The organism is Acidovorax sp. GW101-11A03 (assembly GCF_059424825.1).
In genome coordinates, this window is the sequence record NZ_JBWKZU010000017.1 from 1 (window position 1) to 56,250 (window position 56,250).

General features: G+C 60.5%; 51 protein-coding genes and 3 pseudogenes (1 of these 54 only partly in view). 25 read left to right on the top strand and 29 right to left on the bottom strand.

All coding sequences use genetic code 11. The features are described from left to right. A pseudogene (locus AC07Z7_RS09375) lies at positions 1-129 on the top strand (DUF4148 domain-containing protein); the annotation flags it as partial. Between the two features lie 309 nt (positions 130-438). Here the strand turns inward: AC07Z7_RS09375 and AC07Z7_RS09380 are convergent. From AC07Z7_RS09380 to AC07Z7_RS09420, 9 genes are all read right to left on the bottom strand, one after another. Then, the gene (locus tag AC07Z7_RS09380) at positions 439-855 is read right to left on the bottom strand and encodes a F0F1 ATP synthase subunit epsilon (RefSeq protein ID WP_063460851.1); all 417 of its coding nucleotides are present in this window, start codon (positions 853-855) and stop codon (positions 439-441) included. A 75-nt stretch (positions 856-930) separates the two neighbouring features. Further along, on the bottom strand, positions 931-2,337 hold the full coding sequence (gene atpD / locus AC07Z7_RS09385) for a F0F1 ATP synthase subunit beta (RefSeq protein WP_094285957.1): 1,407 nt from the start codon (positions 2,335-2,337) through the stop codon (positions 931-933). A gap of 33 nt (positions 2,338-2,370) precedes the next feature. After that, a complete protein-coding gene (atpG, locus tag AC07Z7_RS09390; RefSeq protein WP_094285959.1) occupies positions 2,371-3,237 on the bottom strand; it encodes a F0F1 ATP synthase subunit gamma in 867 nt (288 codons plus the stop codon). Between the two features lie 18 nt (positions 3,238-3,255). Next, entirely contained in the window at positions 3,256-4,809 is a 1,554-nt protein-coding gene (atpA, locus tag AC07Z7_RS09395; RefSeq protein WP_094285961.1) for a F0F1 ATP synthase subunit alpha, read from the bottom strand. A gap of 41 nt (positions 4,810-4,850) precedes the next feature. After that, entirely contained in the window at positions 4,851-5,393 is a 543-nt protein-coding gene (locus AC07Z7_RS09400) for a F0F1 ATP synthase subunit delta (protein ID WP_494766118.1), read from the bottom strand. Positions 5,394-5,403: 10 nt separating this feature from the next. Next, the gene (locus tag AC07Z7_RS09405) at positions 5,404-5,874 is read right to left on the bottom strand and encodes a F0F1 ATP synthase subunit B (protein ID WP_094285965.1); all 471 of its coding nucleotides are present in this window, start codon (positions 5,872-5,874) and stop codon (positions 5,404-5,406) included. A gap of 34 nt (positions 5,875-5,908) precedes the next feature. Next, a complete protein-coding gene (gene atpE / locus AC07Z7_RS09410; protein WP_007847749.1) occupies positions 5,909-6,178 on the bottom strand; it encodes a F0F1 ATP synthase subunit C in 270 nt (89 codons plus the stop codon). A gap of 59 nt (positions 6,179-6,237) precedes the next feature. Continuing rightward, positions 6,238-7,116 (bottom strand): F0F1 ATP synthase subunit A, encoded by an 879-nt coding sequence (gene atpB / locus AC07Z7_RS09415; RefSeq protein WP_094285967.1) that lies wholly within the window; start codon positions 7,114-7,116, stop codon positions 6,238-6,240. Positions 7,117-7,137: 21 nt separating this feature from the next. After that, on the bottom strand, positions 7,138-7,611 hold the full coding sequence (locus AC07Z7_RS09420) for an ATP synthase subunit I (protein WP_094285969.1): 474 nt from the start codon (positions 7,609-7,611) through the stop codon (positions 7,138-7,140). Between the two features lie 288 nt (positions 7,612-7,899). On the opposite strand from AC07Z7_RS09420, the gene AC07Z7_RS09425 reads away from it, so the two are divergent. The 5 genes from AC07Z7_RS09425 to AC07Z7_RS09445 all read left to right on the top strand — a co-directional run bounded on the left by AC07Z7_RS09425 (position 7,900) and on the right by AC07Z7_RS09445 (position 11,620). Next, complete coding sequence (locus tag AC07Z7_RS09425; RefSeq protein WP_252662033.1) at positions 7,900-8,217, top strand: YbeD family protein; 318 nt, start codon at positions 7,900-7,902, stop codon at positions 8,215-8,217. Between the two features lie 88 nt (positions 8,218-8,305). Continuing rightward, positions 8,306-8,947 (top strand): lipoyl(octanoyl) transferase LipB, encoded by a 642-nt coding sequence (gene lipB / locus AC07Z7_RS09430; protein ID WP_494766133.1) that lies wholly within the window; start codon positions 8,306-8,308, stop codon positions 8,945-8,947. A 15-nt stretch (positions 8,948-8,962) separates the two neighbouring features. Further along, positions 8,963-9,943, top strand: coding sequence for a lipoyl synthase (gene lipA / locus AC07Z7_RS09435; RefSeq protein WP_494766119.1), 981 nt, complete (start codon positions 8,963-8,965; stop codon positions 9,941-9,943). A gap of 39 nt (positions 9,944-9,982) precedes the next feature. Beyond that, entirely contained in the window at positions 9,983-10,702 is a 720-nt protein-coding gene (locus AC07Z7_RS09440) for an AraC family transcriptional regulator (RefSeq protein WP_494766120.1), read from the top strand. Positions 10,703-10,786: 84 nt separating this feature from the next. Continuing rightward, a complete protein-coding gene (locus AC07Z7_RS09445) occupies positions 10,787-11,620 on the top strand; it encodes a DMT family transporter (protein WP_494766121.1) in 834 nt (277 codons plus the stop codon). 51 nt (positions 11,621-11,671) lie between these two features. On the opposite strand, the pseudogene AC07Z7_RS09450 reads toward AC07Z7_RS09445, so the two are convergent. Then, positions 11,672-12,172 (bottom strand): annotated as a pseudogene (locus tag AC07Z7_RS09450) (MFS transporter); the annotation flags it as partial. Between the two features lie 617 nt (positions 12,173-12,789). Between AC07Z7_RS09450 and AC07Z7_RS09455 the strand changes: the two are divergent. The 7 genes and pseudogenes from AC07Z7_RS09455 to tnpC all read left to right on the top strand — a co-directional run bounded on the left by AC07Z7_RS09455 (position 12,790) and on the right by tnpC (position 22,033). After that, a complete protein-coding gene (locus AC07Z7_RS09455; protein WP_156445284.1) occupies positions 12,790-13,569 on the top strand; it encodes a site-specific integrase in 780 nt (259 codons plus the stop codon). Continuing rightward, the gene (locus tag AC07Z7_RS09460) at positions 13,566-15,653 is read left to right on the top strand and encodes a site-specific integrase (RefSeq protein ID WP_156445283.1); all 2,088 of its coding nucleotides are present in this window, start codon (positions 13,566-13,568) and stop codon (positions 15,651-15,653) included. Before AC07Z7_RS09455 ends, AC07Z7_RS09460 begins: the two co-directional genes overlap by 4 nt. Continuing rightward, a complete protein-coding gene (locus AC07Z7_RS09465) occupies positions 15,646-17,946 on the top strand; it encodes a site-specific integrase (protein ID WP_440105704.1) in 2,301 nt (766 codons plus the stop codon). The genes AC07Z7_RS09460 and AC07Z7_RS09465 overlap by 8 nt, the downstream gene beginning before the upstream one ends. Beyond that, positions 17,943-18,500 (top strand): hypothetical protein, encoded by a 558-nt coding sequence (locus AC07Z7_RS09470; protein WP_066788631.1) that lies wholly within the window; start codon positions 17,943-17,945, stop codon positions 18,498-18,500. Before AC07Z7_RS09465 ends, AC07Z7_RS09470 begins: the two co-directional genes overlap by 4 nt. A gap of 57 nt (positions 18,501-18,557) precedes the next feature. Then, a pseudogene (locus AC07Z7_RS09475) lies at positions 18,558-18,899 on the top strand (transposase); the annotation flags it as partial. A gap of 70 nt (positions 18,900-18,969) precedes the next feature. Beyond that, complete coding sequence (locus AC07Z7_RS09480; protein ID WP_060987626.1) at positions 18,970-20,508, top strand: IS3 family transposase; 1,539 nt, start codon at positions 18,970-18,972, stop codon at positions 20,506-20,508. A 31-nt stretch (positions 20,509-20,539) separates the two neighbouring features. Continuing rightward, positions 20,540-22,033 (top strand): IS66 family transposase, encoded by a 1,494-nt coding sequence (tnpC, locus tag AC07Z7_RS09485; protein ID WP_304305439.1) that lies wholly within the window; start codon positions 20,540-20,542, stop codon positions 22,031-22,033. Positions 22,034-22,149: 116 nt separating this feature from the next. Here tnpC and AC07Z7_RS09490 read toward each other — a convergent pair whose 3' ends face one another. From AC07Z7_RS09490 to phnC, 4 genes are read right to left on the bottom strand one after another with little or no spacing between them, the layout of a single operon-like run. Next, on the bottom strand, positions 22,150-23,133 hold the full coding sequence (locus AC07Z7_RS09490; protein ID WP_060984578.1) for an NAD(P)-dependent oxidoreductase: 984 nt from the start codon (positions 23,131-23,133) through the stop codon (positions 22,150-22,152). 8 nt (positions 23,134-23,141) lie between these two features. Further along, complete coding sequence (gene phnE, locus AC07Z7_RS09495; protein WP_003056093.1) at positions 23,142-23,942, bottom strand: phosphonate ABC transporter, permease protein PhnE; 801 nt, start codon at positions 23,940-23,942, stop codon at positions 23,142-23,144. Beyond that, positions 23,939-24,817, bottom strand: a complete 879-nt coding sequence (gene phnD / locus AC07Z7_RS09500) for a phosphate/phosphite/phosphonate ABC transporter substrate-binding protein (RefSeq protein ID WP_421563357.1) — start codon at positions 24,815-24,817, stop codon at positions 23,939-23,941. The genes phnE and phnD overlap by 4 nt, the downstream gene beginning before the upstream one ends. Next, positions 24,811-25,650, bottom strand: coding sequence for a phosphonate ABC transporter ATP-binding protein (phnC, locus tag AC07Z7_RS09505; protein ID WP_060984576.1), 840 nt, complete (start codon positions 25,648-25,650; stop codon positions 24,811-24,813). Before phnC ends, phnD begins: the two co-directional genes overlap by 7 nt. Before the next feature lie 171 nt (positions 25,651-25,821). Between phnC and AC07Z7_RS09510 the strand changes: the two genes are divergently transcribed. Further along, the gene (locus AC07Z7_RS09510; RefSeq protein WP_027011074.1) at positions 25,822-26,709 is read left to right on the top strand and encodes a LysR substrate-binding domain-containing protein; all 888 of its coding nucleotides are present in this window, start codon (positions 25,822-25,824) and stop codon (positions 26,707-26,709) included. Positions 26,710-26,847: 138 nt separating this feature from the next. Here the strand turns inward: AC07Z7_RS09510 and AC07Z7_RS09515 are convergent, their stop codons facing one another. The 4 genes from AC07Z7_RS09515 to AC07Z7_RS09530 form a co-directional block, all read right to left on the bottom strand. Beyond that, positions 26,848-27,123: a transposase gene (locus tag AC07Z7_RS09515; protein ID WP_204298269.1), complete on the bottom strand. Its 276-nt coding sequence runs from the start codon at positions 27,121-27,123 to the stop codon at positions 26,848-26,850. Positions 27,124-27,203: 80 nt separating this feature from the next. Continuing rightward, on the bottom strand, positions 27,204-27,515 hold the full coding sequence (tnpB, locus tag AC07Z7_RS09520) for an IS66 family insertion sequence element accessory protein TnpB (RefSeq protein ID WP_108497518.1): 312 nt from the start codon (positions 27,513-27,515) through the stop codon (positions 27,204-27,206). Between the two features lie 20 nt (positions 27,516-27,535). Beyond that, positions 27,536-27,943 (bottom strand): IS66-like element accessory protein TnpA, encoded by a 408-nt coding sequence (tnpA, locus tag AC07Z7_RS09525; protein WP_233250285.1) that lies wholly within the window; start codon positions 27,941-27,943, stop codon positions 27,536-27,538. 382 nt (positions 27,944-28,325) lie between these two features. After that, positions 28,326-28,769 carry a helix-turn-helix domain-containing protein gene (locus AC07Z7_RS09530; RefSeq protein WP_304305421.1) on the bottom strand — a complete coding sequence of 148 codons (444 nt, stop codon included), beginning with the start codon at positions 28,767-28,769 and terminating at the stop codon, positions 28,326-28,328. A 180-nt stretch (positions 28,770-28,949) separates the two neighbouring features. On the opposite strand from AC07Z7_RS09530, the gene AC07Z7_RS09535 reads away from it, so the two are divergent. Continuing rightward, positions 28,950-29,384 (top strand): hypothetical protein, encoded by a 435-nt coding sequence (locus tag AC07Z7_RS09535; protein WP_304305420.1) that lies wholly within the window; start codon positions 28,950-28,952, stop codon positions 29,382-29,384. On the opposite strand, the gene AC07Z7_RS09540 is transcribed toward AC07Z7_RS09535, so the two are convergent. After that, the gene (locus AC07Z7_RS09540; protein WP_304305419.1) at positions 29,381-29,683 is read right to left on the bottom strand and encodes a helix-turn-helix domain-containing protein; all 303 of its coding nucleotides are present in this window, start codon (positions 29,681-29,683) and stop codon (positions 29,381-29,383) included. The two genes, AC07Z7_RS09535 and AC07Z7_RS09540, sit on opposite strands and share 4 nt — an antisense overlap. 112 nt (positions 29,684-29,795) lie before the next feature. On the opposite strand from AC07Z7_RS09540, the gene AC07Z7_RS09545 reads away from it, so the two are divergent. The 5 genes from AC07Z7_RS09545 (at position 29,796) to AC07Z7_RS09565 (ending at position 37,423) form a co-directional block, all read left to right on the top strand. After that, positions 29,796-30,248, top strand: coding sequence for an HAD domain-containing protein (locus AC07Z7_RS09545; protein ID WP_304305418.1), 453 nt, complete (start codon positions 29,796-29,798; stop codon positions 30,246-30,248). A gap of 338 nt (positions 30,249-30,586) precedes the next feature. Further along, the gene (locus AC07Z7_RS09550) at positions 30,587-32,137 is read left to right on the top strand and encodes a class I SAM-dependent DNA methyltransferase (protein ID WP_304305417.1); all 1,551 of its coding nucleotides are present in this window, start codon (positions 30,587-30,589) and stop codon (positions 32,135-32,137) included. Beyond that, positions 32,127-33,521: a restriction endonuclease subunit S gene (locus AC07Z7_RS09555; RefSeq protein WP_304305416.1), complete on the top strand. Its 1,395-nt coding sequence runs from the start codon at positions 32,127-32,129 to the stop codon at positions 33,519-33,521. Before AC07Z7_RS09550 ends, AC07Z7_RS09555 begins: the two co-directional genes overlap by 11 nt. 38 nt (positions 33,522-33,559) lie before the next feature. After that, positions 33,560-34,276 (top strand): hypothetical protein, encoded by a 717-nt coding sequence (locus AC07Z7_RS09560; RefSeq protein WP_304305415.1) that lies wholly within the window; start codon positions 33,560-33,562, stop codon positions 34,274-34,276. Positions 34,277-34,315: 39 nt separating this feature from the next. Further along, positions 34,316-37,423, top strand: coding sequence for a type I restriction endonuclease subunit R (locus AC07Z7_RS09565; RefSeq protein ID WP_421563353.1), 3,108 nt, complete (start codon positions 34,316-34,318; stop codon positions 37,421-37,423). Positions 37,424-37,470: 47 nt separating this feature from the next. On the opposite strand, the gene AC07Z7_RS09570 is transcribed toward AC07Z7_RS09565, so the two are convergent. The 6 genes from AC07Z7_RS09570 to AC07Z7_RS09595 form a co-directional block, all read right to left on the bottom strand. Further along, positions 37,471-37,743 (bottom strand): hypothetical protein, encoded by a 273-nt coding sequence (locus AC07Z7_RS09570; RefSeq protein ID WP_066784848.1) that lies wholly within the window; start codon positions 37,741-37,743, stop codon positions 37,471-37,473. Beyond that, positions 37,679-38,242: a DUF4113 domain-containing protein gene (locus AC07Z7_RS09575; RefSeq protein WP_082759047.1), complete on the bottom strand. Its 564-nt coding sequence runs from the start codon at positions 38,240-38,242 to the stop codon at positions 37,679-37,681. The genes AC07Z7_RS09570 and AC07Z7_RS09575 overlap by 65 nt, the downstream gene beginning before the upstream one ends. After that, positions 38,217-38,570 carry a 50S ribosome-binding protein YggL gene (locus AC07Z7_RS09580; RefSeq protein ID WP_066784845.1) on the bottom strand — a complete coding sequence of 118 codons (354 nt, stop codon included), beginning with the start codon at positions 38,568-38,570 and terminating at the stop codon, positions 38,217-38,219. The genes AC07Z7_RS09575 and AC07Z7_RS09580 overlap by 26 nt, the downstream gene beginning before the upstream one ends. 110 nt (positions 38,571-38,680) lie before the next feature. Next, positions 38,681-39,070, bottom strand: a complete 390-nt coding sequence (locus AC07Z7_RS09585) for a hypothetical protein (protein WP_066784842.1) — start codon at positions 39,068-39,070, stop codon at positions 38,681-38,683. 881 nt (positions 39,071-39,951) lie between these two features. After that, on the bottom strand, positions 39,952-41,559 hold the full coding sequence (locus AC07Z7_RS09590; protein ID WP_260668947.1) for a hypothetical protein: 1,608 nt from the start codon (positions 41,557-41,559) through the stop codon (positions 39,952-39,954). Between the two features lie 284 nt (positions 41,560-41,843). Further along, on the bottom strand, positions 41,844-43,349 hold the full coding sequence (locus tag AC07Z7_RS09595) for a hypothetical protein (RefSeq protein WP_260668948.1): 1,506 nt from the start codon (positions 43,347-43,349) through the stop codon (positions 41,844-41,846). A 274-nt stretch (positions 43,350-43,623) separates the two neighbouring features. Here AC07Z7_RS09595 and AC07Z7_RS09600 point away from each other — a divergent pair, with 274 nt between their 5' ends. Further along, a complete protein-coding gene (locus tag AC07Z7_RS09600; protein ID WP_066784837.1) occupies positions 43,624-46,458 on the top strand; it encodes an SEC-C metal-binding domain-containing protein in 2,835 nt (944 codons plus the stop codon). Positions 46,459-46,845: 387 nt separating this feature from the next. Here AC07Z7_RS09600 and AC07Z7_RS09605 read toward each other — a convergent pair whose 3' ends face one another. From AC07Z7_RS09605 to AC07Z7_RS09615, 3 genes are read right to left on the bottom strand one after another with little or no spacing between them, the layout of a single operon-like run. Then, on the bottom strand, positions 46,846-48,528 hold the full coding sequence (locus AC07Z7_RS09605) for an AMP-binding protein (RefSeq protein ID WP_067511704.1): 1,683 nt from the start codon (positions 48,526-48,528) through the stop codon (positions 46,846-46,848). Positions 48,529-48,563: 35 nt separating this feature from the next. Next, the gene (locus AC07Z7_RS09610) at positions 48,564-49,004 is read right to left on the bottom strand and encodes a nuclear transport factor 2 family protein (RefSeq protein ID WP_007854945.1); all 441 of its coding nucleotides are present in this window, start codon (positions 49,002-49,004) and stop codon (positions 48,564-48,566) included. A gap of 32 nt (positions 49,005-49,036) precedes the next feature. Further along, positions 49,037-51,115: an NADPH-dependent 2,4-dienoyl-CoA reductase gene (locus AC07Z7_RS09615; RefSeq protein WP_494766122.1), complete on the bottom strand. Its 2,079-nt coding sequence runs from the start codon at positions 51,113-51,115 to the stop codon at positions 49,037-49,039. Between the two features lie 147 nt (positions 51,116-51,262). On the opposite strand from AC07Z7_RS09615, the gene AC07Z7_RS09620 reads away from it, so the two are divergent. Continuing rightward, positions 51,263-51,793, top strand: coding sequence for a PadR family transcriptional regulator (locus AC07Z7_RS09620; RefSeq protein WP_066788839.1), 531 nt, complete (start codon positions 51,263-51,265; stop codon positions 51,791-51,793). A gap of 275 nt (positions 51,794-52,068) precedes the next feature. Here AC07Z7_RS09620 and AC07Z7_RS09625 read toward each other — a convergent pair whose 3' ends face one another. Next, a complete protein-coding gene (locus AC07Z7_RS09625) occupies positions 52,069-53,067 on the bottom strand; it encodes a LysR family transcriptional regulator (protein WP_494766123.1) in 999 nt (332 codons plus the stop codon). 124 nt (positions 53,068-53,191) lie between these two features. On the opposite strand from AC07Z7_RS09625, the gene AC07Z7_RS09630 reads away from it, so the two are divergent. The 3 genes in view from AC07Z7_RS09630 to AC07Z7_RS09640 are tightly spaced (at most 8 nt apart) and all read left to right on the top strand, a layout consistent with a single transcriptional unit that may run on beyond the window. Beyond that, entirely contained in the window at positions 53,192-54,043 is an 852-nt protein-coding gene (locus AC07Z7_RS09630) for an aldo/keto reductase (protein WP_494766124.1), read from the top strand. An 8-nt stretch (positions 54,044-54,051) separates the two neighbouring features. Beyond that, the gene (locus AC07Z7_RS09635) at positions 54,052-55,479 is read left to right on the top strand and encodes an MFS transporter (protein ID WP_494766125.1); all 1,428 of its coding nucleotides are present in this window, start codon (positions 54,052-54,054) and stop codon (positions 55,477-55,479) included. After that, positions 55,476-56,250 carry the 5' portion of a (R)-mandelonitrile lyase gene (locus tag AC07Z7_RS09640; RefSeq protein ID WP_494766126.1) on the top strand. It continues 404 nt past the right edge of the window, so only the first 775 of its 1,179 coding nucleotides appear in the window; the start codon lies at positions 55,476-55,478; the stop codon falls past the right edge of the window. Before AC07Z7_RS09635 ends, AC07Z7_RS09640 begins: the two co-directional genes overlap by 4 nt.

Below are 56,250 nucleotides of genomic sequence, written 5' to 3' on the forward strand. Positions count from 1 at the left end.
AGTCAGGAGCCTGCTGGTTCGCGCGTGGTGACCTACAAGTCCACGGCTGACCGCGCTGCTGTGCGTGCCCAGGCTGCCGAAGCCCTGCGCACGGGTCAGATCCCTTCGGGCGAATTCAGCGCCATGTAATTCCAGCCGGCCTGTGCAGGCCGGTCGCGAAGTGCAAATGCCATAAAAAGGCCGGAGTCCCTTGCGGGGCTCCGGCCTTTTTTGCTTTGGCATGTTTTGCGCGGGCTTGCAGACCGTTGAAGACTGCAGACAACCCCCTCAACAGAAACAACACGAGCAAGCAGTGGCCCCTTCGACCTCATGCATCGCGCGGGAGAGACCGAGCGCCCTCCCCTCCCATGAGGCCCGCGTCGCGCCCTCCACCCGCCGCACAGGCATAAAAAAAAACCCGGCACAGCCGGGTTTCTTGTTCCAAGCGCTGGGGCTGGATTACTTCTTCTGGCGGAACTTGCGCAGCGCCGCAATCTGGGCAGCCATCACAGCGAGTTCGGACTGTGCCTTGGCCAGGTCCAGTTCGCTCTTGGCGTTTTTGAGCGCTTCTTCGGCCGATGCCTTGGCCGCATTGGCCTTTTCATCGTCCAGGTCCTTACCGCGGATGGCGGTGTCGGACAGCACGGTCACGCAGTTGGGCTGCACTTCCAGAATGCCACCGGCCACGAAAACAAACTCTTCGTCACCGTTGGCCATCTCGATGCGCACCGAGCCGGGCTTGATGCGCGTGATCAGCGGGGTGTGGCGGGGATAGATGCCCAGCTCGCCAGCCTCGCCAGGCAGCGCGACGAAACGTGCTTCACCGGAGAAGATGGACTCTTCGGCACTGACCACATCAACGTGGATGGTGTTCATCATTGCTCCTAGGAAAAGATGGGTTGCTTGATTGCAGAGGGCTGAGCCGCTGTGGGCCGCTCAGCCGCCGGGCAATCAGGCCACCTTCTTGGCCTTTTCGAAGGCTTCGTCGATGGTACCGACCATGTAGAACGCCTGCTCGGGCAGGTGATCGCATTCACCGTTCACGATCATCTTGAAACCACGAATGGTTTCGGCCAGAGGCACGTACTTGCCTGGCGAGCCCGTGAACACTTCGGCCACGTGGAAAGGCTGCGACAGGAAACGCTGGATCTTTCGCGCGCGGGCCACGGCCAGCTTGTCTTCAGGAGCCAGTTCGTCCATACCCAGAATGGCGATGATGTCGCGCAGTTCCTTGTAGCGCTGCAGCGTACCTTGCACCGCACGGGCCGTGGCGTAGTGGTCTTCGCCCACGACGTTCGGGTCCAGCTGGCGGCTGGTGGAGTCCAGTGGGTCCACGGCAGGGTAGATACCCAGCGAGGCGATGTCACGCGACAGCACCACGGTGGAGTCCAAGTGGGCGAACGTGGTGGCAGGCGAAGGATCGGTCAAGTCATCGGCAGGCACGTACACGGCCTGGATGGAGGTGATCGAGCCGACCTTGGTCGACGTAATACGCTCTTGCAGACGGCCCATTTCTTCGGCCAGCGTAGGCTGGTAGCCCACGGCGGAAGGCATACGGCCCAGCAGAGCGGACACTTCGGTACCGGCCAGCGTGTAGCGGTAGATGTTGTCCACGAAGAACAGCACGTCACGGCCTTCGTCACGGAAGGACTCGGCGATGGTCAGACCGGTCAGCGCCACACGCAGACGGTTGCCTGGGGGCTCGTTCATCTGGCCGTACACCATGGCAACCTTGGACTCTTCGAGCTTCTCCAGGTTCACCACGCCGGAATCGGCCATTTCATGGTAGAAGTCGTTCCCTTCACGGGTACGCTCGCCCACACCAGCGAACACCGACAGACCGCTGTGGGCCTTGGCGATGTTGTTGATGAGTTCCATCATGTTCACGGTCTTGCCCACACCGGCGCCGCCGAACAGCCCCACCTTGCCGCCCTTGGCGAACGGGCAGACCAGGTCGATCACCTTGATGCCGGTTTCCAGCAGCTCTTGCGAAGGCGACAGTTCGTCGTACGCAGGGGCCTTGCGGTGGATGGAGGCCGTCAGTTCCTGGCCCACGGGACCGCGCTCGTCGATGGGGTTGCCCAGCACGTCCATGATGCGGCCCAGAGTGGCCTTGCCCACGGGCACGGTGATGGCGTTGCCGGTGTTGGTGACCATCAGGCCACGACGCAAGCCGTCGGACGAGCCGAGGGCAATGGTACGCACCACGCCGTCACCCAGTTGCTGCTGCACTTCCAGCGTCAGGGCAGAACCCTCCAGCTTGAGGGCGTCATACACCTTGGGCATCTGGTCGCGCGGGAACTCAACGTCCACCACAGCGCCGATACATTGAACAATCTTGCCTTGCACTTGAGCCATTTTTCGCTCCAATTTAGATGTTGGTTGAGCTGCTTACACAGCAGCGGCGCCAGCCACGATTTCCGAAAGTTCTTTCGTGATCGCTGCCTGGCGCGTCTTGTTGTAGACCAGCTTCAACTCGCCAATGACGCTGCCTGCGTTGTCGGTGGCGGCCTTCATGGCCACCATGCGCGCCGACTGCTCGGACGCCATGTTTTCCGCAACGGCCTGGTAGATCAGGGATTCGACGTAGCGGACCAGCAGATCGTCGATCACGGTCTGGGCATCGGGTTCGTAGATGTAGTCCCAGCCATGCTCAGTCTTCTCGGCCTGCATCTGCTCGGACGACAGCGGGAGCAGCTGCTCCACGACCGATTCCTGGCGCATGGTGTTGATGAACTTGGTGTAGCTCAGGTACACCGCGTTGATCTTGCCTTCCGCGTACGCATCGAGCAGCACCTTCACGGGGCCGATCAGCTTGTCCAGATGAGGCGTGTCGCCCAAGCCCGTCACATGCGAAACCACCTTGGCACCGACGCGGTTCAGGAAACCCAGGCCCTTGTTGCCAATGGCCACGGCCTCCGTCGAAACACCAGCGCCTTGCAACTCACGCAGCTTGGTCGTCACGGCGCGCAACACGTTGGTGTTCATGCCGCCGCACAGGCCCTTGTCGGTCGTCACCACGATCACGCCCGCTACCTTGGCATCGTTCACCTTCATGAACGGGTGCACGTATTCGGGATTGGCCTTGCCGAGGTTGGCTGCAATGTTGCGGATCTTCTCGCTGTAGGGACGGGCAGCGCGCATCCGGTCCTGCGCCTTGCGCATTTTGGATGCAGCCACCATCTCCATGGCCTTGGTGATCTTCTTGGTGTTCTCCACCGATTTGATCTTGCCGCGTATTTCCTTGCCTGCTGCCATGATGGCTCCTCGTCCGGTTTAAGCGAACGACTTCTTGAACGCGCCGATGGCAGCGGTCAATTCGGCTTCTGCGTCCTTGTCCATGGCCTTGGCCTGTTCCAGCTTGGCCAGCAGTGCGGCGTGGCTGGTCTTCAGGAACTGGTGCAGGCCGTGTTCGAAGTCGAGAACCTTCTTGACGTCGATGTCGTCCATGAAGCCCTTGTTCACAGCAAACAGCGTCGCGCCCATCAGCGAGATGGACAGGGGGCTGTACTGTGCCTGCTTGAGCAGTTCGGTCACGCGGGCACCGCGGTCCAGCTGCTTGCGGGTGGCTTCGTCCAGGTCGGAAGCGAACTGCGCGAACGCAGCCAGCTCACGGTACTGGGCCAGGTCGGTACGGATACCACCGGACAGGTTCTTCACCAGCTTGGTCTGGGCAGCACCACCGACGCGGGACACCGAGATACCGGCGTTGATGGCGGGGCGGATACCAGCGTTGAACAGCGAGGTTTCCAGGAAGATCTGGCCGTCGGTGATCGAGATCACGTTGGTGGGCACGAAGGCGGACACGTCGCCGGCTTGCGTTTCGATGATCGGCAGTGCGGTCAGCGAACCGGTCTTGCCCTTGACTTCACCCTTGGTGAAGGCTTCGACGTAGTCGGCGTTCACGCGGGCTGCGCGTTCGAGCAGGCGGCTGTGGAGATAGAACACGTCGCCAGGGTAGGCTTCGCGGCCTGGTGGACGGCGCAGCAGCAGCGACACTTGGCGGTAAGCCACGGCTTGCTTGGACAGGTCGTCATAAACAATCAGGGCGTCCTGGCCGCGGTCGCGGAAGTACTCGCCCATCGTGCAGCCGGAGTAGGCCGACACGTACTGCATGGCAGCCGATTCGGAAGCCGATGCGGCCACCACGATCGTGTATTCCATGGCACCGGCTTGTTCCAGCGCGCGCACCACGTTCTTGATCGACGAAGCCTTCTGGCCAATGGCGACGTAGATACACGTCACGCCCTGGCCCTTCTGGGCGATGATGGCGTCGATGGCGACGGCCGTCTTGCCGGTCTGGCGGTCACCGATGATCAGCTCGCGCTGGCCACGGCCCACGGGCACCATGGAGTCGATGGACTTCAGGCCGGTCTGCAGGGGTTGGTCCACCGATTTACGGGCGATCACGCCCGGTGCGACCTTTTCGATCACGTCAGTGAGCTTGGCATTGATGGGGCCCTTGCCGTCGATCGGCTGACCCAGGGCGTTCACCACGCGGCCGACCAGTTCGGGGCCCACGGGCACTTCCAGAATGCGTCCCGTGCACTTGACGGTGTCGCCTTCGGAGATGTGCTCGTACTCGCCCAGAATCACGGCGCCGACGGAGTCGCGCTCGAGGTTCAGAGCCAGGCCGAAGGAAGGCTGACCGTCCTTGGTGGCGGGAAACTCAAGCATTTCACCAGCCATCACGTCCGACAGGCCGTGAACGCGCACGATACCGTCGGACACGGACACCACGGTACCCTGGTTGCGGATATCGCTGCTGGCGGCCAGACCTTCGATGCGGCTCTTGATGAGTTCAGAAATTTCTGCGGGATTGAGTTGCATGACTCTTTCCTTCTTTCTTTGGTTCGCTGTCCTCGCCGCGCTTACGCGGTGAGGGCCGCTTTCATTTGTTCAAGACGGGCCTTGACCGAAGTGTCCAGCACCTCGTCACCCACCACTACGCGAATGCCACCGATCAGGGACTCGTCCAGCTGAGCGGTGAGGTTGAGCTTGCGGCCAAAGCGCTTTTCCAGCGCAGTGCCGACATCGGCCAGTGCGGCAGCGTCCATCGGAAAGGCGCTGTGCACCACAGCATCCGACGAGCCGCTGCGGCCATTCACGAGGGCACGAAACTGTGCAGCGACTTCCGGCAGCGCGGCGAGGCGCCCGTTGTCGATGACCGTGCGCAAGAAGTTCTTGGCCGTGTCAGGCAGAGCCGAACGCGCAACACCCGTGAAGACGGCAAACACCTGGTCTGCCGTCACCTTGGGGTTGTCCGCCAGCTGGCGCAACTGGGGGTGGGCGGCAATGGCCGCCAGTTCATCGACCCAGTCAGCAGTGCTGGCCAGGTCCATGCCCGCACCCGCAGTAGCGGCCTTGAACAGGGCTTCGGCGTAAGGGCGGGCAATGGTGGCGAGTTCAGCCATGTGTGTCCCCTTACAGCTCGGTCTTCAGGCGGTTGAGCAGGTCGGCGTGAACGCCGGCATTGACTTCCTTGCGGAGAATCTGCTCTGCACCCTTGACGGCCAGCGCTGCGACCTGCTCACGCAGGGCTTCGCGGGCTTGCACCGTTTGCTGCTCGGCTTCGGCACGGGCGGAAGCAACGATCTTGTTGCCTTCTTCCGTGGCGCGTGCCTTGGCTTCTTCGATGATGGCCTGGGCACGTCGGTCGGCGTCCGCAAGACGCGAGGCCGTTTCGTTGCGCACCTGCGCCAGTTCCTTCTCGACCTTCTGATTGGCAGCGGTCAATTCGGACTTGGCACGGTCGGCAGCAGCGAGGCCTTCGGCGATTTTCTGGGCTCGTTCATCCAACGCCTTCGCGATCGGGGGCCACACGAATTTCATCGTGAACCACACCAGGATCAGGAAGACGATGGCCTGAATGAACAGGGTCGCGTTGATACTCACGGCAACACCTTTCTAGAGTGGCGTTGAGTGGGAATTACTTGGGCAGGTTGGCCAAGAACGTGGAAGCGAAGGGGTTGGCGAAGGCGAACAGCAGAGCGATAGCAACACCGATCAGGAACGCAGCGTCGATCAGGCCGGCCAAGATGAACATCTTGGTTTGCAGCTCGTTGATCAGTTCAGGCTGACGTGCCGACGATTCGAGGAACTTGCCACCCATCAGTGCGATACCGATGGAAGCGCCGATAGCGCCCAGACCAACGATCAGACCACAAGCCAGAGCGACGAGACCGAGAATGTTTTCCATGATGACTCCTGAGTTAAAAAAGAAAAGTTGAAAAGGAAAGAGAAACGAAAGGGAACCGTTTAGTGCGCGTTGTGCGCCTGACCGAGGTAGATCAGCGCAAGCATCATGAAGATGAACGCTTGCAGCGAGATCACCAAAATGTGGAACAGCGTCCAGATGGTGCCAGCGATGACGTGGCCCACAGGCAGCAGCACACCCGACAGCGACAGTGCAGCTGCGCCACCCATCAGGGCGATCAGCATGAACACCAGTTCACCGGCGTACATGTTGCCGAACAACCGCATGCCATGCGATACGGTGTTGGCCACATATTCAATGATCTGCATCAGCACATTCACCACCGCCAGAATCAGGGCGAAGATGGGGTTCTTGCTGGTGCCGAAAGGAGCAGAAACGAGTTCGTGGGCCCAGCCGCCGGCGCCCTTGATTTTGACGCTGTACCAGAAGCGCAGGATCAGGATGGCAAATGCCAGGCCCAGGGTGGTCGAAAGGTCGGCCGTAGGCACAACACGCAGGTAGGCATGGTGCGGGTCGTGACCGGCAGCACCGTAGATCTTGGCCCAGATGGCGGGCAGCAGATCCACAGGCAGCATGTCCATGAAGTTCATCAGAAAGATCCAGACGAACACCGTCAGACCCAGGGGGGCGATGAACTTGCGGCTTTCAGCGTTGTGGATGTTGGCCTTGGCCTGGTTGTCCACCATCTCGACCAGCATTTCCACGGCTGCCTGGAAGCGGCCGGGCACGCCGGAGGTTGCCTTGCGGGCAGCGGACCACAAAATCAAAAGAGTGAGGACACCCAGAACCAGACCCACAATGATCGAGTCGTAGTTGATGACGGTGAAATCAACAATCTTGGTCTGGTTGACGTTCTGAAGATGCTGCAGGTGGTGAACGATGTATTCACTTGCAGTCGGAGCGTGCGCTTCTGCGGCCATCGGACAACTCTCTTGTAACTATCAATCGGTTTTTCGGACACCAGACCGCACCAACAGTGCCGCCCAGTACGTTTTCATTGTGATCACCATGCCAACCAGCAAGGCCATCCAGCTCAAGTCCGGCACGAGCCGGGGTGCCGCTGCAAGCAGCGCCACCGTCAACACGATCTTGGCGATTTCCCAACCAAAGAACCCCAGCATGGCTGCACGCGGATCGGACGACGCCTTGCGGCGAAACACGCCCCGTGCAAACAAGCCCGCCGGAACCACCACCGCCACGGCGCCGTAGGCTGCAGACCAACCCACCGACGCCCGGCCTGTCAGAACCCAGGCCACCAGGGCCACCAGCATTCCAACCAGCGCCTGACCTGCCACCACCTTCCACACCGAGATGGGAGGATTGCGACTGCGCCACTGCTCCGCCTCTTGGGCTGTCAGGGGCTTGAAGTCAGATTCTTCAGCCTCAGCTTCAGTCTCAGGAGCGATTGTTTTCATTGTTGAATGACGCCCGCGTTACAGACTGCAACTTTCACAAAGCCTCTAATTATAAGTAAAAACCCATGGCAGTCGGCAAAAACCCGCAAACCGGGTGCGTGACCCGCGCGCCAGCGTGCGCCGTTGTGGTGACAGGCCAACGGGTTCAACGAGGCAAAACGGCCCATCCTGCACCGGATTGGCGCACGCAAAAGCTGCGGCTCGCGCCATGCCACCGGGCCTCTGGCGCACAATGGCGCAGCGCCATCAGCTATTGAAACCGAAGCAAAGACCCAAGGGCTTTTCACCATGACACCCACCACTCCGCCGCCCGCCAATGGCCTTGCCGAGCAGGCCACCGACCCACGCAAAGACTCGCTCATCGAATACCCCTCCCGGTTCCCTATCAAGGTCATGGGCGCCAAGGTGGACGGCTTTGTGCACGCGGTCACCGAGCTGGCGCGCCAGTTCGACCCCACCTTCGATGCCAGCACCATTGAACTGCGTGACAGCCGCGCGGGCAATTACCTCGGAGTAACCATCACCATCACCGCAACCAGCCGGGAACAACTCGACAACCTGTACCGAGCACTGTCCTCGCACCCGCTGGTCAAGGTCGTCCTGTAGGCCCGTGTCTACAACCACGCCCCCGAAGCCGGAGCCTGTGCGCCCCCAGATCCTTGGCCGGGTGGACTACGCCACCACCGTGCAGGCCATGCAGGACTACACGGCCACACGCACGTCCGACACCTCCGACGCCCTGTGGTTGTGCGAGCATGCGCCGCTCTATACACAGGGGCTGGCTGGCAAGAGCGACCATATCCTGACCCCCGGCAGCATTCCCGTGGTGGCAACCAACCGGGGCGGACAGGTCACTTTCCACGGCCCGGGCCAGGTGGTTGCCTACCCGCTGATCGACCTGCAGCGTGCTGGCTACTTCGTCAAAGAGTATGTCTACCGCGTGGAAGAGGCCGTGATCCGAACGCTGGCTCATTTTGGCGTCACGGGCCACCGCGTGGGCGGCGCACCTGGCATCTATGTGCGCCTTCACGCCCCCCACAGCCACGCCATGCTGCCCCAGCGCCCCCAAAAACAAACCGGCGCCGGCGCCCCTCCAGCCCCCGACTTCGACGGCCTGGGCAAGATCGCCGCCTTGGGCATCAAGGTCAGCCGACATTGCACCTACCACGGCGTGGCGCTCAATGTGGCCATGGACCTGGAACCCTACTCGCGCATCAACCCTTGCGGTTACGCAGGTTTGCAAACAGTGGACCTTTCTACAATCGGGGTCCACACCACCTGGGAAGAAGCCGCGCAGGTGCTGGGCCAGCAGCTCAGCATCCGGTTGGCGCCCTGAACTCTGCCTACAGCCATGAGCACCCCTGAAGTCGTCCGCGAAGCGCAATCCACCGAAGCCTACAACCCGCTGGCCAAACAAAAGGCTGCGGCCAAGCTGTCGCGCATTCCGATCAAGGTGGAGCAAGGCGAAGTGCTGAAGAAGCCCGACTGGATCCGCGTGAAGGCAGGCAGCCCCACCACGCGCTTCTACGAAATCAAGGAGATCCTGCGCGAACACAAGCTGCACACGGTGTGCGAAGAAGCCTCCTGCCCCAACATCGGCGAGTGCTTCGGCAAGGGCACTGCCACCTTCATGATCATGGGCGACAAATGCACGCGCCGCTGCCCGTTCTGCGACGTGGGCCACGGCCGCCCCGACCCGCTGGACAAGGACGAGCCCCTGAACCTGGCCAAGACGATTGCCGCACTCAAGCTCAAGTATGTGGTGATCACCAGCGTGGACCGCGACGACCTGCGCGACGGCGGCAGCGGCCACTTTGTGGAATGCATCCAGAACATCCGCGCGCTGTCGCCCACCACCCAGATCGAGATCCTGGTGCCCGACTTCCGCGGCCGCGACGACCGTGCGCTCGAAATCCTCAAGGCCGCGCCGCCCGATGTGATGAACCACAACCTGGAAACCGCGCCCCGCCTGTACAAGGAAGCGCGCCCAGGCTCTGACTACCAGTTCAGCCTGAATTTGCTGAAAAAGTTCAAGGCCCTGCACCCCAACGTTCCCACCAAGAGCGGCATCATGGTGGGCCTGGGCGAAACGGACGAAGAGATCCTGCAGGTGATGCGCGACATGCGCGAACACAACATCGACATGCTGACCATCGGCCAGTACCTGTCGCCCAGCAACAGCCACCTGCCCGTGCGCCGTTACGTGCATCCCGACACCTTCAAGATGTTCGAGGAAGAAGCCTACAAGATGGGTTTCAGCCACGCCGCCGTGGGCGCCATGGTGCGCAGCAGCTACCACGCAGACCAGCAGGCGCACGCGGCCGGGGTCTGAGCCCCGGCGCACACCCACCGTCTGCGGCGGAGCAATCCCATGCATGCCCCAGACCAGCTCTCCCTGCGCCGCTACGGCGCCTCGCCCGGCAGCCACCGCCACGACCACTTCCAGGTCCTGCTGGGGCTGTCCGGCGCCCTGGAGCTGGAGGTGGAAGGGCGCGGCGTGCGGGTGGCCGCCGGCGGGGGCTGTGTCATTGCCCCGGGGGACCGGCACGATTTCGAGTCCGCCGGGGGCAGCCTGTGCCTGGTGCTCGACAGCGCCCACCCGGCCTGGGCGGCACTCTCGTGCCCGCCAGCGGCGACGGCCCCGCCCGCCCAGGCGCTGCCCTTGGCGCACTACCTGGCCAGCGCGCTGCAGCAGGGCCGCCCGCTGGCGCTGGCCCACGGCCCTGCCTTGCTGCGCGAGGCCTGGCTGGCCGATGGGTGCGGATCTGCCGCACGCGCACACACTGCCCCGGCCCCCACCCGTCGCCCCATCGACTGGCTTGCGCTGCAGCAATGGGCGGCGCGGCAGTGGCACACCGAGCTGACCGTGGCCGATCTGGCGGCGCAGGTGCACCTGAGCCCCAGCCAGTTTGCCGCCCGTTGCCGGGACGACCAGGGCATGGGCGCCATGGCCTGGCTGCGCAGCCAGCGCCTGGCGCACGCGCGGCTGCTGCGTGGCACGGGCATGGCGGTGGCTGAAGTGGCGCGGCGCACAGGCTACCGTTCGCCCTCGGCCCTGACGGCCGCACTGCGCCGCACTCACCAGGCTTGAACAACAGGCTCTGACGCCGGACAACCCCTGGCGCGCGACGATCTACCGCCATTGCGCGACGGCCGGCGCGCTTAAGCTCGGCCCATGCAAGCCAACCTCTACGCCCTGGGCGCCATCGCGCTGTGGGCCTCCCTCGCCTCACTGGGCGTGTCGCTCACCCATGTTCCGCCGTTCCTGCTCACGGGCATTGCGCTCATCATCGGCAGCGTGCCCGCCTGGCCATTTGTGCTGCGCGATCCGTCGCAGTGGCGCATTCCACTGCGCACGCTGGCGCTGGGGGTGTACGGCCTGTTCGCCTACCACTTCCTGCTGTTCATCGCGCTGCGCCACGCGCCGCCGGTCGAAGCCAACCTGGTCAACTACCTCTGGCCACTGTTCATCGTGGTGCTTTCGCCCGTGGTGCTGCCCGGCGTGGCGCTGCGCCTGCCCCATGTGCTGGCGGCACTGCTGGGTTTTGGGGGCGCGGCCATTGCGATTGCCGGCGGGCGCGAGCTGAGCGGCACCCTGGCATGGGGCTACCTGCCCGCGCTGGCAGCCGCCTTCATCTGGGCCACCTATTCGCTGCTGACCAAGCGCGTGGCGGCTTTCCCGACCACGGCCATCGGGCTGTTCGGGCTGGTCTCGGGCGTGCTCTCGCTGCTGTGCCATGTGGCGCTGGAACCCGCCGCCAGCCTGCAGCCGCGCGACTGGGCGCTGCTGGCCGTGCTGGGCCTGGGGCCGCTGGGGGCGTCGTTTTTCATGTGGGACAAGGCGCTCAAGCTGGGCGACGCGCGGCACATCGGCATCCTGAGCTACATCACGCCCCTGGCCTCCACCGCGTTGCTGATCGTGGTGAGCGGGCGCCAGTTCAGCGCCAGCATTGCGCTGGCGACGGTGATGATCATTGGCGCGGCCATCCTGGGCATGCGGGCCCGCTGAAAAACAAGCCAAATTGGCCGTTACCGCTTGTCCACCATGTCTTGATAGCTATCAGTTTTGAGTATTTCTGCGCACCCGCAGAAACAGCCAGCCGGTGATGGACAGGTTCAGCAGGTTCCAGCCAATGCCGTTCACAAACGCGGCGTGGTAGCTGCCGGTGATGTCGAAGATCCAGCCCGACAGCCAGCCGCCCAGGGCCATGCCCACCAGCGTGGCCATGATCACGGCACCCACGCGCACGCTGGCCTGGGCGGGCGCGAAGTGCTCGCGCACGATGATGGCGTAGGTCGGCACGATGCCGCCCTGGAACAGGCCGAACAGCGCCGAGATGATGTACAGCGGCACCAGTCCGTCGTAAGGCAGAAACAGCAGCAGCGCCACCCCCTGCAACGCCGAGCCCAGCAGCAGGGTGCGGATGCCGCCGATGCGGTCGCAGATGAGCCCGAAGACCAGGCGGCTCACGATGCCGCAGGCCAGCATGAGCGACAGCATCTGCGCGCCCTGGGCGGCGCCAAACCCGAGGTCGGTGCAGTAGGCAACGATGTGCACCTTTATAGTAGTACTCAATTTTTAGTACTTCTATCTAAACCACATCAGAAATAGCCATGGGGAAATACAACTTCAAAGTGGTCGAACCGAGATCCGCTGAACTGGAGAAAGCTGGGTTTGGTCGAGTCGCACGTCTCCCCTTCATCCTTGACTCTCGCCCTGGAATCCACAGGGACGGCTCTGAGTACCTTGTTGAACGGGGTCTGGGAACGTGGAACCCGTCGCGCCCAGGAGAAGTGGGAAATCGCCCATCTGAAAAAAGCATTCGGAACTACGCCAGTTGGCTTTGCAACTTCCTTGAGTGGTGCGAAACGCGGGGCGTTAACCCCATGAATGCCAACTATGTGGATCACATCAATGGTGACTACCAAACTGAGTTGGTTGCAGGCCTTTGGGGATCGACGGGACGACCATTGAGTCCCAAGACGGTAAATCGGTATGTCGACGTGGCTACGGACTTCGTTGAATGGATGGCTGCAAAAGGGAAGCGCCCGCCCGTTGTGGTTCCACTTGTCACCCGGTCATTGCGCTCACAGAGGGCAAGTGCAACAGGAGACCCTCGTTTGCGGACTCACCAAGTTCGGAAGGGTAGAGTTAGAGAGGCACCGAGTGAGCTTCGAATGCCAACCGATTTCGAGGTGGATAGTTGGCTGGAGTCGATTTACGTTGAAAAGGGACGTACTTTCGGGCTCATGTGCGAAACGGTACTGATGACTGCGGTTCGGCGACAGGAAGTTGCGTCCTGGCGTGTTGATACGCTTCCCGTCGATCCAGCAGACTGGCTAATCGTGAATCCGACGGCTGACATCAAACATCAAATGGTGGCGGTGAGCCTCCGTTATGGCACGAAAGGTCGCGACTACGGACATGACCATGGCGACAAGATTGGCCCGAAGCGAACGATCAAGATCCCACTTCATTTAGCTGAGAAGCTACATACTTATCGCACTCGCGTGCGCCCTCGACTGCTTCAAAAATGGGTCGCACAAGCTCGTGGTCTTAAAGCTCAGCGCGAAAGGCTGGACAACTCTGTCCATCTTTTCCTGAACCCGGAAGGTGTGCGGCAATCTGTCTCGGGCTTCTACAACGCGTGGAAATCTGGAAAACTTCCCTACAAAGAGTGGTCGCCACACCTAGGCAGGCATTGGTGGTCCTGTTCAACCCTAATGCAAGAAATTGGCGCCGGGCGAAAGCATCAAGAGTTGACGTGCGAGGGGCAAGGCACGCTGACAGCTATTTTGCTAACGGAGTTAATTCAACTGAAGATAGTTCCGCAGCTTGGTCACATCAGCAGTGACACGACCAGGCTGTATGTTCAGTGGGTCAGCGATCAACTCGGCGAAGCCCTGCCAGAACGCTATCAAGCCGCGATGCTTGACGAATCGGAGGATGAGTCGTGACCCTTCGCAAGGTTTCTAAGGATCATCAAACGCCACGACTTGCGGAACTTGCACTCGTTGATTCGCGGGGATACCTCCAACATACGGGAAGCCCACTAAAGTTCTGGACTCAACATGCTACCAAGCCCTTCCTTGTTGATCTTACCGACCTAGAGGTAGGCCAGGAAAGACCTAAGAAGCCTGGTCTAGAAGATCGGTGGCTAGGTAGCTACAGTGGGCGCCCGTCACTGATTCATGAATTGCTGCCTGCGATCCAAGAAAAACTAATGTGGGCAAGCGAGAAGACTTGCAGAGGATGCGTTGCAGATCTGAAGCTCTGGTGGCGCCTGTTTGACGAGATGGAGACAACGACCAATACCCCTGAGTTAGTCTTTGCACCCACGAAGAGCGTCACGGATCTCACGCATCTGCACCAACAATTGGCTGTGCAGCGATTCTCCCCTGGAACATTTTCTGCGTTCAGATCGATTGCGGATATGACGCGCCGTGCCAAAGGTATGAGTCCGCTTGCTTGGAACGGACCTGAATCGCTTAAACCATCGCGAGAGATACCAACGCCGGCGCAGTCGCGCGCCGTTTTCACTTGCATCAAGCGGGAGTGGTTTAAGGCAATCGATCGATGGAATCTAGTAGATGACATGCTCGCGGGAAATCGCGCGCCCGCAAGTGAAGGGCAAGCGAATTTACTGCTCAATGCAGAGTTTGCAGGCCCTTTATTTGCATCGGGAACTATCACCACGGAGGCAATCAAGAAACATTGGGAGCACAAAACGGGGAGATCCGGTCGAACATTGTGGCGGGATGGATTGGCAATCGAAACGATGTTTGCAGCTTTCTTTCCGACAGCCTTTGAAATCAAGATGGGTTTTCACCTCGCACTAATAGGTGGGGGCTGGAATGTCCAAACGCTTCTCGATCTACCGGTGGACGCCGACACATCCATTCCTGAGTGCATGCCCTTTCTTCGTAATCATCCGAGGGATGCAAGCCGTTACATCATTACAGGCTACAAAGCGAGAAGCGTATCCGACCAAATAATGCATGGTGACTGGAAAACAGACCGCTCTCCAGGGAAGGTTATTCGTACACTTGTCGAAAGGACTTGGCCTTTGCGGCAAGAGCTTGTTCGGAGTCTCCGTGTCGCGGAAATAACCCTCAGCGAGCTGATAGCTACGCATGCTGACGTCGCGTCCGTCACAGAAGCTCGTATCGTGGTTCTAGAGCTTCAGCGCAAATCAAGGAGTATTTGGCTTTATAGGGCAAAAGGTTCTATCGAAGCGCTCAATGCCGAGACCTACGATAAGTATGAACGGAACACTCCCATTCTGCGCATTATTGTTGAGCGCGTAAACGAGCACCGCACTCCCAATGAGGCGCCAATCCCCAGGGTGAACGCCAGTGACTTTCGAGATATCTTCGCTGAGTACGTGTATCGCATTTCAGGGGGGTCGGTCCTAGCGGTTCAAAAGGCGCTTGGCCATCGCTCGCCCTTCACGACCGCAAGATATCTTGACAACAAAATTGTCAATGCGGAAAGCGCTCGCACCTTTGTAGCCTACACCGACGAGATGTGGAACATGTGTTTCTCCTCCGGACAACTTGACCACACAGTTCTGCGACAAATCATCGAACGAGAGCAAATCACCCCCGAGCAACATTTGCGTCTTGCAGAGTACCGGAAACTGAAGAAGAGCAGGATAGGGGTCAGTTGCAAGGATCCAACCAGTCCGCCCGCACGCCTAGACCCCCAATTCAAGCCTAACGGACGAACACTGTGCACAGTGCAGCGATGCACTTTGTGCTTAGAAAATGCGGTGATAGCGCCAGAATCGCTGGACGGGCTCGCAATGCGACTGGCCGAACTGAGGGCCCTCCGCACGCAAACGCCGATTGAGCATTTCTACCGAGGTGAGGAGATCTCCTGGCAGACCGAGATGGAGAACACGGAAACAGCTTTACTGGGTTTCCATCCGAGTGCTGTTGAATCTGCGCTCAGCAAGTGGGTGCAGCGGATTGAAGAAGGTGAGCACCGCGTTCCTGAGTTCAACGGTGATTCGATAAAAAATAGTTCTTCGTATGGCTAAACGTGTTGTCCAGGAGGAAGCATTTAAGGCTTTCGAAGCGAAGTCAAGCCACGTGCTTGCGCAGCACGCTGCCGAAAGTATTCAGCACATGAGTCAAGCCGAACTACAACGCTTGAAGTCGCTGCTCGGACACGGCGAAGAGTGGACAACTTGGTCGACTCCGCGGGAATGGTTCCCCAGTGGCTCTAGGTCCTCATGGGAAGTTCGTATAAAAGAACGCTTGGTAGCGAACTTGCCTAGTGAGTTGAGGTCCTTGATGCACTCAACGCTGAACGATTGTGAATCTAAGTCACTTCTGGAAGACCTGTTAGACCGAGCGGTTCTAGCTTGCAATCGATACTTTGTGCTCTGCCGCATCGGTCCTGTCCATTTAGGCAATGGACGCAATAGTTTAGACCCATCTGTGATAGCGCAAAACGCACACCAGAGCATTCCATTTCTTGCTGCGGTTGGTATCAGCAAGGCGATGGCAGGTGTCGGCGAAGGCCGCAAACCGATGCCCGAAGAAGAGAAATTGCGTTTTCTACCCTTGATCTTTGCGTCTGTCTCCAAGGACGATGTGAACGCAATGCCGCTCTCAGCTTCAACAAAGCAGGTTGTGTTCGCAGAGATGAAACGGATGCATGCAGCTTCCACTCGTGGCCTATGGATGGATGCTCCACATAGCGGAGTAGACATAAAGAAATCGACACGAGTATCAGGCAAAGCAGAAGCTACTCAGCCAGAAATCCTACGAGCGCCGCATCTACCGTTACCAGACAACTACTTGTGCGAGATCGGGCAGAGATCGCATTGGATTATTGAGCATCTAGGCCCAAACATCCTACGCGTCCTATCGGATTTTCAGGACCTTTGGCAGGAGGCACATGATCTCAAGTTAGACGTTCGTACTTTGAGCGAACGATGTGCCGCAGCCCTTAAGGCGCAAGTCTGGATAGACGCTCACGGGCAGCCAATTGACCAACTGCCCTTTGAGCTCAACCTGAGCCAGAGAGGGGCACATAGCAAGAAGGTGCCTCCATCAAAGGTCACGCTGCCGCACGAGCAAGAACAATATTGCGTCAATGAAAAGAAGCGAACCGAGATATGGCCGCCTCGGGGCGCCGCCCAACTTTTCGGCTTAGCTAAGGTGCTGCAAGGGGCACACCTTTTTGTTGTGGGTTTATCTACTGGAACTCGTATTGGGGAACTGTTGACCATGGAACGCGGTGCTATCCACCATGCGCCCAATGGCACCGCATTCGCAAATGGCCGCACATTTAAGCTTGTGCGTCGCCATGACGGGCAATTACGCGATTGGCCGCTTCCAAAGTTTGCTGAGAGTGCGATTTTGCAGCAAGCCCAACTCATATCTTTGTTGGAGCGCTTGTCACCCTTGAGCCACATACGCCCATTTGTTGGCCCATCGGAAGTACCAGCAGGAACAAATCTCTGGTCATGCTGGGGAAAGCGAAATCAGCCGGCAACGGCCCAGATATTACAAGCACTTCTAAGAGACTACTCAGCTGCGCTGTGCCTGGACGCCAGACCAGGCGGGCAAGGCCTTCGGCCTCACAGGTTGAGAAAATCGCTGGCTCGACTTGTGGCACTCGCGATCGTCCAAGCGCCAAAAATCTTGCAGGATGTCTTTGGACATGAGCACATTGAGATGACTATTTATTACATCTTGACCGATGTAGCTCTTTCCGAGGAGATTGATGAGATAGTGCGTGAGCTCCGAGTCATCCGCTGTGCCGATGACTTGTCGAGCTTCCTGCTAAGCGACGATGCTGGAACGTCAGAGATTGAGCCGCCGCAAAGCGGCAGCTTGTCGAGAGATGGCTATGGTGGAAAGGCGGCTGCAACGATTCGCCGTGCAGTTGCTGAGCACGGCCAACAGCTACACCAGAGCGCAAAGGACTGGGGAGCTAAAGACATTAGGGACTTGGCGGAGGTGCTGACGCTGGGGGGGACAACATGGAATCTCGTCCGACCGGGAGTATTGTGTACAAAGGCATTGACGCAGTTTGGCCCTTGTAACAAAAAGCGCGGGCATGCAGATCCAGCCAACTGCCAAACCTCGTGCGATTACCGACTTGAGCAGGCCTGGTTGCGAAATGATGTTGATCGCTGCATTTCGCAGGCACTGGAGCACTGGGAGTTCGAGACCAAGAGTGGGAAGGAACTTATTGCCGAGTATTGGGCAGGCCAGGTTCGAATGCATCTGGGTCGTTTTGCGGATCTAGAGCAGAAGTGGCGGGAAGATCCTCGAGTCCAAATCGTATGCGGTTCGGAAAGACTATGCGAAGCATGAAAAAGAAAGCATCTTCGAAGTTTTCGGATGCAGCGAAAGACCAGATTCGAGCTAGCGCTGTTGCGCAAGGCGAGCGGCGTCGCGATGCGGTTGTGGTGAAGGTCACTGAGGCCATGCGAACTATCGAACAGGAAATCAAAGCGAACCAAGGCTTGTATCCTTCGAATGGTGGAGCATTGAATCTCAATGAGCTTGTGCGCCGGTCAGGTATTGGGCCAAAAACGCTCTTCGCAGCCAGCTACAAGGACACGTTTAAAAGTAGGGTCGTGGACCCTTGGCTACTGAACATAAAGGGGGTTGAGGCCGGTTCAAGGCGTGAGGCGAAGAGAGGGGCTGCTCAGCGAGTTTCGGAATGGCGAGAGTTGTACGGTGATTTACTGACGGCCTATCGCATCAGTGAGCTCGACTGGCAAGAGGCACGTCGTTTGCGCGCGGAGGCTGAAGAGAGAGTGCAGCAACTATTGGCCGAGAACGATGAGCTCCGACGGAAGATCAACCAGCTGAAAAAAGGGAATGTGGCTGAGTTTCCCCGGAGAGCCGTAAAGAACGAGTAATCGCGGGCCTGTCATAAACTTTGTGTGTGAGGCATAGCATGTCGACAAGGAGCATGAATGCCACGCAAGACGAAGACGAGCGCAGTAGCGCACAAGGCGGCGCAGCCGCAGTTCTCGGCCGCAGCGCTTGAACAATTGATTCCCGGACCGGTGACGCCGGCCGAGCTTGAGAACATCTTTCAGCAGTTCAAGAAGGCGGTGCTGGAGCGTGCGCTTGGCGCCGAGATGAGCCACCACTTGGGCTATGTGCCCGGCCAGGCCAAACCCGAAGGAACGCCGGCCAATCACCGCAATGGCAAGAGCGCCAAGACCGTTCTCACCGATGCCGGTGCACTGCACATAGACGTGCCCCGTGACCGCGAAGGCAGCTTCGAGCCGCAGATCGTCGGCAAGCACGAACTGTTGATTTCCACGCAAAGCTGACCCACCGGGGGTGCGGACGAAAACTTGGACTACTAGAAGGTAGTTCATGTATTCCTACGAAGACCGAATCCGAGCCGTTGAGCTCTACATCAAGCTCGGCAAACGCACCAGCCCGACCATCCGTCAGCTGGGTTACCCAACCAAGAATGCATTGAAGGGGTGGTACCGCGAGTATCAGCAGCGGCTCGACCTGCCGCTGGGATATGCCCGTCGGCAGCCGAAGTTCTCGCAGGGCCAGAAGGCAGCGGCCATCGAGCACTACCTCACACATGATCGATGCATCGCTGCCACCATGAGGGCGCTGGGCTATCCAGGGCGTGGAACGCTAACCAAGTGGGTCCGCGAGGCATTCCCTGAAGCCAGGATGGCCCTTGTCGGCAGTGTGGGCCAGCGAAGATATCCCGATAGCTTGAAGCACGCGGGAGTGATGGAGCTTTGCACCCGGCAGGAAAGTGCACAGGCTGTTGCCGACAGGCTCGGCGTGTGCCGGCCAACGTTGTACAACTGGAAGAACCAGCTTCTGGGGCGTGAGGCACCCGCATCAATGAAACACACCGATCGATCACCGCAGGCGCAAGAGCGTGAAGAGCTCGAGCGCCAAGTTGAGATACTGCGCCACGAAGTCAGGCAACTGCGCCTTGAGCAGGACCTCTTGAACAAGGCCAATGAACTGTTAAAAAAAGGCCTGGGCGTCGATCTGCAGCTCCTGTCCAACCGGGAGAAGACACTGCTGATTGACGCCCTCAGGGAGCACTATGGCCTGCCAGAGCTCCTTGCACAGTTGAGTCTTGCGCGTAGCTCGTACTTCTACCATCGGGCCCGCGCGGCAATCGGAGACAAGTACGTGAGGGTGCGCCAGTCCATCACCGAGATCTTCGAGTCCAATCACCGCTGCTATGGCTACCGCAGGCTGCAAGCCTCACTGGCCAGAGAGCAAGGCCCGATCTCCGAGAAGGTGATACAGCGGCTGATGAAGCAAGAGAGCCTGGTCGTTGCAAAACCCAAGAGGCGTCGGTATGCGTCTTACCTGGGCGAGATCAGCCCAGCACCAGAGAACATCATCAACCGTGACTTCCAGGCAGCAGCCCCCAACAAGAAATGGCTGACCGACATCACGGAGTTCCAGATCCCTGCAGGCAAGGTCTACCTGTCGCCGATCATCGATTGCTTCGACGGGATGGTGGTGAGCTGGACCATCGGCACGAGTCCGGATGCAGAGCTGGTCAACACCATGCTGGATGCAGCCATCGAGACCGTCACAGAGACAAGCGATCGACCAGTGGTCCACTCAGACCGCGGAGGTCACTACCGCTGGCCTGGCTGGCTATCCAGAATGAGCGAGGCCAAGCTCACCCGCTCGATGTCCCGCAAGGCCTGCTCGCCTGACAACGCAGCGTGCGAGGGCTTCTTCGGTCGGTTGAAGAATGAACTGTTCTATCCTCGGGACTGGAAGAGCGTCACAGTTGAGCAGTTCATTGAAGTGCTCGACGACTACATCCGTTGGTACAACGAGAAGCGGATCAAGATCTCCCTGGGGGCCCTCAGCCCGATCGAATACCGGGTGAGCCTTGGACTTGCGGCATAAAACCAGTCCAAGTTTTTATCCGCACCCCCTCCTGGGGATTAGTGGGTCACTTCTGCGTGGAAATCAACAGCTTGCCTTCAAGCAGACCCTCATCGACAAGCTCACGCACGAGAACGCGCTCTTGAAGCGCATGAAGTTCGCCGCCCAATCAGAGCGCTTCAGCCCTGAGCAGAAGAGCCTGCTCGACGACGAGATCGAAGCGGACCTGGCGGCCGTGGCCAGCGAGATCGACGCGCTGGCGCAGACGCAAGCACCGGCCACCCCCGAGAAGAGACAGGCCAAGCGGATGCCCTTGCCGGCGCACCTGCCACGCCGCGAGATCCGCCACGAACCCACGTCCACCACGTGCGCGTGTGGCTGCCAGATGAAACGCGTGGGCGAGGACGTGGCCGAGAAGCTGGACTATGTGCCCGGCGTCTTCAGTGTCGAGCGCCACATCCGCGGCAAGTGGGCCTGCGCCCGGTGCGAGACCATTCAACAAGCGCCGGTCGAGGCGCACGTCATCGACAAAGGTATCCCCACCACCGGCCTGCTGGCCCAGGTGCTGGTGGGCAAGTACGCCGATCACCTGCCGCTGTACCGGCAGGAGGCGATCTTCGGCCGCGCTGGCCTGGCCATCCCTCGCTCGACCCTGGCGCAGTGGGTGGGCACCTGCGGGGTGCGGCTGCAGCCGCTGGTCGATGCCCTGAAGACCGAGATCCTCAGCCACCGGGTGCTACACGCCGATGAGACGCCGGTGGCCATGCTCAAGCCCGGCGATGGCAAGACGCACCGCGCCTACCTCTGGGCCTATGCGCCGGGGGCCTTCGAGAGCATCAAGGCTGTGGTCTACGACTTCTGCGAATCCCGCTCGGGCGAACACGCCCGGCGCTTCCTGGGCCACGGCACCGACAAGGCCTGGAAGGGCTGCCTGACCTGCGACGACTTCAGCGGCTACAAGGCCTTGATCGCCAGCGGCGTGACCGAGGTGGGCTGTCTGGCCCATGCCCGGCGCAAGTTCTTCGACCTGCACGCGGCCAACCAGAGCCAGATCGCCGAGTTCGCCCTGCAGCAGTTCGCCCGGGTCTATGAGATCGAGCGGGACGTCAAAGAGCTGGACACCGAGCAACGGCAAGCCGTTCGGCAGCAGCAGACCCGGCCGATCCTGGACGCTCTTAAAGAGTGGATGACGCTGCAACGGCGCCAGGTGCCCGACGGATCAGCAACCGCCAAGGCGCTGGACTACAGCCTGCGGCGCTGGGATGCGCTGACCCGATTCGTGGATGACGGACAACTGCCGGTCGACAACAACTGGATCGAGAACCAGATCCGGCCCATTGCCATCGGTCGTAACAACTGGCTGTTTGCCGGCAGCCTGCGTGCGGGCCAGCGAGCGGCCGCCGTCATGAGCCTGATCCAGTCGGCCCGTATGAACGGGCACGACCCGTATGCCTACCTCAAGGACGTGCTCACGCGACTGCCCACGCACAAGGCCAGCCGCATCGTCGAGCTCCTGCCACACCGCTGGAAACCCGCCGACGCCTGATCACCGGCCTCGGTAGGCCTGGGTTTGCCGGACGCTTACGTTGCACCCAGCCATAGGACATAGGCTTTGAAGCCGCGCCCATTTCAGCTGGCGTGCAAACCGCCGAGCAACCATACCTATGCTGCCGCGCTGGCCTCGACAGCAACATCACTCAAACTCTCGCCCCTGAGTGAGCGGACTAGGTTCTCAGCAGCCCGCATTTCAATTTCGAACCGTACGCGTCTCACAGCCGAGCCGATGTGGGGAGTGAGTACTGTTCTGGCGTTGTTGGTCAATCCCGGATGAATTTCGCGAGGTCTGTCTGGAAGTAGCCAATCTTCCATCTCATAGACGTCAGCGGCGTACGCGCCAAGTTGCTCATTCGCCAAGGCATCGACAACCGCCCTTTCGTCGACCACAGACCCCCTACCCACGTTTACAAGGATCTGGCCCTTTTTCGATAGTTGAAGCATCCTGGAGTCAACCAGGTGGCGCGTATCGCTAACAAGAGGCACTGCCAGGAACACATAGTCCGATGTGCTGACAGCCTCATCGAGCGTGACCAGTTCGACCTGATCTAGACGCACACTTGGGTCTACACCAAGCAGCCGCGCGCAGCCAAAGCCCGCGAGTCGCGCCAATATGGCCTGCCCAACTTTTCCGAGACCGATCACGCTGGCCACCGACCCATGAAGCCCGGTTCCGTATAGAGCTGGCCTCCACCCAGAGTAGCCTGCTCTTGTAGCGGCGTCACCCTGAAGCACGTTCCTGCCAGCAGCAATAGCCAATCCGATGGCCAGCTCGGCTGTGGGCTCTGTGAGGAGGTCAGGAACAAAGGTGACGCTCACCCCGGCTTGTGCGCAAGCCCTCAGGTCGAAGTTGTCGTACCCCTTGAGTGCACAGGAGATGGTCTTGAGCCTGGGAGCGTTCAGCAGCGACTCTTTGGTCACACTGTCTGTCATGAAGGCCATCATGGCATCAGCATCCACGAGGTACTCCCTGAGCTGGCTGGGGCTCCAGGGTTCAGGCCCTGGATTCATGATGACCTCACCCTCAGCCTGGAGCTTCCTTAGAACCTCTTCATGAACTGGCTGCGTTACGACGATTTTCCGATGATTCATTTTTCGATTTACTTGAGACGCTTTCGCAGCATCGATCCAATGCTGTCAACCACGAGGACACAGGCAAGAATCGACAGAAGGATGGCTGAGACCTCGTCATACTTGACAAGGCGAAGTGCTGCCATCAGCTCGAAGCCGATGCCACCTGCACCGACAATGCCAAGTACTGCGGAGGCCCTGAAGTGGTACTCCCAGCGATAGATGGTTATGTCTGCCAACTGTGGAAGGACTTGGGGGATAACGGCATGCGAGATGACCTGAAAGCGGCTTGCGCCTACCGCAGCAGCTGCTTCAAGTGGCTTCGGATCCACGTGCTCAATGGCTTCCGCGTAAAACTTTGCGACCATTCCCGTGGAATGCAACGCCAGTGCGAGCACCCCAGGTAGAGCACCAAACCCTACGGCTGCCACGAACAGAATGCCAAGAATGATTTCTGGCACGGACCGGAATGCCGCCAGGATGACTCTGGCCACTCTTCCCACCAAAGGATTGGGGGTGGTGTTTGGAGCCGCCAGGAGCGCCAGCGGAAGTGAAAGCACGATAGTCAGTGCTGTGCCGGCAATCGACATCGCCAAGGTGTCCCTCAGCGGGATGACCCAGTGCTCCCAGCGGTCGAAGTTGGGAGGGACCATCTCAGATGAGAGCTGCTTGACAGCCGGGGCGCCTTCGATGAACCGCTGTGCATCGAAGAACCCCGTGACGTACAGGGCTACAAGGCAAACCAGAAGGACGAACGCTGTATTGCGCAGTCCAATGAACTGCTCCCGCTTGTCGCGACTGATGATGTTCTCGAATGCAGCCGAGGTCATTGCATACGGCCCAAATCAAGCTTCAGGATGGTTGCGGTATCCCTAAGGACGTCATATGCAGCGTCATCAGTGGCGGCAAACGCCTGGACACGAAACGCCTTGAGCACCTCAGCATCCTTCATGTCCAGAAAGGAAGAGCGGATGGCAGCTTTGAGCTCAGGCTTGAGGTCCCCCTGCATGACGATCGGATAGTTTGGAATGGGAGCAGAAAGGTCAAGCTGAACAATCTTCGTGGCATCAATGCTTCCTCGAGCGATGAGGTTGTCCAGAATCGGCTTGGACAGAGCCCCGGCTGGAATCTGACCCGACTGCACCGCACGTGCGACCGCGTCATGTGCCCCAAGGTGAACTGGCCGATAGTCCTTCTCACCATCAAGCTTGTACTTCTTGAGCAGGTGTGCACGTGGTGCAAGGTGGCTTGATGTGGACGCCTGGTCGCCAAATCCGAAGGGCTTGCGGCGCACGTCTTCAAGCGTTTTCACCGGCCCTCCGGCCGTTGCGATGAGGACCGACTGGTATGTGGGCGACCCACGTTCAACGCCCACCGCAAAGGGCTCAATCCCGGACGCCTTAGATTTGGCCAAAACGTACGAAAACGGTCCAAAGTACGCTACCTCAATCCGACCGAACCGCATTGCCTCGATCATCGAGGAGTAATCGGTAGTCACCACAATCTCAACATCCTTCTTGAGCTGCTGTTCAAGATAGCGCTTAAGAGGCTGCGCGTTCTGGATGATGCTGGCAGCGTTCTCATCTGGAAGAAGGGCGACACGAAGCTTTGATGGATCCTTTCCCTGCGCATGAGCCCACAGAGGAAGGAGTGCAGCAAAAGAAGCTGCGCTGACAACAAGAGAGAAGTTACGGCGATTCAGCATGGCAAGAGCTCCTTGGTTTGACTGGATTGAAGAGTTCGGGGGCTATCAGTGGACGCACTCGTGTTGGAAGCGTTGGACTGCTTTGCATAGAGGTTCCGCGCAACATCGGGACTCAGCTGCTCTGCCCTACCCTCGAATACAACAGCTCCCTGGCGGAGCCCAATGATTCGGTCTGCAAACGAGCGCGCGAGCTCCACCTGGTGAAGACTCACGATTGCGGTGAGGTGGTCCTTTTTGCAGATCTCATGCAACAAGGTGAGCACGCTATGTGCGGTTGCCGGGTCCAGGCTGGCAACAGGCTCATCGGCCAGCAGGATTCGTGGCTTCTGTATTAGCGCCCTAGCTATGCCTACGCGCTGCTGCTGCCCCCCAGACAAGGCATCAGCCCGGGAGAGCGCCTTTTCGAGCAGCCCGACACGCTCAATCACTGTGAGCGCCTCCAGCTTGTCCTTCTTGCTCCACGGCCATAGCGAAGCGAATGCACCCCTGTCACCGAGCTTTCCCATCAGAACATTCCTGAGGACCGACTGACGTCCAATCAGATGATGCTGCTGGAAAACCATCCCACAGCGCTTGCGGTGCTCTCTCAGCGTCTTTGCGTTGACTACCCCACCTGCCAGGCCAGGTATCGATACCTCGCCTTTTGTGGGCAGCACCAGTCCATTGATGCTTCGTAACAAGGTGGACTTCCCTGCGCCCGAGGCGCCCAGAAGCACCAAAAACTCTCCCTGCTTCACATCCAGACTCGTCGGGTGCAAGGCCACGGTCGAGTCACCGTAGCGGACGGAAACTCCCTTGAGACTCAGAACGTCTCGGTCCTTCTCCAACTTCATGTTGTTACCTTTGCAAGTTTCTGCCTGCGAGCAGCGCGAGAGCGCTTATGACGCACATTTGCCGCAGAAAGAAGTTCGATACGGCTAGGCATGCGTGCAGTTTGTTCGTGGAACGTGTCATCAATATGAAACTTGCACCCCGAAAAATAGGGGTATCTATAGATAACACCTATGTCTGGACTCACGCTACTTGCGGCTTTGAAAGCCTTTGATGCGACGGCAAGGGCCGGAAGCATGACTGCTGCTGCGAAGCTGCTTGATCTACAGCAGCCCACCATCTCAGCGCATATTCAGCGCCTGGAGAATGAGTACGGCGTGGAGCTTTTTCTTCGTCAAGGCCGCCGGCTTGAGCTGACTACCTTTGGCAGGACTCTGCTGGACTACACGCGGCGGGCATTCAGCGGCGAGGAAGATGCGCACGCCCTTTTGGCAGCAGCCAAAAACCGATTCGTCGGGCGTCTTGTGATTCACGCGATCGGCCCGTACAACGTAGTCCCTGTTCTGAAGGCCTTCGGGAGCCGCCATCCCCAGGTCGAGGTCTCTGTCCGTGTAGGCGACTCCCGCTCAATCACGGAAAAGCTCCTCGACTACCAGGGTGATGTCGGCGTGGTCCTCAATCACGCCGAGCACCCCGAACTCCATTGCATGCCATACAGGTCACAGCGCCTGGTGGTCTTTGCGAACCGAGAGCACGCCCTAGCCCGGTGCGGTGAGATAGTGCTCAAGGACCTTCAGAGCCAGCGCTTCGTCATACGTGAGGAAGGTTCAACGACAAGAAGAGTCTTCGAGAGCGAGCTAATTGCCCGCAATATCAACATCCAGGTTGCGCTGGAGATGGGAAGCCGGGAGGCTGTCCGCGAGGCAGTCGCACAAGGAATAGGACTAGGCGTCGTTGCCGAGACAGCCTATGTTCCAGATCCGCGTCTTGTGAAGCTGAAGATTCTGGATACAGCAATGGCCACCCACGTCGACTTCATCTGTCGTCGCGAACGACAGAACGCTCCGCTGATAGCAACGATTTTCGACTTGGCAAAAGAGGTGAGAAGAGGCCTGGCCTAAAGATTCACGAACTTGGCGACAGGGCCCGAGTGGATCATTCATGCCAAGCCTATCGTTAGGGAAGGTCTGCACAACGCTCGTTGCGACGAGTGCAGATGCGCGAGTTTTCAGATGGCGGCAACTGCGGCGTGATTCGGGTCATTCGAGGGCCGATTCGCACCCCGTTGTCGACCCTTTCGGCCGCTGCGGACGCACTCCCTGCAGGTCTTCTTCGAGCGCGTCTTCCAGCAGACTGCGCTGATCGGCGTTCAATGCCTCAGTCTTGGCGGCGAACTTCAGCCGCTTGAGGATGGCCATCTCGTAGCTGAGCTTGTCCAGCAGCGTCTGCTTGTGTTTGAGCTCGCTCATGAGGTGCTGCAGCATCTGGCGCATTTGCGCCTCGTCCATGCTCTGCAGATCCACCGGTTCGTTCATGGCCGTCATCATCCCCGATGGGTGGGCAGCCGCCTACTGGCATATCCACGAATTGAACGCCATAGCACGGGCGACCAACATCACAGCACCGTGATCACAGCGTCTTCTCCCAGGCGCTGCCAGGACAAGCCGGTGACCAGTGCCTGCAGTTGCTCGGCGCTCAGCGTCAGTTGGGGACCCAGGCGCTCATCGCCCCAGACAAACTTGCCTTGGTTCAGGCGCCTTGCGGCCAGCCAGACGCCAAAACCATCGTGCACCAGTACCTTCAGGCGGTTGGCCCGTGCGTTGGCAAAGAGATAAGCGTGGTGCGGGCGGGCCGCGCCAAAGACTTGCACCACTCTGGCCAGGGCCGTCTCGGGGCCGGTGCGCATGTCCAGCGGTTGCGTGGACATCCAGACCGCATCGACCCGGATCACCGCAACACCTCGCGCAAGAGCGCCCCGCACTGGCCCATTGGGCACTGCAGACTGACCACCAGTTCGCCGCGTTGCAGGCGCACCTGGACTGGCGCAGATGGCGGCGGTAAAGGCGGGGATGGCGCAAACGCAGCCAGCGCTTGCTCATCATGGGTGCTGGCGGCCATTGCCGTGAGCGGCAGCGAGATGAAGCCGGGCTCAGCATCCGTACCGACGCCCGGTTGCGCGCGCACAGGGCCCGCCTCCCGAATCCATCGGTGCACCATGTTCGCGTGCAGTCCGTGCGACAAGGCCACACCACCGACACTGGCTCCGGGCTGCGCGCACGCTGCCACCAACTGTGCCTTGAACGCTTTGCTGTATTCACGCCGGCGCGGCCGGCCTTCGCTTGAAAACTGTTCCATCGTCTCCACGATCCTCCAATCGTGGACACGATGCCCGCTTCTCACGGCGCTTTCAATATGGGGTCACCGGACGGATACGATGTACGCGCGCGGCATGACGGTGCGCGAGATTCAGGGCTTCCTCGCTGCGTAATCCAGTTCTTTCGACCAGGTAGTCCAGTACCGCCCACAGTATGACCACTGGTCCTGACCACTGGTCGCGTCTCTCTCTGAGTGAATTTTCAGTAACTTATTGTGGATAACTATTCGCGGCCCAGCGATTGTGAATAACTTGCCTCCAGCATTGAAAACCTATGCTGCTCAGACAGCCCACTCCGTCCTGCGGGCCGACAAGGGAGCTTGAGAAATGTTTGCGCTGAAAAACTTCAGCCTGGACAGAAGCCTACAGCCAGAACCCACGCTTATTCACATTAGCAAACAGCGCTGAGAGTGCTCCGAGATCCTTCGTGTCAAGCAGCATTTCAGTAGTGCCATTGAGAGAGGTCGGCAACTGGGTGCCGTGGATTTCTCTCGACTGCTTGAGAACCTGGTCGAGCAAACTGCTTCGGGGAAGGAGTATGTAACGCACCTCGCAGTCCAAGCCATCGGCGAGCTTGGCCAGCGTTTTCAAAGAGATACTTTGATTTGCTTCTGCCTGCTCCAGCTTGCGCACGCCTTGGGCCGTCATTCCGGTCCGTGTACCAAGGGCCGTTGAACTCATGCCTAGGGCGAGGCGGATGGTCTTCACCCAGCCGCACCTCGGTGTGACATCGCGATGCAGCTTCGCGAATTCGCAAAACTGCCGATCAAGTTCTGCCAAGCGGGTGAAATCCAGACGGCTTTTCAATTTTCACGGATTCCTGGAAAGCAACTGATTGGTTGCCAAAGTTGTGCTGCGGGGCAACCGGATGCATTCCATTCGCCAGTGGCAACGCTACGAGCGAAATAACGCCTTGGAGCTCGGTTATCTTCGCGCTCCCCGGTTCCGAATGGGACCAAATAGTCTCACATTTCTTGAACAACCGACATGCTGCGTGTGGAAAAAACTACTCTTGGAACATTTGGAGAGCCTGAACTGGCAGGCCTCATCAACTCGCGAGGGTGGAAATCAGTCTTGCCTGATGCTTTAGATGATCAGCATCTGCTACTCGTCTCAGAGCAACTGAGGGATTTGCTTGCAGGCAAGGGCTGGGACGATAACCAGGGGCCTGGCAGCGCTGCCCTACCGATCACTTTGTTGCTGCTGTCGGAGGCGGGTGCCGAGCGGCTGAGTAAGGGCTTTGCTGTCGCGATGAGTACATTGCATGAGGCGATGACTCTTCTAAGCATCACTATTGATAGAGAGATCGTGAGCCGGATTTTGCATCGTAAGGATGGCCCCACTGGCGCTGAACTGATGGAAAGCCTGCGTGTCCTTACTCACAACGACGTCGAACACGGCCGGTCACCTCGCCCGGCCTAACCCAAGGTCAAAGCTTGGAGGTCGGCCTTCACGGTCTCAATGATTTCGTCGAACGATGCCAGCTCCAAACCTTGGCAATACGCTGTCGCGATCAGCGTCATAGGATGGATCTGCAAACTCTCAGCCAATCCCTCTATGGTTCGGATGCTCGGCACTTGGTGGCCTTGTTCAACGCGGCTGATGTGCCGTCGGCTCGTCGCAAAAAGCATGTCTTCCTGAGTCACGCCCCGTGCAGCGCGCAACACTTGAAGCGCGCGACCAAAGTCAGCTTTGGGTCGGAGTTGTTTTCGGGAAGACATACTCCCGATTTCCGCCCAATGAGACCAATAAGACCACGACCAACTAGTCTCATTGCAAATCCCGTCGTAAGAAAATTCTCCGCGTCAGGAGTCTTCCCTTGGATGTCGCCCAATGCCTATCGTGTTTCTGGATTTCGACGGTGTTCTACATCCGGAGCATTGCCATGAGTTAAAACACTTTAGCTGCTTACCCGTGTTTGAGAGCGTTCTCAGCCAGGTTCCCGACTGCAAGCTGGTGATCGCGAGTACTTGGAGGCTGCAAATTCCAGTAGAGCGTCTTCGAGAAAAACTGGGGCCCAATGTGGCTGCCAAGCTCGTGGGAGTTACCCCCCAATACTGCTATCTTCGCGACGTTCCGCCTACGCTAGTTGGTTACGAGCGGGAAGCCGAATGCCATGCGTGGCGACGCGCCAATCAGGTTCTCAATGAGCCGTGGCTTGCGATTGATGACCGTTCCTGGCTTTACAGGCCGTTTTGCAAATCGCTTTTCCTGACCAACAGCCGCACAGGTTTATGCACTACAAGCGCGGAACGGCTTGTCGCACGGCTTCTGAAGCTTCTTTGAAAACGTGCACCCTCAGAAACTGACTGAGCTGCGGTACGGTCTAGACGAAGCAAGCCCCCGGTGCGACCTCTGCGAAAGCATGCCCCTGGGGGCGACGTTGTTGATCATATGCAGGTCGAATATGAATGACTGCGAAGGAAACGAGTGAAGCGCTGTCGCCAGGGAGCGTTGGCCAGGTAGGTTGCCATTCAAGTTGAAGCCTGCGCCCTCAAGACAGTTGACCGAGCGCAGGGACCTGTATACATCTGTGATCGTGACGGTAAGATGGGACGAGTGATTTCTATGCGTCCAACCCGCTCTTTTGAGCCGGGTTGTGCGGCCAAATTCTCTCAGCCTCCATGCTCGACGACATCAAAAAAACCCTTTGGGCCACCGCCGACAAGCTGCGCGCCAACATGGACGCCGCCGAATACAAGCACCTGGTGCTCGGCCTCATCTTCGTCAAATACATCTCCGACACCTTCGCCGCCCGCCGTGCCGAGCTGACGGCCCGCCTCACCAACCCCGACGACGAATACTTCTACGGCGACGCCGACCCCGCCGACATTGAAGCCGAGCTGGAAGACCGCGACTACTACAAGGAGGCCAACGTCTTCTGGGTGCCCGAAGGCGCGCGGTGGGAAGCCCTGCGCAATGCCGCCAAGCAGCCCGACATTGGCAAGCGCATAGACGACGCCCTCACGCTGATCGAGGCCGAGAACCCCAAGCTCAAAGGCATCCTCGACAAACGCTACGCCCGTGCGCAATTGCCCGACGGCAAGCTGGGCGAGCTGGTCGATTTGGTCTCCACCATCGGCTTCGGCGAAGACGCAGCCATTGCCCGCGACGTGCTGGGCCAGGTGTACGAATACTTTCTGGGCATGTTCGCCAGTGCCGAGGGCAAGCGCGGCGGGCAGTTCTACACGCCCGCCAGCATCGTCAAAACCCTGGTCGCCATCCTGGCCCCGCACGAAGGCAAGGTCTACGACCCGTGCTGCGGCTCGGGCGGCATGTTTGTGCAGAGTGAGAAATTCATCGAAGCCCACGGCGGCAAGCTGGGTGACGTGAGCATCTACGGCCAAGAGGCCAACCCCACCACCTGGCGCCTGGCCGCCATGAACCTGGCCATTCGCGGCATCGACTACAACCTGGGCCGCGAGCCAGCCGACACCTTCACCCGCAACCAGCACCCCGACTTGCGGGCCGATTACATCCTGGCCAACCCGCCCTTCAATATCAGTGACTGGTGGCACGGCAGCCTGGAAGGCGACCCGCGCTGGGAGTTTGGCGACCCACCCCACGGCAACGCCAACTACGCCTGGTTGCAGCACATGCTGCACCACTTGAAGCCCACGGGCCGTGCAGGCATTGTGCTGGCCAACGGTAGCATGAGTTCCAGCCAGAACAACGAAGGCGTGATCCGCGCCGCCATGGTCGATGCTGACGTGGTCGAAGTCATGGTAGCCCTGCCCGGCCAGCTGTTCTTCAACACCCAAATCCCCGCCTGCCTGTGGTTCCTGGCCAAGAAAAAGGCGCGCAAGGGCGAGGTGCTGTTCATCGACGCCCGCAAGCAGGGTCGCATGATCAGCCGCGTGCAAGCCGAGCTGACAGACGACACCATTGCCCATATCGAAGCCGTGGTGGCCGCCTGGCGCGGCGAGCCGGGCGCAGGCAGCTATGAAGACGTGAAAGGCTTTTGCCGCAGCGTGCCCCTGGCCGAAATCGCCCAGCACGGCCATGTGCTCACCCCCGGTCGCTACGTGGGTGCAGAAGACGTGGAAGACGACGACGAAGCCTTTGCCGACAAGATGCAAAAGCTCACCGAAAAGCTGGGCGAGCAAATGGCCAAGGGCGCAGAGCTGGATGCGGTGATTCGGGCGAAGCTGGGGGGGCTGGGGTATGAGTTCTGAGTGGGCCTCTCTAACGATTGGTGACTTGGTGCGGGAAGGAGAGGCTACCGTTCAAACAGGCCCATTCGGCTCACAACTGCATAGTCACGACTACGTGGCCTCTGGGACCCCAGTGATCCCGACTGAAGCCATTGGAAGAGGACGGATTCTTGATATCGACGTGCCTCGCGTAGACGCAGCGAAGGCGTCCGAGCTTTCCCGACATCGGCTTCGTGTTGGCGATATCTTGTTTGCACGACGCGGAGCGCAAGCTACAGGCCTATCTGCAATTGTCGATGAAAGATTTGAGGGTGCACTCTGTGGAACAGGCGCTTTACTACTCCGCCTCCAAAGTCCCCGAATTGACCCGCAATATCTAGCGATGTTCTTGTCTAGTGAGACTGCTTATTCATGGCTGAGGACGCACGCGGTGGGGGCTGTGATGCCCAATCTGAACACAGCCATCATTCAAGCACTCCCCGTCTCATTGCCTGGAATTCATGAGCAGCAACGCATTGCAGGGTTTATAGGTGCGCTCGACGACCGCATCACTCTCCTGCGAGAAACCAACGCCACCCTCGAAGCCATCGCCCATGCCCTGTTCAAATCCTGGTTCGTTGATTTCGACCCCGTGCGCGCCAAGATGGAAGACCGCACGCCCGAAGGCATGGACGAGGCCACCGCAGCGCTGTTTCCCGATGGGTTTGAAACGTCGGAGTTGGGGGAGGTGCCGAGGGGGTGGCGAGAGTCGACCCTTGGCGAACTGATCGAGTTGACCAAAGGATGCTCTTACAAGGGTGACGGTCTGTCAGAGGCTGAGGGCGCATACATGTTCAACCTCGGGTGCTTCAACGCCCATCGAGTGTTTGCCTCAGAAAAAGTCAAGCGATACACGGGTGAGTACAAGCCGCGCCACTCTGTGCAAGCGGGCGACCTAATCATCGCGAATACCGACATGACGCAAGCCCGCGACATTCTTGGCCGTCCCGCATTTGTGCCTATAGGATTCGACCCAGGCTTCATCTCCCACCACGTCTACAAAGTCACCGTGCGTCCTGAGTGGCAAGAAAAAGCGCGAGCTATCCGCAGTCTTTTGTTCTTCGCTTTACAGGAAAGTGCTTTTCGGGAGCGTGCGATTGGATTTGCAACTGGTACTACCGTATTGGCGTTGCCTGCGACGGCAGTTCTTGGCAGTCCAGCACTTATTCCAACCGCCGATCTGCTCGACGTGTTCGATGGTGCTGTGCAACCCATCTTCGAGGCTATTTCAATCAATGAGCAGAGAGTCACCACACTGGCCGAAACGAGAGACACCCTGCTCCCCCGCCTGATCTCCGGCCAACTGCGCCTGCCCAAAGCCCAGGCCGCTACCGAGGCCGCGTTGGGCGCTGCGCTGCAGGCATGACGGACCTTTTCGCGGGCACTGGGTCACCATCGTGGGATATGTCGCGCACCCGCGAACTGGTGTGCGCACGGTGGGGTGAGAACGAGTTAGAGGCTTTGCGCCCCGTGCTCCGTGCAGTCACCACCCGGCTTATCCATGCGCGCATTCATTTTCAGGACTATCAGCGATTGGTGAATGAACACCTGCGCCAGCCTTTGGAGTCAGGCACGCCCTGGTGGGTGCTGATGTGGGTGGATGAAGTGAAGGGAATGGGCGCCAGCAACTACTTTTTTGTAGCTGCTGAGGGCTATGTGTATGCCAGCGTGCAGGCGCAGCATGCGATTGCAGACAACTTGGCGCATGTCCTGTACTACAGCCTGGGGTGGAACGTGGACCAACGAATCCCCCTGGGCAGGGTGTCGCTGGGCACGGTATGCGCCCAATTGGCGCGAGAGACGACAACGGCGCCAGAGCTTGCCCCAATCCAGCAGGCCTTGGAGGCGTTGAGCACAGCCCCCGCATACCAAGCGCTCGCGGATGTGACGAACCACATCAAGCACCATGGCGGCCTGCCCGTCAGGGTGGGATGGGGCGACTCTGAACAAACGCCGTTTGAGGTGCTGTTGAGCGCTTTCTCGCGCAAGCAACAAACACAACCGCCACGGGAGATTGCCGCATTTATGGAGGAAACCTACGAAACCATGAGCCGTGTGGTGGTGACTACGGGATTGGCCTTGAATGAATGGCTACGCCACTCTACACACGCTAGTGCATGAGGCGAGTGCGAACAAAAGAATCATCGAGGGAATTGCACAATGACCGAAGACCAACTCGAACAAGAAACCCTGGCCTGGCTGCAAGACGTGGGCTACACCCACCGCTACGGCCCCGACATCGCCTTCGATGGTTCTTCGCCCGAGCGTGCCGACTACCGCGAGGTTGTCTTGCCTTTCCGGCTGCGCGAAGCCATCAACCGCCTGAACCCTGGCATTCCGGTTGCAGCTCGTGAAGATGCTATCAAGCAAGTCACTGACTTGGGCATCCCATCCCTGCTGTCGGCCAACCGTGCGTTTCACAAGCTGTTGGTCGGTGGTGTCCCCGTCCAGTATCAAAAGGATGGCGAGACACGCGGCGACTTCGTTCGCCTGATCGACTGGGCACACCCCGAGAAGAACGAATGGTGGGCCGTCAACCAGTTCACCATCAAAGGTCCCCACAAAACCCGCCGCCCCGACATCATCCTGTTCCTCAACGGCTTGCCGCTGGTGCTGCTGGAAATCAAGAACCCCGCCGACGAGAACGCCAACATCTGGAAGGCCTTCGACCAGATCGAGACGTACAAAGAGCAGATACCGGACGTGTTCCAGTACAACGAGGTGCTGGTGATCTCGGACGGCACCGACGCGCTGATGGGTTCGCTGTCTGCCAACGCCGAGCGCTTTATGGCTTGGCGCACGATTGATGGAGTAAACCTCGACCCACTGGGGCAGTTTCAAGAACTGCAAACCCTGGTGCGTGGTGTGCTGACCCCACAGTACCTGCTGGACTACATCCGTTACTTTGTCCTGTTCGAGGACGACGGTCAGCTCGTCAAGAAGATTGCAGGCTACCACCAGTTCCACGCCGTGCGCGCCGCCATCGAAGAAGTGGTGACCGCATCCCGACCTGGTGCCTCCCGCAAGGGCGGTGTGGTGTGGCACACCCAAGGCAGCGGCAAGAGCATCACCATGACCTGCTTTGCCGCCCGTGTGATGCAAGAAGCCGCGATGGAGAACCCCACCATCGTGGTTATCACCGACCGCAACGACTTGGATGGGCAACTGTTTGGGGTGTTCAGCCTGGCCCAAGACTTGTTGCGGGAGCAGCCCACCCAGGCACTGACCCGTCCAGACCTGCGCGCCAAGTTGGGCAACCGCCCCTCGGGCGGCATCATCTTCGCCACGATCCAGAAGTTCATGCCGGGTGAGGATGAAGACACCTTCCCGGTGCTGTCCGAGCGCAGCAACATCGTTGTGATCGCGGACGAGGCCCACCGCACCCAATACGGCTTCAAGGCCACCCTCAAAGGTAAGCCCGGCGAGGAGAAATACCAGGCGGGCTACGCCCAGCATCTGCGTGATGCCTTGCCGAATGCCACCTTCGTGGGCTTCACTGGCACCCCGGTCAGCAGCACCGACCATGACACCCGTGCTGTGTTTGGCGAGTACATCCACGTCTACGACATGCAGCAGGCCAAGGAAGATGGCGCCACGGTGGCCATCTACTACGAGTCTCGCCTGGCCAAGCTGCGGCTGAAAGACGAAGACCTGCCCAGCATTGACGACGAAGTGGATGAGCTGGCCGAGGACGAAGAAGAAAGCCAGCAGGCCAAGCTCAAAAGCCGCTGGGCCGCCCTGGAAAAGATTGTCGGTGCCGAACCCCGTGTCGCCAGCGTGGCCGCTGACCTGGTCGCGCACTTTGAAGAGCGAAGCACCGCCCAATCGGGCAAAGCCATGGTCGTGGCCATGAGCCGTGACATCTGCGTGCACCTGTACAACGAGATCATCAAGCTGCGCCCTGACTGGCACGACCCAGACCCCGAGAAAGGCGCCATCAAGATCGTGATGACCGGATCGGCCAGCGACAAAGCCCTGCTGCGCCCCCACATCTACGACGGCAAGGTCAAAAAACGCCTGGAAAAGCGCTTCAAAGACCCCCCCGACCCGCTGCGCCTGGTGATCGTGCGCGACATGTGGCTCACCGGCTTCGATGCCCCCTGCGTTCACACCCTGTACGTGGACAAGCCCATGAAGGGCCATAACCTCATGCAGGCGATTGCCCGCGTGAACCGGGTCTTCAAGGGCAAGCAAGGCGGCCTGGTGGTGGACTACATCGGCATTGGCAACGAACTCAAAGCCGCCATGAAGGAGTACACCGCCAGCAAAGGCCGGGGCACTCCCACCGTAGATGCCCGCGAGGCGTATAGCGTCCTCATGGAAAAGCTCGATGTCCTGCAATCCATGCTGCATGGCTGCGATTACAGCGACTTCCTCACCGGGGGCCACCAAACCCTGGCAAGGGCCGCCAACCACATCCTGGGCCTGCGGGAAGAAGGCGGCAAGGACGGCAAACGCCGCTTTGCAGACACTACCCTGGCACTGACCCAAGCCTTCTCGCTGTGCTGCACGCTGGACGAAGCCAAGGCAGTGCGGGAAGAAGTCGCCTTCATGCAGGCCGTCAAAGTCATCTTGACCAAACGGGACATTACCGCCAAGAAGCGCACCGACGAACAGCGCGACGAAGCCATCCGGCAAATCATCAGCAACGCTGTGGTGTCTGACCAAGTAGTGGACATCTTTGACGCTGTGGGCCTGGACAAACCCAACATCGGTCTGCTGGACGATGAATTCCTGGCGCAGGTGAAGAACCTACCCGAGAAGAACCTGGCGGTGGAACTGCTCGAACGTCTGCTCGAAGGCGAAATCAAGAGCCGCTTCGGCACCAACGTGGTGCAGGAAAAGAAGTTCTCCGACCTGCTGGGCAACGTGATCAAGCGCTACCAGAACCGCTCGATTGAAACCGCCCAGGTTATGGAAGAACTGGTCGAGATGGCCAAGAAGTTCCGCGAGGCCGCCAGCAGGGGCGAGCAACTGGGCCTGACCGAAGACGAAGTGCGCTTTTACGACGCCCTGGCCACCAACGAATCAGCCGTTCGAGAACTCACCGACGAAACCCTCAAGAAGATCGCCCATGAACTGACCGAGAACCTGCGCCAGAACTTGTCCGTGGACTGGTCCGAGCGCGAGAGCGTGCGGGCCAAGCTGCGACTGATGGTCAAGCGGGTCTTGCGCAAGTACAAGTACCCGCCAGACTTGCAGGAAGAGGCGGTGGACTTGGTGCTGCGGCAAGCCCAGGTGTTTGGAGACAACTGGGGCAGCACCTAGCCGGACTCCGGGGCGAACCGACGCGCCAATATTGATGAGCACTTCGCTCAGGGATTCTTGGTACCGAAGGCTTTCACGGCATCAAGCAAGCCCTTTGCGAGCGTGCGGATGCCGCTCAAGTTGTAGCTGCCACCGATCTGTTCATAGGCATAGCGGGCTTGAATGAAGTAGTTCGAGCACTCGGCAAGTAGCGGTGCCAGCTGTTCTCCTGACGCCTCCAGAAACTCAGACTCAATAGCAGCCTGAGTAGGCAGTTCAAGAGACGCAAACACAGCTGCGCCGACAAAGCGCGCCTGATTGCCGGGTTGAGGCATGAGCATAAATTGGCGGACCTGTTGCAGGTACCTCCCCCACCTCCAACATGTCCTCCCAGCGCGTGGTGTAGGCCGGTGACCTGCGCTCCTGTCGCATAGTCCAACTGGCAGTCTGTCCCTGGGCCTGCACTCCGGCGCTGGCGAGCTTCACCGTTCCACGTCCATAGCGCTGGTTGAGTTCATCGAGCACCCCCATCAGCCGCTCCCGAGAGCCTGCGTGGCTCTCCAGCGGTTCTAGCTCAAGCTCTCCTTGTTTGAGGCGTGCGCTGTGCAAGTCCAGCAGCATGACGCCGGCCTTGATGAATGCATAGCCCGGTCGGTAGATTCGGCGCAGGCCAGTCATGGCGGCACTGGCACCCATTTCAGTGCCCCCGGTGCTCCCAGTTCCACCACCCGCTTGGTTTTCCAAGGGCCGCGCCGGTGAATGGGGCCGACCGTTCATGAGTGTCCCCTTGAGTTCGTGATCGAAGAGCGGGCGCTCAAGGCGCCTCGTCGTACCAGGCATCTCGCAGAGGGCCGACCTTGATCTCGGCGAGATCCGGCCATCGCTCGAGCCAGCTCTCGAAGGCGGCGCGATCAGCGTCCGTGACGCTCCCGCGACGCGCGGCCACGAAGCCGCAATTGACCCCTCCGCCTAGACTCAGCGCTCTGGGCGCGACGAGGTCCTCGAGCAACTGATCGATGAACCGATCCTGCACATCAATCGACGGTGCCACGCGCCAAGTCAACTCGTAGTCGAATCCCAGCACTTGGAACTCGCCGATGTGCAGCTTCTTGCGAAGGCGCCGGGAGCGAGATCGTTTAGGTGGTGGCAGCACAAGTAGGTCAGTCATGGGTATTTCATGTGGGGGGGTATGCCGTACGTTGTGGCGGGATGTCGCACGACAGGTATAGCCCGGGCTCAATCAACCGAAAAGAAATCGGACACTTCTCCTTGGCGATTTCAGAAGCCATCGGGTTGGTCGGATTGCAAGGCGCCATCACCAACCGCCCACTGCAGCTCATCCACCACCCTGCGCATGATCCACACACACTGCGCATCGGTGCACCATCGCTTGGCCAGCAAGCCTTTCAGCGCAGCCTTGACCGTCGTCTCTTGATTGCCTTCGTAGGTCGCCAGCTTCCTCTGGCAGTACGGGACCATCTGCGACACCAGGTCGTCACACATCTGGAAGACCGTCAGAACTTCGCCCGGCGACATGCCCGGTGCATAGAACCTGCCACCTTCCTCGACCAGGTTCATCTTGGGCTGGGCGCCAGAAACAGCTGCCACGGTTGCTGTCACAGGGAAGTCGTCTGGCACCCCTGGATAGTTGGTTCGGTTCATCGTCATATCGGCTCCATATTGACTGATCCCAATGCCCACGTCGAGCTGCTGCAGGGCATGCTCCCTTCAGGGGACTGTTGGCCCTTTGGGGCGGCGCCAGCCGATTGGTTTGTGCCCCCTGGCCAACGGAGCAAAGCCGTTGCGCCGCACTCGCCCAGAGAACAGCCGCCCCTTCCACACTGGCCCCGGCTTCTTGCTGATGACGAACCCTTTTGACTTGCCTCGGGCGGCGACACTCTTGATGATGGAGAAGTACACCCGGGTTCCGACCTTCCAGTCCATCTCCTTCGGCAAAGCGAATCGGTAGTGGCGATCTATGACGGTCGTTCCAGTGGGTTCACTGCGGCGTTTTACGGCTCTTTGATTCAGAGGCATATCTGTCCTTTGGTGGTTTTCCAGTCTGGTTCGTCAGTGCAGAAACCAGATGCACTTGACCACTGAGCCCACGGCAAGGTGACCACGCGTTTCACCTCTACCTGACCGACCAGACCAGCACACGATACCAGTCGTGGTTGCCAAAGCGTCGCAATGACACCTTCACTCTGCCAAACTTCAGGTCTACTGCGAGGCCACTTTGCATAGACGAAGTGCGCTACGCCTCGAAACTGAGTTCGAGGCAGGCGCATGCTTCTCTCCGGTTTTACCCGAGTCGATTTAAGGTCTTAATCAGGCTGGGAGCTGTCGGTTACGAATCGTCGACCTCATCGCGATACAAGCGAGGGTTGGAGGCCCATCAGCGGGCATTCACCGGGGTCAGCGATCGACCCATTGCTGACACTCTTTGGCAGAAGTCATCACCGCAGAGCGGTCGTTGAACAGCGGGTACGTGTTTGCTTCTTGCCCTGTGCTCGGAACTATTCTGATTGCAAGCGCGAAGCGCCATATGCTTACTCGAGTTCAACCTGAGGTCCGTAGCTAACTGCGTCAATGAGTTTCATCGCCTTTCGGGCCGCAGACTGGGCGGGCACTAGGTCATCATCGCGATGAATCCTAACTAACATCTCTCGGTCCTCGGGATCAGACGCCGACTCAGCCAGAAGACGCGTCCAATATCGCTTTGCCTCTTGATTGGGTAAGCCCATGACCGTTTCAAACGCTTGTCCCGCAACCAATTCGCCTTCGGAAACTCGGCGAAGGACGGCCTCGGCTTCAGGTCCAGCGTCTCGTGCCGTTCCACGATTACGCTCAATGGCTGGAGCAATAGCCTGCCGACGGGTACTAGCTTCGGCGTAGGCCGAACGCACAGTAGCCACGATCGGATTATTTAACGCAAGCACTTGCCCACGACGCAGCGCGTCAATCGCCTCAAGCGTAGGAGCCTGCTGCTGCCGAAGATGCCCCCCGCCACCGATAGCGAACGCTCGGCCCAACTGGGCGACAAGCTGCCCCAGGTCATCCACCATTGAGACCAGGAACCAGAATGGACGATTGATCCTAGGTGACGATAGCGCCGTCACGATGAACGGCCACGCCTCATGCGCCGTCAGTCGCTCGCGATTTAACTCTTGAATGAGTTGGTTGGGTCCAAAGACCCACAAGTCGAGCAGGAAGCTCTCGGGCGGCACGTCTAGATGTCCATCGTTCAGACGTCCATTCGCCGTGCCGACGTAAGCGTCGAATTGTCCGAGCACATCACCAAACGCCCGACGTAGGTGGTGGGGCGCTATTGGAAGCGCGTTCGCATCATTGGGCCGCACGGCGACCGGCAAACCCTGGCCACCAGCATTTAGCCGATGGAATCGGACTGGCGCTGCACGTTCCAGCGTCTGAAGTAAGAGGTTGATGTCATCGTTCGTTGGCGCCACAGCAGATCGGTCGAATGCGTCCAACCACTCGGGAGCTGTCGCCGGAACCTCAGGAAGTACAAGAAACAGGGACCGCAGGGCGGCGCTCCGCTCCCCCAGCGTTTCAGCTTCGATGAAGCGCCGAGCCAAGTCATCGACAATGACCTCTGTATCAAGTGTGCTTTCTGGCGAGCGAGGACGTTGTTCAAGATACGGTCGGACGCGGCTCGAACGCGCTAACAGGTCGTAAAAGACAAGCACCTTCTGCGCCTGCACCATGGCGACGGCACGCGATGGACCTTGACCTGCGTGAAGGCCCGCCGCACGTTCGCCAATAATGAGCGTGAATCCTTCTGTGGCTCTGTGGAGTTCCTGGCGGTGAGCAGCAGCGTCTAGAAGACCATAGGTCAGGAACGAAGCCCGCGGCGGAGGGGCTACCAACAGAGATCGAACGTCTTGAAGCACTTCACGCGCAGACTTGAATTGAGTCCGACTCGCCATCAACGCATCTTCGCCCAGCACCTGCACCAATATGGCGGACAGCGCTTGTTCAACCGCAACACCGATAAGCCCCGCCGACGCAGCGAATTGTGCAGCCCCAACGCGAAGCTCTTGACGTGCAGGCAATCCCAATCCGACAAATGCCAGATGCAATGCTTCCTGGCTGGCTTCAATGAGTCGGACACTGCTGGTTCGGAGATATTGCGGCATCAGAGAACTCGTATTTCTATGTTGAGTGATAGCCTAACTGAAGCAGTCACTCGCGAACTTCCCCTTGTGGTCGGGTGCGGGTGCCGCGTCGGCCACCTGCATCGACCAAAAGCGGGCGTTCAGGAGGGCACCTCCTGAGCGGCAGGTGTAGGACAAGCAATTCGGAAAGTCGTCGGGCTCGACCGGCCACAAACAGTCGTTCAGTATCGCGACGCAATACAGACACTCGGGCGACCGGAATAACCCCAGCTACTCGCCAGCCGGCTGCCGGACAGCTATCGGTCTCACGTCCCGACCGCAATATCCCTGAACCGCGAGATTTCGCCGAAGGCCAAAACGTAGGGGTTCTGCGTTGCAACGGGATAGCGGCTCACAACGAAGTGCTTGATTGCGGTAAGGCCCAACTCCCGCAAGAGCGTTTGCTCGCGCGCGCGCTCCTTCGCGAGGGCCTTCCTGTAGGCCAGGTCAAGAGAGCGGTTGTAGCGAACGAACCTCCGTACGTCGGTCTCGATCCGATTCAAGTCAACGAGGTTGTTCTTGCACTGAACGTTGTAGATCACGCCGTCGAGCGTCGCAACGACGTCGAACTCCGCGCGCTCCACTCTCTTGATCTCCGTAACGTCGAATCCTTGGGTCCGCAGAGCTGCTTTGACCGACTTCTCGAAGATGAATCCAGAGCGGATTTGATATCGACGAACGCGGTTCAGACAGACACTCTTCCAGTGGTTCGCGAATCGATTGAGCAGGGTAATCGAAGTGACTAGGTCGCCGCCGACACGCGTGAACGGCGCGTAAGTGCTGGTGTTGTCGACGTAGTCGGCGCCTTGAACGACAAGCGCCCCTATAAGGGCGTCGGGTAGCTTCTGCTCGGAACACAACTCGTCGAAGCGCTTAACTGTCAGCCGAACGAAATACTCGTCCACAACGAGAGAGAGCAAGCTGCGGATGAACGCGGCCAACTGACCAAATGACGTTTTGTGGAGGTTGAACTCCGCATACGCCGCGGCCATGAGCGCGAGATTGTTCTCCAGCTCGGCCTTGGAAAAAATCAGTCGGCGGTTTACTGAAACACGCTTCACCACGCTGAGGTCGACATCGGCCATTTCGGTGATGGCTGTTCGCTCGGGCTCCAGAAACAACGCGTCCAGTCCGTTGAAGCTGTGACTTGCCAAGATTCCCACCGCGTCGACATCTAAGGCGAAGTCCGGGTACACCAGGGCCAGCATCAGGTTGTGATGCATTGACGTTGTCCCCAGGCCGGCGGTCTCAATGAGGTAGAGGAACTGGTTGAGGCCGTCCAGTTCGTGCAGCCGCTGAGTTCCTCGGCAGACACCAGGAATCGTGTGAAGGAAAGCCAGTAGATGCCGACGGCGGGACTGTAGGTAGCCGATGGCCGTACCGACGGTTGCCAATTCCCGAGCTGCAGGCAGCTGATGCATTGCAAACGACAGGGCGATGGCTTGCAGTTGAATAAGCGTCTGCATGAGCCTCTTCGCCACCAATCGGGAGAAGCGTGACTCCAGTCCTGCTTTGATGGATGGCAGTGCCCTGAGGGCTCCGGCCATGTCCAGGAGAGCCAGTCCACCAATCTCGTCGAGGAGCGGCTCGCCACGCAGTTCTCCCGGTAGGTTGATCAGCTCTTCGATGCCACGGAAGGTCGAGAACCAGACCGCGAATGTGCTTCTTGGCTCGAAGGGCGCCAGGGACGATTCGATGCCGGCACGAGAGTGGGCCAGCGCCCGCATGGCCTCGGTCTGCGCAGCCGCTCCCGTCAATCGTTGTCCTGCCATCCGTCGGATCCCTGGGTAAGGCGCTGAATCGTTGCCCCGCGCTGTCTTGGTGTTGAAGTCGCCCAATATAGAGTAGAGCCGCCCGGGAAGTTGGCTTTCGAGCGCATCGGTCCGGCGTTGGTTGAGGTACGGCTGGGCGGCGAGCCCCAAAATGACATGTACGCTCGCTCTGCCGTTAGCCGTGGGCAGGATAGGTGTTGCATCCCAGATGGGGTGATCAGCTACTGCTGGCAAATGCCCCCCGCGAGGACCGAAACCAAGACTTCTTTCCCATATGCCCCACACCCCGACGCTCGATCCAGCCCAGGAGATCCGCATTGCGGCGGTACACCGGGGCTTCCTCTATCAGCATCTCTATGCTGCCGCGTGCCTTCTGACTTCAGAACAGACCGGCGCTACGTCCGTGGTTGTCGAGCGGGACGAAGATATCGAGCTCGTCACACCAGCGGGGCGCTGCTACATCCAGGTCAAGACGCGTAGCCAGCCGATCATGCCGGCCGACATCAACTCGACGATGGAACGATTCGATAGCCTGCGGCAAGAGCACCAGCAGGGCCGTCGGCAGGGGCGCGCAACGTGCGTGGTGGTGGTCAACCGAGCCTTAGGGCCGACATTGGCTGAACAGGTCGAGACAGGAAAGCTGGCGGGCGACGTAGAGATCCTGTGGCCAGGCCGCGTGTGTTCTGGTGACCTCGGGCAACTTCCACCGGCTTGGGCGAATATCGATGAGGCAGTCGCATGGTGCGTCGACCGAGCCACCGCAGTCCCACTTGCGATGCTGGCGCCCGACTCCCTCGTTTGGAAACTGGCCGGCCGCGTCCAGGCTGCGGCCGCCGGGGAAGCGCCCCATGCGGATCACACCTTCTTGGTCGCGGATTTCCCGTCACTGCTGGACCAGATCCTGATCCAACTGCAGGACTTCCCGGCACCGCCCGAGCAGTACCGCCCGCAGGAGAACGAACCTCAAATCGACTCGAGCTCCCGAGTCCGGATCGTTTCCGGCTTCTCGGGCGCCGGGAAGACTGCGTGGGCTTCACAGGCGGCCGCCTTGAGCAGGCACATCTGCGCGTACTTCGATTGCGCCGAGACGCCGGGGGAGGCCCTCGCCCTCTCGCTGGTGCGTGAGCTGGCCGCCAAGTTGGCCGGCGCCGGACCAGATGCGGTGCGCAAGATCTTGCTGCCGGGCGCCACTGGCGTCGAGTCACTTCGCCAGTTGGACATCTATCTCGAGCGCTTGAGGCTCTCGCCGACCGTTGTATTGGACAACGTGCATTGTGTTTCGGCTGATAGCCTCAAGCGCATGATCGATGCCACGTCGGCGCTGAAGTTCGTGCTCCTGGCGCAGCCGCTTGGGACGTTGCCCGAGATCGAAGCCCTTCTGGGATTGACGCGAGAGCCGCTGAAGGGGTGGGGTGTTGACGATGTTGCGGCGGCGGTTGTCGGTTGGGGGTGTCGAGGGGATGCGGTCACCATGGGGCGCCTGAAGATACTGACGGCTGGCATGCCTCTGTTCGTCAGGAGTGCCGTCACGATTGCTCGCGAAGAGTACTCAGGGCGCATCGACCAGATGTGCGACGCCGTCGAAGCGTTAACGAACCTGACCCAGACCGCACAAGAGGTCATCTTGGCGAAGGTGTTCTACGCATTTCACCCCGCCGCACAACAGACGATTGCGGTGCTGAGCCTGTCCGATATTGGCCTGCTACCAGCCGAGATCAACAAGCTGCTGGACGCGGCCCTTGAGATGAACGAGCAAGCGGTTGCTGGAGTGATCCGGTCACTGCGACCCGCTGGGGTGGTGGAGATCTATGGCAACAAGGAGATCCGACTGCATGACGCCATCCGTGTTGTCGGGAGCCAGCACCTGTCGGGCATGCCCGCAGAGGTCGCATCACGGGCTCGTGTTGCCCTCAAGGATCTGATGGTCATGGCGTTCAATCGTGATCGCAACACGGCGCGCTTCTCGCTCTACACGCGGCTGCTGCTGGCCACTGGGGACGTCAAGACGCTGGTGGACCTTATCGGCGAAGAGATGTTCCACGAAATGGGCGTGGCAGTAGAGGTCTGGCACGGTCTGGAGACGCTGGTCGCCAAAAACGAATCAGATCCGGAGCAGCGGTACTGGGCTCTCGATGGTCTGGTCTTCTCGGACATGAAGCTCGGGCACATGGATCGTCTGGCGCCTAGGTTGGAGGCGATGGAGCAATTAATCGATAGCGGCGCGCTCGGTGAGGAGGAAGTTCTGTCCTTCCTGATGAAGCGCATGCTCCATTTCTCGAATCAAGGTGACGAGGAGGGGGTTTGGCGCGCGATTCGCGAGCTGGACAGCCGATTGCCGGACAAGCCTGTCCACCGACGGGTTTTCCTCTACAACGCGGCAGCGGCGCTCTTTCGCCTTGAGCGCTACGAAAGCGCGATGGGCGTGGTCGATCAGGTGATCGACGAGACGTTCGCGGTTCTCGGCATTCGGCTCGAGCAGGTTGTCGGCGCGAAGCAAGCCGCGCTCTGGGCGCTCATCAACAAGCCGGGACTTGATCACGCGGACATCAAGCGACTCGCGGATGCGCTCGAACTCAAAGCCATGGTGGCCGGCAAGTTGCACGTGCTCGCGCCATTCGCGCGAATCCATGCCATGAAGTTCTACGGTATCGCCGGCGCCATCGACTCGCTGATACGTGTCGGGCAAGACCTCGCTGACGAGTTCGTCGCACGACATGATTTCGTCGGCGCGCGGGAGATTCTTGAGCAACACGTGATGCCAGTGGTCGTGGACAACCAACTGCTGAATCGACACTTGGATGTCCGTGCGCAGTACGCCGTCGTTCTGGCTTACTGCGGCTTGCACGCAGAGGCTGAGAGCGAGATGGAGCGGCTGCAGGTGTACGCGGCCGGCCTAACGCCCCAGGCCCGGATGACCCTCGCGAGCCAACGCCAACTGATCGCGCGGATCAAAGCCAATCCGCTGCAGCAGTGGCGCCCCGGAGTGCGTCCTCTGGCCATCAGACAAGACACGCCGATTTCCGCTGGAGTAAAGATCGGGCGCAATTCGCCCTGTCCCTGTGGTTCAGGCAAGAAGTTCAAGAAGTGCGGCTGTGGTCTGGCCGGATAACTGTGGCGCGCGCACGAGTGCCATCGTCAATCGCCTGACTACAACACTCCCGGTGGCGGATCACCGCTGGTTTCGCCTTCTTCAGTCCGGCCAATATCGACAGCAGGCCGTTCATGACACGGCCTCTACCGACACATACTGACAGACTGACAGTGTGCGCGCCGGGAGAACCGCCGAACAAAGTTGCACCCCACGATGGACCGCTTCCCGCGGGCGCGGAACGCCTGCTATGGGTCGATCGCTGGCGCTATCGAATGACCGCTGTGCGGCTTCCAACGCCGGCCATGTTGCAGTGCGACCTTTCAGGGTTGACCGGCAGCTCCCGCTGCATTGCCGCCGTACCTGTAAATCGAGTCTGCAAGAGCCGCAGCGCGCATCAGACCACGATCACATTGCTTCGCGCAGCGAAGCCCTGAGGATTTTGCCCACCGGCGACTTGGGCAGTTGATCGCGGAAGACGATCTGTCGCGGCACCTTGTAGGCCGTGAGCTGGGTGCGGCAGTGGCGCTCCACGTCCTCGACCGTGAGCGTGGGGTTGCGCGGCACGACGAAGGCGCGTACGGCCTCGCCGGTGGCGGCATCCTGCACACCGATGACGGCGGCCTCGGCGATGCCGGGGTGGGCGGCCAGCACGTCCTCCACCTCGTTGGGGTAGACGTTGAAGCCCGAGACCAAAATCATGTCCTTCTTGCGGTCCACGATACGGATGTAGCCACCCTCTTCCAGCTGCGCGATATCGCCCGTGTGCAGCCAGCCGTCCTTGATCGCACTGGCGCTGTCGGCCTGCGCATGCAGGTAGCCGGCCACGACCTGCGGGCCCCGCACCAGCAGCTCGCCGCGCTCGCCCTGGGGCAGGTCGCGCCCCTGATCATCCACCACGCGCACGCGGCAACCAGGCATGGGCACACCCACGGTGCCCAGGCGCGGCGTGGCCGAGGGCGGGTTGCACGAGACGATGCAGGACGTCTCTGTCATGCCATAGCCTTCGATGATGGGGCAGACCAGCGCCTGCCAGGCCTGCGCGGTCGATGTACGCAAGGCCGTGCCACCCGAAAACGCGTAGCGCAGCTTCGGTGGGCTGGCCTGGAACCAGGGCTCGGCCATCAGGCCAGCGAACAGCGTGTCCACCCCGGCGGTCCACTGCACGTCGAACTGCTCGAAGGTCTTTTGCAGGTTGGACATGGGGCGCGGGTTGGGCACCAGCAGGTTGCGCGCCCCCACCTGGAAGAACACCAGGAAGTTCACCATGAAAGCGAACACGTGGTACATGGGCAGCCCGGTGAGCATGGTCTCGCCGCGCTGGGGGCCGTCGTAGGCATCCAGAAAATCGCGCGTGATGCGCAGGGTGGCCAGGATGTTGCCGTGCGTGATCACCGCGCCCTTGCTGCGCCCGGTGGTTCCGCCCGTGTACTGATACACCGCCACGGGGTGGCTGCGGTGGTCGACAGGTGCCAGCGCCTTGCCCTGCGCCAGCGCATCGACCATGCGCGGCAGCGGCACCGCGGCGGGGTCGGCAGGCCCCGCCATCTTGGCGCGGATGGCTGAGGCCACGGGTTCCTCAAAAAAGTCCCACAGGCTGGCCGTCAACACCGGCAATCCCAACTCTTCTGCAACAGGCCGCGCCACCGGCAGGAACATGTCGCACACCAACAGCAGCCGCGCGCCGCTGTCTTCGAGCTGCAGGCGCAGCTCGCGCCCGGTGTACAGCGGGTTCACGTTGGTCACGATGACCCCGGCCTTCCACGCACCGAACACCGCGATGGGATAGTGCAGGCTGTTGGGCAACTGCAGCGCGAGCACATCGCCCACCTGCAGGCCCTGCTCGCGCACCAGCCAGACGGCGAAGGCGTCCGACAGGGCATCGATCTCGCGAAAGCTGCGCACCACGTTCGCGCCCGTGGGCAGTACGAATGTGAATGCGGGCTGGTCCCCGTGGTCCGCCGCGGCCTGCGTGGCCAGCTGCGCAGCATTGGCGGGCAGCGCCGCCAAGTCGAGCTGGTAGTTGCGCAGGGCTGGCGGGTAGGAACTCTCCCAAGGCGCGAAAGTTGGCGGTGCGGTGGTGGCGGTCATGGGCTTTGTCTCCTGTCTTTTCTTTTACGAACGCTTCAAGCCTTTGCCTTGAAGGCCGGAAGCTTGTCGCCCAGCCGCGCCCCCATCTCGGCACCCAGGGCCTGCAGGCCGCTCAAAGGGCGCACCATGACTTCGAACTCTGTTATCTGGCCTTGCTCGTTGAAGCGCACCAGGTCGATCCCCTTGAGCTGCTTGTCGCCCACGCGGGCGCTGAACTCCAGCACGATGTTCAGGCCGTCGTCGGTGGCCAGCTGGCGGTGGTAGGTGAAGTCCTCGAACACCTGGATCACCGTGGACAGGGCCAGCATCAGCGCCGGGGCCGAGGTGTAAGCCGTGTTCGCCATGGGCGAGCGGAACACCGCGTCGGGATGCACGATGGAGAGCAGGTTCGACAGGTCGCGGCTGGCCACCATGTGGTGCCAGGTGTCGAGCGAGCGGGCGACGGCGGGGTGGATGTTCTTCGGTGCTTCGGTCATGGTGTGTCTCCTGGGGATAAATCGAAAATCAGTCAGATGGATGCGGCGAGCGTCGTGCCCTGCAGGATGGCGCGCTTGGCGTCGAGTTCGGCCGCCACGTCGGCACCGCCGATGAGGTGGGAGCTCTGGCCCGCGGCCACCAGCGCGTCGTACAGCGCGCGCAGCGGCTCCTGGCCGGCGCAGACTACGATGTGGTCGACGTCGAGCACCTGGGGTGCGCCGCCATCGATGGTGATGTGCAGGCCCGCATCGTCCACGCGCTCATAGGCCACGCCCGAGCTCATGCCCACGTTGCGCGCCTTGAGCGAGGTGCGGTGGATCCAGCCCGTGGTCTTGCCCAGCTGATCGCCGACCTTGCTGCTCTTGCGCTGCAGCAGGTGCACCTGGCGCGCGGGGGCTTCCACCTGTGCAGGGCGCAGACCGCCGGCCTGGGCATAGGCGGGGTCGATGCCCCACTCCTCATTGAACTTGGCAGGTGCCAGCGCGCCGCTCTCGCCTTCGTGCGTGAGGTACTCGCCCACGTCGAAGCCGATGCCGCCCGCGCCGATGATGGCCACGCGCCGGCCCACCGGCTTCTTGTCGCGCAGAACGTCCAGGTAGCTCAGCACCTTGGGGTGGTCGATGCCTTCGATGTCCGGGGTGCGCGGCTTTATGCCTGTGGCCACCACCACCTCGTCATATCCCTGGCCCGCCAGGTCGGCCGCTTCTACTCGGGTGTTCAGGCGCACCTCCACACCGTGCAGCTCCAGCTGGCGGCGGTAGTAGCGCAGGGTTTCGTAGAACTCCTCCTTGCCCGGCACCTGCTTGGCGATGTTGAGCTGGCCGCCGATCTCGCTGCCCGCATCGAACAGCACCACTGCATGGCCGCGTTGGGCGGCCGTGACAGCAAAGCTCAGGCCGGCCGGACCGGCGCCGACCACGGCGATGCGCTTCTTGGCGGCGGTGGGGGCGATGACCAGTTCCGTCTCGTGGCATGCGCGGGGGTTGACCAGGCAACTGGTGATCTTGCCGCCGAAGGTGTGGTCCAGGCAGGCCTGGTTGCAGGCGATGCAGGTGTTGATCTCGTCGGCCCGGCCCTGGCGCGCCTTGCGCACGAAGTCGGCATCGGCCAGCAGGGGCCGCGCCATGGAGACCATGTCGGCAAAGCCCTCGGCCAGAAGGCGCTCGGCCACCTCGGGCGTGTTGATGCGGTTGGAGCTGATGAGCGGTATGCCCACCTGCCCCATCACCTGCTTTGTCACCCACGCATAGGCCGCGCGCGGCACCTTGGTGGCGATGGTGGGGATACGTGCCTCGTGCCAGCCGATGCCGGTGTTCAGGATGGTGGCGCCCGACGCCTCGATGGCCTGGGCCAACTCGATCACCTCGGCCAGCGTGGAGCCGCCCTCCACCAGGTCGAGCATGGACAGGCGGTAGATGATGATGAAGTTCGGCCCCACGCGCTCGCGCGTGCGCCGCACGATCTCCACCGGAAAGCGCATGCGGTGGGCGTAGCTGCCGCCCCAGGCGTCATCGCGGTGGTTGCTGCGCGCAGCGATGAACTCGTTGATCAGGTAGCCCTCGGAGCCCATGACCTCCACCCCGTCGTAGCCCGCGTGCTGGGCCAGCGCGGCGCAGCGCGCGAAGTCTTCGATGGTCTGCTCCACCTCATCAGCGGTGAGCGCATGCGGCACGTGGGGGTTGATGGGTGCGCGCAGCGCGCTCGGGGCCACCAGGTCGCGGTGGTAGGCATAGCGACCGAAGTGCAGGATCTGCATCGCGATCTTGCCGCCCTCAGCATGCACGGCCTGGGTCACCTTGCGGTGCTGCGCGGCCTCGTGCTCGTTGACCAGCATGGCCCCGCCCTGCATGGGCCGACCGCGCTCGTTGGGTGCAATGCCGCCCGTGACGATGAGCCCGACCTCGCCGCGCGCGCGCTCGGCATAGAAAGCTGCCATGCGCTCGAAGCCGTTGGCCACCTCCTCCAGCCCCACGTGCATGGAGCCCATGAGCACGCGGTTCTTCAGCGTGGTGAAGCCCAGGTCCAGCGGGGCATGCAGGTGTGGATAGGGGCTATTGCTGTCAGCCGGAGATTTCAGCGGGGCCGGGGCGGGTTTCAGGATGGCGTTCATCGCAGGTCTCTTTCTTTTTTATGCAACCAGTTGCACAAATATAGCCAGTATCCCGCATTTATGCAACTGGTTGCATAAACAATGAAGAACCCTCCCGATTCAGGCAAGATGGCGGCCTTTGCAGTTTCCTCCCGGCGCACCCTTTCGATGTCCCTGCCCCACGCCCTTCTCACTGCCCTTGTCGAGCACCCCTGCTCGGGCTCGGAGCTCGCCGAGCGCTTTGACAAGTCCATCGGCTACTTCTGGCACGCCACGCACCAGCAGATCTACCGCGAGTTGGCACGGCTGGAGGAAGCAGGATGGATCGAGGCTTTGCCCGCGGAGACGGGCCGCGGCCGAAAGCGCCAGTTCCGCCTGCTGCCTTCAGGTCGCAAGGAACTCCGGCGCTGGATCGCCGAGCAGCAGGACCCCACGCCCCTGCGCGACGAGCTCATGGTGCGCCTGCGCGCCGAGGCTGCGGTTGGCCCCACGGGGCTTGAGAAGGAAATCGCCCGACTGCAGGCGATGCACCAGGCCAAGCTTGACATCTACCAGCGCATTGAACGGCGCGACTTCATCGGCAAGGAGCCTAGTCGCGAACGTCGTTTGCAACACTTGGTGCTAAAGGCTGGGATTCTTCATGAGGAACTCTCGCTGGCGATTGCGAAAGAGGCTCTGGAGATTCTGGAACAGCAGTAGGCAGCTTAGGCAGTCCGAGACCAACGATCCTAGGAAGTGCCATGTCAAGTTGCTGTACGGCATCGAACATTGCCCAAGCTTCGATGTTGCTCAGGCCGGATTGGCTCGTCTTAGTCAGCTAGAAAGTTTCGTTCGAATGCAAACAGAAGTTGACGACATCCAACCCTGAACCTTCAGGCGTGGCGGCTTTAGGCTGGTTGCAGTCGTTCAAATTTATGGGAGTAGATGGCCGCTAGTTCCGTAAGCGGTCATCTAGGTGCGCACCATCGCTGGTCTCAGGGGGCTGGCCTAGCCGGCCTGGTGGTTGACTTCGGCTTGCCGGCGCGCTCCCTTCGCCCGCCCCGCTGCAATTCCTTTTCGCTGAGCACGTATTCTGAGTCCTCGCCGAGCCGTTGCACCGCCAGGTCTATAAAGGCCCGAACCCGCGCCGGCTGCGAAGACCGACTGCCGAAGTAGACGAAGTAGTTGGCGTAGTCCGGCATGTGCTCGACTAGGATGGGCACCAGTTGCCCCGAACGGATAAAGGGTGCCGCCGTCACGCCGGCGAGCTGCCCGAGCACCTTGCCGGCCAGGACCGCCTGTAGCTCGAACAGTTCGTCGTTGCAGCAGATCGCCGGCACGACCGGCTGGTCGACAGCCTGGTCGCCGAGCTTCACGCGCCACGGCAGCACCTTCCCTGTGCTCGGATGCCGATAGGCACTGCAGCGATGCGCGGCCAGCGCGGCCAGGGAGTCGGGCACGCCGTGCTGCGCGAAGTACGCAGGCGCGCCGCAGATGGGCAGTTGCACGGGGAACAGCCGCCGCGCGATGACGCCCTCATGGGGTGAAGGTCCAAGGCGGAAGCCCACATCCACCCGATCCTCGACCCAGTTTCCGATGCGGTCGTCAAGCAGCACGTCGGGCTGTATGCCGGGATGCAGATCGCAGAACTCCTCGACCAGACGCCAGAGAATCGGCTGGAACGTCGTGCGCGGCCCGGTGATGCGCAGCGGCCCGGCGAACTCGTCTTTCGCCGACCGGGCATTCAGCAGCGCACGCTGCATGCCCAGCACGGACGGCTGCACGTCCTCGAACAGCCGCTGCCCCGCATCGGTCAGCGACATCACACGTGTCGTGCGGTGGAACAGGCGCGCATCCAGATGCACCTCCAACTGGGCCAGCGCCTTGCTCGCCGCCTGGGGGCTGATGTCCAAGGCCTGCGCCGCCTTGCGCAGACTGCCCAGTTCCGCCGCCTTGATGAAGGTCGTGACGGAACGCAGTTCGTTGATCGCCATGCAGGGCCTCCTTGCAGGCCGATTGTCATCTTTTTGATGCCAATAAATCAACCTATCTGTCACTATTCATATGTGAGTCTCTTGCCTAAAGTTCATTTCAACGAACTTCCGAAAGCAGCGACTCATGCAACACGTCACCCTGAACAACGGCCTGCAGATGCCCATCTTGGGCTACGGCGTCTTCCAGATTGCCGATGCGAACGAGTGCACGCGCAGCGTCGTCGACGCCATCGATACCGGCTACCGGCTGATCGACACCGCCGCCTCCTACATGAACGAAGTGGCCGTGGGCAAGGGGCTGCGGGCCAGCGGCGTCCCGCGCGAGCAGCTCTTCGTCACCAGCAAGCTGTGGGTGCAGGACACCGGCTACGAGCGCACGCAGCAGGCCATCGACCAGTCACTGCGCCGCCTGAGCCTCGACTACCTGGACCTCTACCTGATCCACCAGCCCTTCGGAGACGTTCACGGCTCTTGGCGTGCGATGCAAGACGCCTACCGCGCGGGCAAGCTGCGCGCCATTGGCGTCAGCAACTTCCACCCGGACCGACTGATGGACATCCAGGTGTTCAACGAGATAGCACCCGCGGTCAACCAGGTCGAAGTGAACCCCTTCCAGCAGCAGTTGGAAAGCGCCCCATTCATGAAGGACCTCGGCGTGCAAACCGAGGCCTGGGCACCTTTCGCAGAGGGACGCAACGGACTCTTCCAGAACGAGGTGCTGCTGGGGATTGCTGGGCGACACGGCAAGTCGGTCGGACAGGTCGTGCTACGTTGGCTGGTGCAGCGGGGCATCGTTGCGTTGGCAAAGTCAGTGCGCAAGGAGCGCATGGCCGAGAACATCGCCATCTTCGACTTCGCGCTCGATGACGCCGACATGGCGCGCATCGCTGCGCTCGACACCAACACCAGCAGCTTCTTCTCGCACCGCGATCCGGCCATCGTCAAGTGGATGTCCGAACGCAAGCTGAACATTTGAGCAAGACAATGAACGCTTCCGAACCGACGCTGCAGGCCCGCAACGCGGGCGCCGTGCTGCTTCTCGTCCTGGCCAGCTACCTGATGATCGTGTTGGACATCTCCATCGTCATCACGGGTCTGCCCAAGATTCGCGACAGCCTGGGCTTCAGCCCCTCCACCCTGTCCTGGGTCCACACTGCCTACACACTCAGCTTCGGCGGCCTGCTGATGGCCGGCGCGAGGGCGGGTGACCTGTTCGGCCGCAGGAGCATGCTCGTGCTGGGGCTGGCCGTTTTCCTGCTCGCGTCCCTAGCCATCGGCTTGGCACCGTCACCCGCCTTTCTGGTCGGCGCCCGGGCGGTCCAGGGCCTGGGGTCCGCCATCCTTGCGCCGGCCACGCTGGCCTTGCTGTCGGTGACCTTCCCGGAAGGCGCCGAGCGCAGCAAGGCCTTGGGGTGGTACGGCGCTACCGCGGGCGTTGGGGCCACCATCGGCATGGTCCTGGGCGGCGTGCTGGCGGACCTGCTGTCCTGGCGCGTGGGCTTCTTCATCAACGTGCCCCTCGGCCTAGCCCTGGTCTGGGGTGCACTGCGCTACGTCAAGGAAACGCCCAGGCAGACCGGTCAACTCGACATGCCCGGCGCCGTCCTGTCTACGGCGGGCATGGTCGCCATGGTGTACGGCCTGGTCGAAGCGGCGGAGACGAGCTGGTTGGCAATGCACAGTTGGCTGCCGCTACTGGCTGGTGCGCTGCTGTTGCTGGGGTTCTTCGTCCATGAGGGACGCACTGCACAGCCGCTGCTGCCGCTGCGCTTGTTCCGAAGCCGTGCACGCTCGGGCGCTTATGCTGCCCGGCTGCTCTACCTGGCTGGGGTGATCGGCTTCTGGTTCTACCTGACGCAGTACCTGCAAGGCGTGCTGGGCATGCGGCCGTTGCAGGCGGGCTTGGCCTTCCTACCGGCCACCATCGTCCAGCTGTTGGCGGCTATGACAGTTTCCCGCCTGACATCGCGCTTCGGCAATGACCGCGTGCTGGCGGCCGGCGTGGCGTTGACGGCGGCCGGCATGGCCTGGCTGGCACAGGTCGGCGCCTACAGCAGCTACCTCACCAGCGTGGCGCTGCCCATGGCAGTGCTCGGTATCGGCCAAGGGCTGGCATTGAGCCCGCTGACCATCGCTGGCGTAGCCGGTGTGGCAGCGAAAGACGCGGGCGCGGCATCCGGTCTCGTGAACGCTTCCCACCAACTGGGCGGCTCCGTCGGCCTGGCCATGCTGGTGGTGGTCTTCTCCGCAGCCGGTGGCTACAGCCCCGATGCCAAGGTCGAACTGGCCCATCGCGTTTCCATGAGCCTGGACGCCAGCGCTGCGCTGCTGATGCTGGCCTTGCTGGTGGTGCTCACCTGCGTGGTTCAACGCCGACACATTCCATTGCAACAACAGGAGGCCCTGTCGTGAAGCCATTGATCTACATCGCCCTGAGCGGCGCAGCGGCCACCGCCGGCGCGCAGTCTTCAAACACCACGGCGACTGCGCCGGTCGTCGAGGTGCGCTCAGCCTCCGCACAGCCCGACGTTGAGGGTTCGACCAAGACCTTCACCGGCAGCGTCCGCATCCGTTCGCCATTCCAGGCCCTGCCACCAGGCAAGGCCGGAGGTGCCGCGGTGACCTTCGAAGCCCGTGCCCGGACGGCCTGGCATACCCATCCGCTGGGGCAGACGCTGATCGTCACAGCTGGCCTGGGCCTGGTTCAGCAGCAGGGGCAACCGGCGCAAGCCATCCGCCCCGGCGATGTCGTCACAATTCCCGCGAATGTGCGCCACTGGCATGGTGCGGGTCCCACTGGCGCGATGACTCACGTTGCCATCGCGGAGAAGAAAGATGGCATCTCGGTGACCTGGAAAGATAAGGTTTCCGACAAGGACTACCAGGCGGCCGTGGCCAGCGCAGGTCTCTCCGTCCACGCCAAGTCTCGTGCCCATCCAGTATCCGAAACGCTAACGGCCAAGCAACGCGCAATTCCGCTGATGGCAGCCTTCATGGCGAGCAGCGACATGCCCCGACTCAATGCCGCGCTGAACCAAGGCCTCGACGCGGGCCTGACTCTGAGCGAGGCCAAGGAAGTGCTGATGCAGCTCTATGCCTATGCCGGTTTTCCGCGTAGCCTCAATGCGCTCGGCGAATTGCTGAAGGTCGTGGAGGCGCGCAAGCAGCGTGGAATCCAAGACG

What these genes read in the sequence shown, in the direction of transcription:
- AC07Z7_RS09380 (WP_063460851.1), bottom strand. Translation starts at nt 855, where the DNA reads ATGAACACCATCCACGTTGATGTGGTCAGTGCCGAAGAGTCCATCTTC.
- atpD (WP_094285957.1), bottom strand. Translation starts at nt 2,337, where the DNA reads ATGGCTCAAGTGCAAGGCAAGATTGTTCAATGTATCGGCGCTGTGGTG.
- atpG (WP_094285959.1), bottom strand. Translation starts at nt 3,237, where the DNA reads ATGGCAGCAGGCAAGGAAATACGCGGCAAGATCAAATCGGTGGAGAAC.
- atpA (WP_094285961.1), bottom strand. Translation starts at nt 4,809, where the DNA reads ATGCAACTCAATCCCGCAGAAATTTCTGAACTCATCAAGAGCCGCATC.
- AC07Z7_RS09400 (WP_494766118.1), bottom strand. Translation starts at nt 5,393, where the DNA reads ATGGCTGAACTCGCCACCATTGCCCGCCCTTACGCCGAAGCCCTGTTC.
- atpE (WP_007847749.1), bottom strand. Translation starts at nt 6,178, where the DNA reads ATGGAAAACATTCTCGGTCTCGTCGCTCTGGCTTGTGGTCTGATCGTT.
- atpB (WP_094285967.1), bottom strand. Translation starts at nt 7,116, where the DNA reads ATGGCCGCAGAAGCGCACGCTCCGACTGCAAGTGAATACATCGTTCAC.
- AC07Z7_RS09420 (WP_094285969.1), bottom strand. Translation starts at nt 7,611, where the DNA reads ATGAAAACAATCGCTCCTGAGACTGAAGCTGAGGCTGAAGAATCTGAC.
- AC07Z7_RS09425 (WP_252662033.1), top strand. Translation starts at nt 7,900, where the DNA reads ATGACACCCACCACTCCGCCGCCCGCCAATGGCCTTGCCGAGCAGGCC.
- lipB (WP_494766133.1), top strand. Translation starts at nt 8,306, where the DNA reads ATGCAGGACTACACGGCCACACGCACGTCCGACACCTCCGACGCCCTG.
- lipA (WP_494766119.1), top strand. Translation starts at nt 8,963, where the DNA reads ATGAGCACCCCTGAAGTCGTCCGCGAAGCGCAATCCACCGAAGCCTAC.
- AC07Z7_RS09440 (WP_494766120.1), top strand. Translation starts at nt 9,983, where the DNA reads ATGCATGCCCCAGACCAGCTCTCCCTGCGCCGCTACGGCGCCTCGCCC.
- AC07Z7_RS09445 (WP_494766121.1), top strand. Translation starts at nt 10,787, where the DNA reads ATGCAAGCCAACCTCTACGCCCTGGGCGCCATCGCGCTGTGGGCCTCC.
- AC07Z7_RS09455 (WP_156445284.1), top strand. Translation starts at nt 12,790, where the DNA reads ATGCCAACCGATTTCGAGGTGGATAGTTGGCTGGAGTCGATTTACGTT.
- AC07Z7_RS09465 (WP_440105704.1), top strand. Translation starts at nt 15,646, where the DNA reads ATGGCTAAACGTGTTGTCCAGGAGGAAGCATTTAAGGCTTTCGAAGCG.
- AC07Z7_RS09470 (WP_066788631.1), top strand. Translation starts at nt 17,943, where the DNA reads ATGAAAAAGAAAGCATCTTCGAAGTTTTCGGATGCAGCGAAAGACCAG.
- AC07Z7_RS09480 (WP_060987626.1), top strand. Translation starts at nt 18,970, where the DNA reads ATGTATTCCTACGAAGACCGAATCCGAGCCGTTGAGCTCTACATCAAG.
- AC07Z7_RS09490 (WP_060984578.1), bottom strand. Translation starts at nt 23,133, where the DNA reads ATGAATCATCGGAAAATCGTCGTAACGCAGCCAGTTCATGAAGAGGTT.
- phnE (WP_003056093.1), bottom strand. Translation starts at nt 23,942, where the DNA reads ATGACCTCGGCTGCATTCGAGAACATCATCAGTCGCGACAAGCGGGAG.
- phnD (WP_421563357.1), bottom strand. Translation starts at nt 24,817, where the DNA reads ATGCTGAATCGCCGTAACTTCTCTCTTGTTGTCAGCGCAGCTTCTTTT.
- phnC (WP_060984576.1), bottom strand. Translation starts at nt 25,650, where the DNA reads ATGAAGTTGGAGAAGGACCGAGACGTTCTGAGTCTCAAGGGAGTTTCC.
- AC07Z7_RS09510 (WP_027011074.1), top strand. Translation starts at nt 25,822, where the DNA reads ATGTCTGGACTCACGCTACTTGCGGCTTTGAAAGCCTTTGATGCGACG.
- AC07Z7_RS09515 (WP_204298269.1), bottom strand. Translation starts at nt 27,123, where the DNA reads ATGAACGAACCGGTGGATCTGCAGAGCATGGACGAGGCGCAAATGCGC.
- tnpB (WP_108497518.1), bottom strand. Translation starts at nt 27,515, where the DNA reads ATGTCCACGCAACCGCTGGACATGCGCACCGGCCCCGAGACGGCCCTG.
- tnpA (WP_233250285.1), bottom strand. Translation starts at nt 27,943, where the DNA reads ATGGAACAGTTTTCAAGCGAAGGCCGGCCGCGCCGGCGTGAATACAGC.
- AC07Z7_RS09535 (WP_304305420.1), top strand. Translation starts at nt 28,950, where the DNA reads ATGCTGCGTGTGGAAAAAACTACTCTTGGAACATTTGGAGAGCCTGAA.
- AC07Z7_RS09540 (WP_304305419.1), bottom strand. Translation starts at nt 29,683, where the DNA reads ATGTCTTCCCGAAAACAACTCCGACCCAAAGCTGACTTTGGTCGCGCG.
- AC07Z7_RS09545 (WP_304305418.1), top strand. Translation starts at nt 29,796, where the DNA reads ATGCCTATCGTGTTTCTGGATTTCGACGGTGTTCTACATCCGGAGCAT.
- AC07Z7_RS09550 (WP_304305417.1), top strand. Translation starts at nt 30,587, where the DNA reads ATGCTCGACGACATCAAAAAAACCCTTTGGGCCACCGCCGACAAGCTG.
- AC07Z7_RS09555 (WP_304305416.1), top strand. Translation starts at nt 32,127, where the DNA reads ATGAGTTCTGAGTGGGCCTCTCTAACGATTGGTGACTTGGTGCGGGAA.
- AC07Z7_RS09560 (WP_304305415.1), top strand. Translation starts at nt 33,560, where the DNA reads ATGTCGCGCACCCGCGAACTGGTGTGCGCACGGTGGGGTGAGAACGAG.
- AC07Z7_RS09565 (WP_421563353.1), top strand. Translation starts at nt 34,316, where the DNA reads ATGACCGAAGACCAACTCGAACAAGAAACCCTGGCCTGGCTGCAAGAC.
- AC07Z7_RS09570 (WP_066784848.1), bottom strand. Translation starts at nt 37,743, where the DNA reads ATGCTCATGCCTCAACCCGGCAATCAGGCGCGCTTTGTCGGCGCAGCT.
- AC07Z7_RS09575 (WP_082759047.1), bottom strand. Translation starts at nt 38,242, where the DNA reads ATGCCTGGTACGACGAGGCGCCTTGAGCGCCCGCTCTTCGATCACGAA.
- AC07Z7_RS09580 (WP_066784845.1), bottom strand. Translation starts at nt 38,570, where the DNA reads ATGACTGACCTACTTGTGCTGCCACCACCTAAACGATCTCGCTCCCGG.
- AC07Z7_RS09585 (WP_066784842.1), bottom strand. Translation starts at nt 39,070, where the DNA reads ATGACGATGAACCGAACCAACTATCCAGGGGTGCCAGACGACTTCCCT.
- AC07Z7_RS09590 (WP_260668947.1), bottom strand. Translation starts at nt 41,559, where the DNA reads ATGCCGCAATATCTCCGAACCAGCAGTGTCCGACTCATTGAAGCCAGC.
- AC07Z7_RS09595 (WP_260668948.1), bottom strand. Translation starts at nt 43,349, where the DNA reads ATGGCAGGACAACGATTGACGGGAGCGGCTGCGCAGACCGAGGCCATG.
- AC07Z7_RS09600 (WP_066784837.1), top strand. Translation starts at nt 43,624, where the DNA reads ATGCCCCACACCCCGACGCTCGATCCAGCCCAGGAGATCCGCATTGCG.
- AC07Z7_RS09605 (WP_067511704.1), bottom strand. Translation starts at nt 48,528, where the DNA reads ATGACCGCCACCACCGCACCGCCAACTTTCGCGCCTTGGGAGAGTTCC.
- AC07Z7_RS09610 (WP_007854945.1), bottom strand. Translation starts at nt 49,004, where the DNA reads ATGACCGAAGCACCGAAGAACATCCACCCCGCCGTCGCCCGCTCGCTC.
- AC07Z7_RS09615 (WP_494766122.1), bottom strand. Translation starts at nt 51,115, where the DNA reads ATGAACGCCATCCTGAAACCCGCCCCGGCCCCGCTGAAATCTCCGGCT.
- AC07Z7_RS09620 (WP_066788839.1), top strand. Translation starts at nt 51,263, where the DNA reads ATGTCCCTGCCCCACGCCCTTCTCACTGCCCTTGTCGAGCACCCCTGC.
- AC07Z7_RS09625 (WP_494766123.1), bottom strand. Translation starts at nt 53,067, where the DNA reads ATGGCGATCAACGAACTGCGTTCCGTCACGACCTTCATCAAGGCGGCG.
- AC07Z7_RS09630 (WP_494766124.1), top strand. Translation starts at nt 53,192, where the DNA reads ATGCAACACGTCACCCTGAACAACGGCCTGCAGATGCCCATCTTGGGC.
- AC07Z7_RS09635 (WP_494766125.1), top strand. Translation starts at nt 54,052, where the DNA reads ATGAACGCTTCCGAACCGACGCTGCAGGCCCGCAACGCGGGCGCCGTG.